This is a genomic window from Klebsiella sp. WP8-S18-ESBL-06, assembly GCF_014169755.1.
GTDB classification, from domain to species: Bacteria; Pseudomonadota; Gammaproteobacteria; order Enterobacterales; family Enterobacteriaceae; genus Kluyvera; species Kluyvera ascorbata_B.
Map to the genome: position 1 here is coordinate 1 of NZ_AP022258.1, position 57,671 is coordinate 57,671.

At 51.9% G+C, this 57,671-nt stretch carries 51 protein-coding genes and 13 pseudogenes; 30 read left to right on the forward strand and 34 right to left on the reverse strand.

From position 1 onward, the window contains the following. Positions 1-100: 100 nt before the first annotated feature. From H7R76_RS24345 to H7R76_RS24400, 13 genes and pseudogenes are all read right to left on the reverse strand, one after another. Positions 101-1,123 carry an IS110 family RNA-guided transposase gene (locus H7R76_RS24345; RefSeq protein WP_001572362.1) on the reverse strand — a complete coding sequence of 341 codons (1,023 nt, stop codon included), beginning with the start codon at positions 1,121-1,123 and terminating at the stop codon, positions 101-103. Positions 1,124-1,344: 221 nt separating this feature from the next. Continuing rightward, a complete protein-coding gene (locus H7R76_RS24350; protein WP_016236507.1) occupies positions 1,345-1,680 on the reverse strand; it encodes a hypothetical protein in 336 nt (111 codons plus the stop codon). Beyond that, a pseudogene (locus H7R76_RS24355) lies at positions 1,677-1,892 on the reverse strand (EamA family transporter); the annotation flags it as partial. The gene H7R76_RS24350 and the pseudogene H7R76_RS24355, both read right to left, overlap by 4 nt. A gap of 277 nt (positions 1,893-2,169) precedes the next feature. Beyond that, positions 2,170-3,173, reverse strand: a pseudogene (locus H7R76_RS24360) (IS110-like element IS5075 family transposase). Between the two features lie 78 nt (positions 3,174-3,251). Then, positions 3,252-3,488, reverse strand: a complete 237-nt coding sequence (locus H7R76_RS25335) for a Tn3 family transposase (protein WP_176392666.1) — start codon at positions 3,486-3,488, stop codon at positions 3,252-3,254. Then, positions 3,462-4,472 (reverse strand): annotated as a pseudogene (locus H7R76_RS24365) (DUF4158 domain-containing protein); the annotation flags it as partial. The pseudogene H7R76_RS24365 and the gene H7R76_RS25335, both read right to left, overlap by 27 nt. A gap of 2 nt (positions 4,473-4,474) precedes the next feature. Continuing rightward, positions 4,475-5,032, reverse strand: a complete 558-nt coding sequence (locus tag H7R76_RS24370) for a recombinase family protein (RefSeq protein WP_016236504.1) — start codon at positions 5,030-5,032, stop codon at positions 4,475-4,477. A gap of 129 nt (positions 5,033-5,161) precedes the next feature. Next, complete coding sequence (locus H7R76_RS24375) at positions 5,162-6,649, reverse strand: efflux transporter outer membrane subunit (RefSeq protein ID WP_011784757.1); 1,488 nt, start codon at positions 6,647-6,649, stop codon at positions 5,162-5,164. Continuing rightward, positions 6,636-7,109, reverse strand: a complete 474-nt coding sequence (locus H7R76_RS24380; RefSeq protein WP_016236502.1) for a cytochrome c — start codon at positions 7,107-7,109, stop codon at positions 6,636-6,638. Before H7R76_RS24380 ends, H7R76_RS24375 begins: the two co-directional genes overlap by 14 nt. Before the next feature lie 28 nt (positions 7,110-7,137). Continuing rightward, entirely contained in the window at positions 7,138-7,848 is a 711-nt protein-coding gene (locus tag H7R76_RS24385) for an ABC transporter ATP-binding protein (protein ID WP_004393997.1), read from the reverse strand. Between the two features lies 1 nt (position 7,849). Beyond that, positions 7,850-9,055: an ABC transporter permease gene (locus H7R76_RS24390; protein ID WP_182968130.1), complete on the reverse strand. Its 1,206-nt coding sequence runs from the start codon at positions 9,053-9,055 to the stop codon at positions 7,850-7,852. Continuing rightward, positions 9,052-10,203, reverse strand: coding sequence for an efflux RND transporter periplasmic adaptor subunit (locus tag H7R76_RS24395; protein WP_016236501.1), 1,152 nt, complete (start codon positions 10,201-10,203; stop codon positions 9,052-9,054). The genes H7R76_RS24390 and H7R76_RS24395 overlap by 4 nt, the downstream gene beginning before the upstream one ends. Beyond that, positions 10,200-10,808, reverse strand: coding sequence for a TetR/AcrR family transcriptional regulator (locus H7R76_RS24400; protein ID WP_000379506.1), 609 nt, complete (start codon positions 10,806-10,808; stop codon positions 10,200-10,202). Before H7R76_RS24400 ends, H7R76_RS24395 begins: the two co-directional genes overlap by 4 nt. A 187-nt stretch (positions 10,809-10,995) precedes the next feature. Here H7R76_RS24400 and H7R76_RS24405 point away from each other — a divergent pair, with 187 nt between their 5' ends. The 5 genes from H7R76_RS24405 to H7R76_RS24425 all read left to right on the forward strand — a co-directional run bounded on the left by H7R76_RS24405 (position 10,996) and on the right by H7R76_RS24425 (position 14,405). Further along, positions 10,996-12,000 carry an IS110-like element IS5075 family transposase gene (locus H7R76_RS24405; RefSeq protein ID WP_000427614.1) on the forward strand — a complete coding sequence of 335 codons (1,005 nt, stop codon included), beginning with the start codon at positions 10,996-10,998 and terminating at the stop codon, positions 11,998-12,000. Between the two features lie 459 nt (positions 12,001-12,459). Further along, positions 12,460-12,780 (forward strand): DUF134 domain-containing protein, encoded by a 321-nt coding sequence (locus tag H7R76_RS24410; protein ID WP_001137910.1) that lies wholly within the window; start codon positions 12,460-12,462, stop codon positions 12,778-12,780. After that, positions 12,755-13,216, forward strand: coding sequence for a NifB/NifX family molybdenum-iron cluster-binding protein (locus tag H7R76_RS24415; RefSeq protein WP_000626969.1), 462 nt, complete (start codon positions 12,755-12,757; stop codon positions 13,214-13,216). The genes H7R76_RS24410 and H7R76_RS24415 overlap by 26 nt, the downstream gene beginning before the upstream one ends. A 160-nt stretch (positions 13,217-13,376) precedes the next feature. Beyond that, a complete protein-coding gene (locus H7R76_RS24420) occupies positions 13,377-13,814 on the forward strand; it encodes a PaaI family thioesterase (protein WP_016241611.1) in 438 nt (145 codons plus the stop codon). Positions 13,815-13,928: 114 nt separating this feature from the next. Further along, complete coding sequence (locus tag H7R76_RS24425) at positions 13,929-14,405, forward strand: Dps family protein (protein ID WP_000043177.1); 477 nt, start codon at positions 13,929-13,931, stop codon at positions 14,403-14,405. 304 nt (positions 14,406-14,709) lie between these two features. Here the strand turns inward: H7R76_RS24425 and H7R76_RS24430 are convergent, their stop codons facing one another. Further along, positions 14,710-15,060: an ArsR/SmtB family transcription factor gene (locus tag H7R76_RS24430; protein WP_000928911.1), complete on the reverse strand. Its 351-nt coding sequence runs from the start codon at positions 15,058-15,060 to the stop codon at positions 14,710-14,712. 161 nt (positions 15,061-15,221) lie between these two features. Between H7R76_RS24430 and H7R76_RS24435 the strand changes: the two genes are divergently transcribed. After that, positions 15,222-16,880 carry an FAD-dependent oxidoreductase gene (locus H7R76_RS24435; RefSeq protein WP_000706606.1) on the forward strand — a complete coding sequence of 553 codons (1,659 nt, stop codon included), beginning with the start codon at positions 15,222-15,224 and terminating at the stop codon, positions 16,878-16,880. A 245-nt stretch (positions 16,881-17,125) separates the two neighbouring features. Beyond that, positions 17,126-17,590: a methyltransferase family protein gene (locus H7R76_RS24440; protein WP_001243598.1), complete on the forward strand. Its 465-nt coding sequence runs from the start codon at positions 17,126-17,128 to the stop codon at positions 17,588-17,590. A gap of 279 nt (positions 17,591-17,869) precedes the next feature. Here the strand turns inward: H7R76_RS24440 and H7R76_RS24445 are convergent, their stop codons facing one another. Beyond that, positions 17,870-18,850 carry an IS5-like element ISKpn26 family transposase gene (locus tag H7R76_RS24445; protein WP_182968132.1) on the reverse strand — a complete coding sequence of 327 codons (981 nt, stop codon included), beginning with the start codon at positions 18,848-18,850 and terminating at the stop codon, positions 17,870-17,872. Positions 18,851-18,903: 53 nt separating this feature from the next. Here H7R76_RS24445 and H7R76_RS24450 point away from each other — a divergent pair, with 53 nt between their 5' ends. After that, entirely contained in the window at positions 18,904-19,218 is a 315-nt protein-coding gene (locus tag H7R76_RS24450; RefSeq protein ID WP_227674026.1) for a hypothetical protein, read from the forward strand. 22 nt (positions 19,219-19,240) lie between these two features. Here the strand turns inward: H7R76_RS24450 and tnpC are convergent, their stop codons facing one another. The 6 genes and pseudogenes from tnpC to H7R76_RS24480 all read right to left on the reverse strand — a co-directional run. Beyond that, positions 19,241-20,830 (reverse strand): IS66 family transposase, encoded by a 1,590-nt coding sequence (gene tnpC / locus H7R76_RS24455; protein ID WP_064146682.1) that lies wholly within the window; start codon positions 20,828-20,830, stop codon positions 19,241-19,243. Between the two features lie 29 nt (positions 20,831-20,859). Further along, positions 20,860-21,210: an IS66 family insertion sequence element accessory protein TnpB gene (tnpB, locus tag H7R76_RS24460; protein WP_032414478.1), complete on the reverse strand. Its 351-nt coding sequence runs from the start codon at positions 21,208-21,210 to the stop codon at positions 20,860-20,862. Further along, positions 21,207-21,614, reverse strand: a complete 408-nt coding sequence (gene tnpA, locus H7R76_RS24465; protein WP_015632445.1) for an IS66-like element accessory protein TnpA — start codon at positions 21,612-21,614, stop codon at positions 21,207-21,209. The genes tnpB and tnpA overlap by 4 nt, the downstream gene beginning before the upstream one ends. A 331-nt stretch (positions 21,615-21,945) precedes the next feature. Next, on the reverse strand, positions 21,946-22,914 hold the full coding sequence (locus H7R76_RS24470; protein ID WP_094316753.1) for an IS5 family transposase: 969 nt from the start codon (positions 22,912-22,914) through the stop codon (positions 21,946-21,948). 33 nt (positions 22,915-22,947) lie between these two features. Then, positions 22,948-23,670: pseudogene (locus H7R76_RS24475) on the reverse strand (IS30-like element IS30 family transposase); the annotation flags it as partial. Positions 23,671-23,737: 67 nt separating this feature from the next. Continuing rightward, positions 23,738-24,025, reverse strand: a pseudogene (locus tag H7R76_RS24480) (transposase); the annotation flags it as partial. Between the two features lie 438 nt (positions 24,026-24,463). On the opposite strand from H7R76_RS24480, the gene repA reads away from it, so the two are divergent. From repA to H7R76_RS24520, 8 genes and pseudogenes are all read left to right on the forward strand, one after another. Beyond that, positions 24,464-25,324, forward strand: coding sequence for a replication protein RepA (gene repA, locus H7R76_RS24485; protein ID WP_182968134.1), 861 nt, complete (start codon positions 24,464-24,466; stop codon positions 25,322-25,324). A gap of 399 nt (positions 25,325-25,723) precedes the next feature. Further along, entirely contained in the window at positions 25,724-26,929 is a 1,206-nt protein-coding gene (locus tag H7R76_RS24490; protein ID WP_000817632.1) for an AAA family ATPase, read from the forward strand. Further along, on the forward strand, positions 26,926-27,891 hold the full coding sequence (locus H7R76_RS24495; RefSeq protein WP_023338075.1) for a ParB family protein: 966 nt from the start codon (positions 26,926-26,928) through the stop codon (positions 27,889-27,891). Before H7R76_RS24490 ends, H7R76_RS24495 begins: the two co-directional genes overlap by 4 nt. Before the next feature lie 264 nt (positions 27,892-28,155). After that, positions 28,156-29,862, forward strand: a pseudogene (locus H7R76_RS24500) (DUF8615 domain-containing protein). Between the two features lie 60 nt (positions 29,863-29,922). Beyond that, positions 29,923-31,512, forward strand: a complete 1,590-nt coding sequence (locus H7R76_RS24505; protein ID WP_023338078.1) for a hypothetical protein — start codon at positions 29,923-29,925, stop codon at positions 31,510-31,512. A 9-nt stretch (positions 31,513-31,521) separates the two neighbouring features. Then, positions 31,522-32,337 carry a hypothetical protein gene (locus H7R76_RS24510; RefSeq protein ID WP_023338079.1) on the forward strand — a complete coding sequence of 272 codons (816 nt, stop codon included), beginning with the start codon at positions 31,522-31,524 and terminating at the stop codon, positions 32,335-32,337. A gap of 197 nt (positions 32,338-32,534) precedes the next feature. Next, positions 32,535-32,954: a hypothetical protein gene (locus H7R76_RS24515; protein ID WP_306173224.1), complete on the forward strand. Its 420-nt coding sequence runs from the start codon at positions 32,535-32,537 to the stop codon at positions 32,952-32,954. A gap of 11 nt (positions 32,955-32,965) precedes the next feature. Next, positions 32,966-33,475, forward strand: coding sequence for a hypothetical protein (locus tag H7R76_RS24520; protein WP_023338081.1), 510 nt, complete (start codon positions 32,966-32,968; stop codon positions 33,473-33,475). A gap of 275 nt (positions 33,476-33,750) precedes the next feature. Here H7R76_RS24520 and H7R76_RS24525 read toward each other — a convergent pair whose 3' ends face one another. The 4 genes from H7R76_RS24525 to relB all read right to left on the reverse strand — a co-directional run bounded on the left by H7R76_RS24525 (position 33,751) and on the right by relB (position 35,694). Beyond that, entirely contained in the window at positions 33,751-34,863 is a 1,113-nt protein-coding gene (locus H7R76_RS24525) for an IS4-like element IS421 family transposase (protein ID WP_001300563.1), read from the reverse strand. Between the two features lie 77 nt (positions 34,864-34,940). Beyond that, positions 34,941-35,096: a type I toxin-antitoxin system toxin HokD gene (gene hokD / locus H7R76_RS24530; protein WP_001352007.1), complete on the reverse strand. Its 156-nt coding sequence runs from the start codon at positions 35,094-35,096 to the stop codon at positions 34,941-34,943. A 71-nt stretch (positions 35,097-35,167) separates the two neighbouring features. After that, positions 35,168-35,455: a type II toxin-antitoxin system mRNA interferase RelE gene (gene relE, locus H7R76_RS24535; RefSeq protein WP_000323025.1), complete on the reverse strand. Its 288-nt coding sequence runs from the start codon at positions 35,453-35,455 to the stop codon at positions 35,168-35,170. After that, complete coding sequence (gene relB, locus H7R76_RS24540) at positions 35,455-35,694, reverse strand: type II toxin-antitoxin system antitoxin RelB (protein ID WP_000534858.1); 240 nt, start codon at positions 35,692-35,694, stop codon at positions 35,455-35,457. The genes relE and relB overlap by 1 nt, the downstream gene beginning before the upstream one ends. Before the next feature lie 24 nt (positions 35,695-35,718). Here relB and H7R76_RS25005 point away from each other — a divergent pair. Then, positions 35,719-35,835, forward strand: a pseudogene (locus H7R76_RS25005) (hypothetical protein); the annotation flags it as partial. Between the two features lie 121 nt (positions 35,836-35,956). On the opposite strand, the gene H7R76_RS24545 reads toward H7R76_RS25005, so the two are convergent. Next, complete coding sequence (locus H7R76_RS24545) at positions 35,957-36,880, reverse strand: cation diffusion facilitator family transporter (RefSeq protein WP_000167917.1); 924 nt, start codon at positions 36,878-36,880, stop codon at positions 35,957-35,959. 199 nt (positions 36,881-37,079) lie between these two features. Next, positions 37,080-37,652, reverse strand: a complete 573-nt coding sequence (locus tag H7R76_RS24550) for a cytochrome b/b6 domain-containing protein (RefSeq protein ID WP_001515348.1) — start codon at positions 37,650-37,652, stop codon at positions 37,080-37,082. Between the two features lie 506 nt (positions 37,653-38,158). Here H7R76_RS24550 and H7R76_RS24555 point away from each other — a divergent pair. From H7R76_RS24555 to arsC, 8 genes and pseudogenes are all read left to right on the forward strand, one after another. After that, complete coding sequence (locus tag H7R76_RS24555; protein ID WP_000830285.1) at positions 38,159-39,319, forward strand: IS30-like element ISCfr4 family transposase; 1,161 nt, start codon at positions 38,159-38,161, stop codon at positions 39,317-39,319. Between the two features lie 464 nt (positions 39,320-39,783). Next, entirely contained in the window at positions 39,784-40,137 is a 354-nt protein-coding gene (gene arsR / locus H7R76_RS24560; RefSeq protein WP_001114073.1) for an As(III)-sensing metalloregulatory transcriptional repressor ArsR, read from the forward strand. A gap of 47 nt (positions 40,138-40,184) precedes the next feature. Next, complete coding sequence (arsD, locus tag H7R76_RS24565) at positions 40,185-40,547, forward strand: arsenite efflux transporter metallochaperone ArsD (RefSeq protein ID WP_000783215.1); 363 nt, start codon at positions 40,185-40,187, stop codon at positions 40,545-40,547. Between the two features lie 17 nt (positions 40,548-40,564). Beyond that, positions 40,565-41,335: pseudogene (gene arsA, locus H7R76_RS24570) on the forward strand (arsenite efflux transporter ATPase subunit ArsA); the annotation flags it as partial. Between the two features lie 69 nt (positions 41,336-41,404). Then, positions 41,405-42,385, forward strand: a complete 981-nt coding sequence (locus H7R76_RS24575; protein ID WP_000082736.1) for an IS5-like element ISEc68 family transposase — start codon at positions 41,405-41,407, stop codon at positions 42,383-42,385. Between the two features lie 148 nt (positions 42,386-42,533). After that, positions 42,534-43,517 (forward strand): annotated as a pseudogene (gene arsA / locus H7R76_RS24580) (arsenite efflux transporter ATPase subunit ArsA); the annotation flags it as partial. A gap of 48 nt (positions 43,518-43,565) precedes the next feature. Continuing rightward, a complete protein-coding gene (gene arsB, locus H7R76_RS24585) occupies positions 43,566-44,855 on the forward strand; it encodes an arsenite efflux transporter membrane subunit ArsB (protein WP_000922630.1) in 1,290 nt (429 codons plus the stop codon). A gap of 12 nt (positions 44,856-44,867) precedes the next feature. Beyond that, positions 44,868-45,293 (forward strand): glutaredoxin-dependent arsenate reductase, encoded by a 426-nt coding sequence (gene arsC / locus H7R76_RS24590; RefSeq protein WP_000065758.1) that lies wholly within the window; start codon positions 44,868-44,870, stop codon positions 45,291-45,293. 30 nt (positions 45,294-45,323) lie between these two features. Here the strand turns inward: arsC and H7R76_RS24595 are convergent, their stop codons facing one another. Then, a complete protein-coding gene (locus tag H7R76_RS24595) occupies positions 45,324-45,728 on the reverse strand; it encodes an ArsA-related P-loop ATPase (RefSeq protein WP_004118313.1) in 405 nt (134 codons plus the stop codon). 8 nt (positions 45,729-45,736) lie between these two features. Continuing rightward, the gene (locus H7R76_RS24600) at positions 45,737-46,309 is read right to left on the reverse strand and encodes a recombinase family protein (protein ID WP_001556711.1); all 573 of its coding nucleotides are present in this window, start codon (positions 46,307-46,309) and stop codon (positions 45,737-45,739) included. 163 nt (positions 46,310-46,472) lie between these two features. On the opposite strand from H7R76_RS24600, the gene H7R76_RS24605 reads away from it, so the two are divergent. From H7R76_RS24605 to H7R76_RS24615, 4 genes and pseudogenes are all read left to right on the forward strand, one after another. Then, positions 46,473-49,481: a Tn3 family transposase gene (locus H7R76_RS24605; protein WP_012291341.1), complete on the forward strand. Its 3,009-nt coding sequence runs from the start codon at positions 46,473-46,475 to the stop codon at positions 49,479-49,481. Between the two features lie 18 nt (positions 49,482-49,499). Further along, a pseudogene (locus H7R76_RS24610) lies at positions 49,500-49,784 on the forward strand (transposase domain-containing protein); the annotation flags it as partial. A gap of 174 nt (positions 49,785-49,958) precedes the next feature. Beyond that, a pseudogene (locus tag H7R76_RS25340) lies at positions 49,959-50,240 on the forward strand (replication-associated protein RepA4); the annotation flags it as partial. A 139-nt stretch (positions 50,241-50,379) separates the two neighbouring features. Further along, positions 50,380-50,463 (forward strand): annotated as a pseudogene (locus H7R76_RS24615) (SOS response-associated peptidase); the annotation flags it as partial. A gap of 57 nt (positions 50,464-50,520) precedes the next feature. On the opposite strand, the gene H7R76_RS24620 reads toward H7R76_RS24615, so the two are convergent. Further along, positions 50,521-51,489, reverse strand: a complete 969-nt coding sequence (locus tag H7R76_RS24620) for an IS5-like element IS903B family transposase (RefSeq protein WP_167493801.1) — start codon at positions 51,487-51,489, stop codon at positions 50,521-50,523. A gap of 591 nt (positions 51,490-52,080) precedes the next feature. Between H7R76_RS24620 and stbA the strand changes: the two genes are divergently transcribed. After that, entirely contained in the window at positions 52,081-52,467 is a 387-nt protein-coding gene (gene stbA / locus H7R76_RS24625) for a plasmid stabilization protein StbA (protein WP_001039464.1), read from the forward strand. A gap of 139 nt (positions 52,468-52,606) precedes the next feature. Here the strand turns inward: stbA and H7R76_RS24630 are convergent, their stop codons facing one another. The 4 genes and pseudogenes from H7R76_RS24630 to ltrA all read right to left on the reverse strand — a co-directional run bounded on the left by H7R76_RS24630 (position 52,607) and on the right by ltrA (position 57,336). Further along, positions 52,607-53,575 (reverse strand): IS5 family transposase, encoded by a 969-nt coding sequence (locus tag H7R76_RS24630; RefSeq protein WP_020956880.1) that lies wholly within the window; start codon positions 53,573-53,575, stop codon positions 52,607-52,609. Positions 53,576-54,681: 1,106 nt separating this feature from the next. Continuing rightward, positions 54,682-54,990, reverse strand: a pseudogene (locus H7R76_RS24635) (replication initiation protein); the annotation flags it as partial. Between the two features lie 9 nt (positions 54,991-54,999). Further along, a protein-coding gene (locus H7R76_RS24640) for an IS1-like element IS1X3 family transposase (RefSeq protein WP_223229472.1) occupies positions 55,000-55,697 on the reverse strand; the annotation gives its coding sequence in 2 pieces (ribosomal slippage) (positions 55,000-55,448 and positions 55,448-55,697; 699 coding nt in all). A gap of 202 nt (positions 55,698-55,899) precedes the next feature. Continuing rightward, a complete protein-coding gene (gene ltrA, locus H7R76_RS24645) occupies positions 55,900-57,336 on the reverse strand; it encodes a group II intron reverse transcriptase/maturase (RefSeq protein WP_167493800.1) in 1,437 nt (478 codons plus the stop codon). Positions 57,337-57,671 lie beyond the last annotated feature (335 nt).

The window sequence follows — 57,671 nt, forward strand, 5'->3', positions numbered from 1 at the left end:
GCGGATACGTATATCCTGTACAATAGCCAGATAGGCCTCACGGGGTCTAACCCTTTATCATCAACGAATTGCAGGTCAGATGGTTATTTTGTTTCGTGCTTTAGCTGGCTGAGTACAGCCTGAAATCATCACCGTAATGCAATGATGCCCAGCACAGCCTTGCGTTTTTGGCGGCGATGGCTACAACGGCACGCCAGTATCCTCTGCGATCGACCAGTGAACAGACCCAACGACTGAATAAATCAGTCCTTTTCTCGGCACCAATCAGAACCGAACGAGCCCCCTGAACCAGTAGCGTTCGCAGATACGAATCGCCAGCTTTAGTTATCCTGCCAAGCTTTGATTTCCCACCACTGCTGTACTGCGATGGCGTTAGTCCCAGCCAGGCTGCCAGTTGTCGCCCATTTTTAAAATCGTGTGCATTACCGATACTGGCGACCAGCGCACAGGCCGTTGTGGGACCAATCCCTTTCAGTTCCATCAATCGCTGGCTGCGGTGATCTGTTTTTGCCATGCGGGACAAAATCCGGTCATATTCAGTAATATTATCTTCAATACGATCAATGTGTTCCAGCAGGTCATTAACACATTGTTGAACCTGAAGTGGCAAAGAACTCTTCTGCTCAGAAACCATGTGACGCAGGGCATCTGTACTTTGTGGGGCGATGACACCGAATTCCGATATCAAACCTCTCAATCGGTTATATGTTGCTGTTTTCTCTTCGATAAAACCCTGTCTGATACGGTGTAGGCATTGCATCGCCTGCTGGCTCTCATCCTTCACTGGTACAAACCGCATATGCGGGCGACGAACTGCTTCACAGATAGCCTGAGCATCAGCTGCATCATTTTTGCCTGATTTACCGGCCATGCGGTAAGGAGATACAAATTTAGCAGCCATCAGCCGTGGTTCATGACCATATTGCCGAAACAACCTTGCCCAGTAGTGAGCCCCGGAGCATGCCTCCATCCCGATAACACAGGGAGGTAAACTGGCAATCAGCTCAGGAAGGGCAGCACGCGATACTTTGGGTTTAACCAGAACAGTTTTACCGTGTTGGTCAACGCAGTGAACAGCGAACACATTTTTAGCAAGATCGATACCGACAGTCGTGATGGTCATAACGAATCCCTCCGGGGCTATGTTTACCCCATGATTGCACAAGAGTTAATCAGGCGCATATCCAGGGGAAGTCCCTTCCATTCGTTAAGGTTATTTTTTGTACCTCTGAGCTATGTGAAGCTTGACCACTTTGACAGGCAGCTTTGAGCGATAAGCAGACATATTCACTGAAATTTTTAGGAAGCATTTTCTTGCCCATACGTGGCTTTATCTGCCGATTTTCAGAAAACGCATTCACCGTTATCGACGCGCTTTTCTGTCGTCAGCGGGATCGTCCCGCCTGAACCATCAGACACACCAAGTACCAGCACCTCTGACTTTTCAGGTCCCATCTTCATGGTACCCAGATTGACGATGCAGATTACCTGCGTTTCCTGCAGGTCTTCTGCTGCATAGTTAGTATACGCACCGCATGACACCCTTGTTCCCAGTTCTGGTCCTAGGTCAATAGTCATGCGCCAGGTGGGCTTTGATGTTTTACTCTCCTCAACCCTGATGATGGTACCGGCACGCATATCGAGAGCCGAAAATGAGTCAAATGACGCTTTATCTTTCATAATTCTTTCCTTTTTGCGATTTCAAAGTTTTCTTTCCGTTGCCGGAACAGACTGAAACGTAACTTTCCAGCCGGAACGGTGATGAGCCCCAGACACGCAACTATCAGTCCGACGCCTGCCCATCCGGAAGGCGGCAGCCTTTCACCGACGAGCACAACGGCCAGCAGTGCGGCTATAACCGGCTCCAGCAGACTGATCGTGGTTGCCATACTGGGGACGTCTCAGAAAACGGAATCTATGGTCACTCCCGTTTTTGCAACACCGATTTTGACGACAAGTTGGCTTGCTTGAATCTATCCGGCGTCTGAATGGGATTTTATTCCCGCGCCTCGATGAGTTCCGCGCCTGATGAACCTCCAGAAAATATACGGCTTCAATGAGCCTTTCCGTTTTACAGGTTCCTCAACAGGCCGGTGGGCCGTTAGTATCATCAATATCAGTATTCGCAAAACCAGATGAATGATTGTTTAAACTGGTGTATTTCTGCCTTTATGCTTCGTAAGTTTGCTGTCGCGCCGTCAGTGCCCAGGCTATTCTGGCCAGCTTGTTTGCCAGAGCACAGGTGACGACAAAGTTGCTTTTCCGACACAACAACTCCCTGACCCAGTCGGCCAACTTGCCAGACTGGTGTTCCAGTTTTTGTATGAATACCCTGGCACACTGAACCAACAAAGTTCGGATCTTTTTGTTGCCCCGCTTGCTAATCCCTAACAATGTCGTCCGACCTCCCGTGCTGTACTGTCGGGGTACCAGCCCTGTTGCCGCCGCAAAGTCACGGCTGCTGGCGTACTGCTTCCCGTCGCCAATCTCAGTTGAAATAGTACTGGCAGTCAGCGTTCCAACGCAGGGAATACTCAGCAAGCGCTGTCCAACCTCATCTTCGTCCAACTTTCGTTTCAACTGAGATTCCAGATCTTTAATCTGCTCAACAAGATAGTGATAATGCTGTTGTAATTTCAGCAGTAACTGGCTGAGATAAAGAGGCAAACTACTGTCCTCAAGAAGGGTACTCAGTCGACTAATAACGGCAGCACCTCGCGGAACGCTGATACCAAATTCCAGCAGAAAAGCATGCATCTGATTAGTTGTTTTCACCTTATCCTGAACCAGGGATTCACGGACACGATGCAGAGCTCGCATTGCCTGCTGAGATTCGGTTCTGGGCTGCATGAAACGCATAGATGGACGTGATGCTGCTTCACAGATAGCTTCAGCATCAACGAAGTCATTTTGTTGCTTTTAACGAATGGGCGGACAAATTGCGGTGATATCAGCTTTGGAAAATGCCCTAACTCTGCCAGCTTGCGTGCCATAAAGTGAGAACCGCCACAGGCTTCCATCGCGATGGTTGTTGCCGGGCATGTCGCCAGAAATTCGATTAGCTTTGGTCGGGTGAATTTTTTACGGTAAACGGCCTTCCCACGATGATCCTGACAATGAATATGGAAAGAGTTCTTACCCAGATCGATACCAATAAGCGCAATGTTTTCCATGATGGTTCTCCGAATGAAAGCCTGTCCTCAGCATAGTACTGGGAAGGAGGGAGTGACCATCTCATTAAATAAAGCACGCTAAGCCGGTGGCAGCGGTCGCAATGGCCTGAACTTCCCCGCACCGACCTTGGCACTGCTGCGCCATAGGTAATCGCCGGTCAGGTTGATATGCTCCCACCCCAGCGGGGACAGATATTGCAGCAACGTGTCGTCCAGCGCCTCGCCCTTATTCAGCCCCGCATGGACGCGGCGGCGCAGCTCCACGCTTTGCAGCCAATCCAGAATGAACAGCGTGCGCTCGATGCGCCCATACATCCGCACCTTGTCGTTGATCGCCTTGCCGGAAGCCTGGAACTGCTGTTGATGCTTGTTCTTGGCCGCATTGAACAGCTTGCCGATGATACGGTCGTGAAGGTCGATGATTTCATCAGTGACGGTGGCCATGCCCTCGATGGCCAGTGCTACCAAGGTGGCGTAACGCCGCTGCGACTCGAACTTGGCCAGGTCGGCGGGCGTCATCTGGCCGCCTTCGCGGGCGATCTTGAGCAAGCGGTTTTGGTGTACCTGCCGTTCGATGCCAGCAGGTAGGTCAAGCGCCTGCCAGGCTTTGAGGCGTTCGATGTGTTCAAGCATGTGGCGCGAGTTTGGCTTGGCGGGCGATTGGCGCAGCCACGCTAGCCACGTCATTTTGCTACCATCCTTGCGCTTGAGCAGTTCGTCCAGGCACTGGCGATGGACAGGTATCAAGGAATCGGCCAATGCCGCATGGATGCTTCGGTTGGCACGGGTAATGGCCTCGGCGCTTGCGCGCTCGATGGCATTCATGGCGGGTAGGATGATGCTCTGCCGCCGCAGGTTTTCAACAAGGGTGCTGGCCAGCACAATGCCTTTGTCTGTTTGCAAGGCCAGTTCGGTCAATGTATGCACGGCTTGCCGGTAATGACTCATGGTGAAGGGCTTGAATCCAAACACCGTTTGCAGCTCGACCAAGTGCTCCCGCCGTGTCTGCTCGCGCTGGCCGTAATGGTTCCAGCTTCCCACCGGCACCTTGAGTTGTGCGGCCACCATGCGCAGCAGGGGCAGAAATGGAGGATCATCGACGCCCAAGAAGATGCCAGGGAATCGCAAGTAGCAAAGCTGCACGGCGAAGCCCAATCGATTCGCGGCGCCGCGACGCTGACGGATCACCGACAGGTCGGTTTCGTTGAACGTGTAGTGCCGTATCAGTTCGTCTTTGGCATCTGGCAGTGTCAGCAGACTTTCGCGCTCGGTGGCGGACAGGATTGAGCGGCGTGGCATGGTCAGTCTTCCCGCAGGTACTGGTACAAGGTTTCGCGGCTGATGCCGAAGTCACGGGCCACCAAGGTTTTCTGCTCGCCTGCCGCAACTCGCCGTTTCAACTCGGCAATTTGTTCGCTGTTCAGCGATTTCTTTCGTCCCCGGTAGGCCCCGCGCTGCTTAGCCAGCACGATTCCCTCGCGCTGACGTTCGCGGATCAGAGCGCGCTCGAACTCAGCAAAGGCTCCCATGACCGACAGCATCAGATTGGCCATCGGTGAGTCCTCGCCGGTGAACGTTAGCCCTTCTTTGACGAACTCCATGCGCACGCCCCGTTGTGTCAGCCCTTGGACGATGCGGCGCAGGTCATCAAGGTTGCGTGCCAACCTGTCCATGCTATGCACCACCACGGTGTCGCCCTCGCGGACGAAGGCCAGCAGCCTTTCAAGTTCGGGACGTTGTGTGTCCTTGCCTGAAGCCTTATCGGTGAATACCTTGCCGACTTCTATTTGTTCCAGTTGTCGATCAGGATTCTGGTCGAAGCTGCTGACGCGAACGTAGCCGATACGTTGACCTTGCAAGATGCCTCCAAAGGTAAAAATGTCAGGATGAAATCTATTACCCTTGGCTGAATGTGTCAATAAATATAAATTAATACCCTACTCTGACGTTGTTTGTGCTCAACATCTGACATCAGGTTAGGGTTAGTCTTAACTGACACCACCTCCCAGGGCCTGATATAAAGCAACACTATCGACTAGGCGTTGTGCCTGGACCGCAACCATATTGATCCGGATTGACTGTGCCTGTTGCTGCGCGATGAGCAGTTGCAGGTAGCTGGCCGCGCCCAGCCGGTATTGCCGCTCGACCGACTGCAAGGAGGCCTGTGCAGCCATATCAGCGGCAGCGAGGGCAGTCAAAGTTTGTGCATCGCTTTCCACCGCGCGCAGGGTGTCGGCGACGTTACGCAAAGACTCCAATACGACGCTCTGGTAATTGGCTACGGCGGCATCAAAAGCGGCGAGCGCCGCTCTTTTTTCAGCGGGTAGCCCTGGATTAAAAAGAGGCTGGGTGAGCTGCGCAACCAGGCCCCACACTGCCGAGCCACCACCGAACAGGGCACCGGTGGTCAGCGCCTGAGAACCAAGGTTGGCGCTCAGGTTGATCTGTGGGTAGAGCTTGGCGACAGCCACACCATAGTCTGCATTGGCCGCATGCAACAGCGCCTCTGACGCCTGGATATCCGGTCGGCGGCGCACCAGTTCTGAGGGCACGACGAGCGGCATCTCGACGGGTAGAGTGAAATCGGCCAGAGTGAAGGCCGGGATGCCACCCGTGCCTGGGGCACGACCGGCTAGCACCGCCAGTAGATGTTCGGTTTGTTGCAGTTGTTTACGCAGCGCAGGCAGTTCTGCCCGCGTTTGCTCCGCCTGAGCTTGTAGGCTCAACGCTTCATCAGGTGAGGCCTGACCGATACGCACGCGTTCATGGGCCAGGCGCAGTTGCTCATCCTGCACGCGCAAAATGGCAGTAGTGGCTTCTAGTTGCGCGGCGAGGCGTGCTCGGGTAATGGCAGCGGTTGCCATGTTGCCGGCAAGGGCCAGGCGCGCAGCATTCAGTTCGAAGCGACGGTAGTCGGCGCGAGCAGCCAAGGCTTCGAGTGCGCGCCGGTTGCCGCCAGCCAGATCGAGGTTGTAATGCACGCCAACGCTGGCGTTGTAGAGGCTGAATTGACGTGCGTCTCCGCTCAACCCTTGGCTACTGGGACTCATTTGCTGGCGCTGAGATCCCAGTGCGACATCTACCTGTGGATATTGCGTCGAGCCCGCCTGTGCGGCAAGAAGCTCCTGCGCCTGTCGCAAATTGGCGCTGATGCTCGCCAGCGTCGGGCTGACATGGAAAGCTTCGTTTATCAGTCCGTCGAGTGCGGATGAACCCAAGCTTTGCCACCATTGCGTTTCGATCGGAAGCCCTTCGACTAGACGTTGTGTTTCGCCGAACTGCGTGGGAGCGGACACGGTTCTATCAGCTACCGGTGTTGCAGTGTAGCGAGCCACATCGGGTGCGGTGGGACGCTGAAAATCAGGGCCGGCGGCGCAGCCGGCCAGACCGGCGGTGACCAGACCAGCTACCAGGTAAGTTGCCGCAAGCCGTCTTTCGAGGCTGATGGGGCGCTGGCATGTTTTAGCGTGCTCCATAAAAATGCTCCACGAAAGGTTTACGGAAAGCTTGGTGGCAGCCCAAGCAGCTTTCCTGCACGTGGGCGAATGATTGGGTCACCGCCTTGCCGTCGCTGCTCGCAGCAGCCAGCTTCATGGCCAGCGCCGCCTCGTGAGTCTGCGCGTCAAAGTTTCTGAACTTGGTCGCATCAGCGCCGAGGTAAGCAAGGATGCGCATTTTTTCAGTAAGCGGTGGCTCGGGGTGTGCAGCAACTTTTGGGGCGAGCTGAACGACCTGAACCCATTCCTCCTGCGAAATCGCACCGGTAATAGCCTGCATGTTGCGCCCGAGTTCCTGCATGATCTTGCGTAGCGCCAGTGGCTCAACCTGGGTAGCGTCACCAGCCCAAGCTGGCAACTGAAAACCCCATAAAAGCAGGCAGGCCGTAACGGTCAGGGTGATAGTTCCAAATGCGTGGCTGTGTTTGCGGTGGGTCATGAAATTCTCCTGTAATTCAATCGTTCTCTCATTCGAACTCCCGCCCTTCGCCAGCTTCCTCATGGGTCACGCCGTCGCGGATGTGGTAGATGCGCTTGAATGTGGGGATGATCTTTTCGTCATGGGTGACGACGATGATGGCGGTCTCGAACTTCCGGGCCATGTCGTTGAGGATGCGGATTACAGCCATGGCGCGCTCGGAATCCAGCGGCGCAGTGGGTTCATCGGCCAGGATCACCGGCGGACGATTGACCAGTCCGCGCGCGATGGCGACCCGTTGCTGCTCGCCACCGGAGAGTTGCGAGGGCATTGCGCGAGCTCGGTGTTGCACATCAAGCGCTGTGAGCAATTCCAGTGCCTTCGCGCGCGACTCTCCATTCGCGACGCCTGCAAGCATCGGCAGCAGCGCCACGTTGTCGGTGACATCGAGAAACGGAATCAGGTACGGCGCCTGGAAAACGAAACCGATCTTGTCACGCCGTAAGGCGCGCAGGTCGCGGACTTTCCAGCCATCGGCGTAGATCACTTCATCGCCCAGCGTCATGCGACCGGCGGTCGGTTCGATCACCGCACCCAGACACTTGAGCAGCGTGCTCTTGCCGGACCCGGAAGGGCCGATCAGTCCCACCACTTCACCAGGCGCAACATGCATATTCACGTCTCTCAAGGCAAAGACAGCGGTGTCACCATCGCCATACCGCTTGCTTAAACTTTCGATGTGTATCCCTTTGCCACTCATCTCAACCTCCAATGGCTTCGGCCGGATCGACCTTGAGTGCTATGCGAATGGCGACGAGGCTAGCTAGAACGCAGATCACGAGCACGGCAAAAAAACCGGCGACAGAATCCATTGGCGTGAGCAGGACATATTTTGGAAAAGCCGGTGCTGAAAAGGTGGCTGTGATCTTGCCGACCACGAAGCCAATCACGCCCAGGGCGAGCGCCTGCTGCATGATCATCGCGGCGATGGTTCGGTTGCGTGTGCCGATGAGCTTCAACACCGCGATCTCACGGATTTTGTCCATCGTCAGCGAATAGATGATGAAGGCAACGATGGCCGCGCTAACGATGGCCAGAATCACAAGGAACATGCCGATCTGCTTGGCCGAGGTGGCGATCAGCTTGCCGACGAGGATGTCTTCCATCTGTGCCCGGGTGTAGACCGTCAAACGCTTCCAGCGCTGGATGGATTCGGCAACCTCGTCCGGCGCATGACCAGGTTTCAGAGTGACCAGCACGGCATTGACGAACGCGTTGCTGCTCTGTGAAGCAATCACGGCATCCAGCAAACCTGGATCACCGGGTCGATTGAAGACCGGGTTGGCTTCGGTGCGACGCCGGCTTTGCCAGATGGCATCGTTGTCCTTGAGGAACTGGGCCTCCTGGGCATCTTTGAGCGGAATGAATACCATCGGGTCGCCGCTGGACGACACCATACGCCGTGTCAGCCCCGCGACGGTGTAATGATTGCGGCGAATGGTAAGACGATCTCCCAGTTTGAAGCCGGTGGCGATGTCGGCCACAGCCTCGTAGTGACCGCGCGTGATCTGGCGTCCAGCGACGAGATAAGGAGGCCATCCGGGTGTAGCCCCCAACGCACCGGGCGCGATGCCGACCACCATGGTGCGTACATCACTCTCGCCCTTGCGTACCTGCATGGTCAGGTAGGTCGCGTTCGCTGCCTGTGAGACTCCCGGCATGGCGAGAATGGCGCGATACACGTCATCGTTGAGGCTGGACGACTCCGCATAAGGACCCAGAGTATCCTTTTGCACCACCCAAAGGTCAGCGCCACTGTTGTCGAGCAACGCCTTGCCGTCGTCCACCATGCCTCGGTACACCCCAGCCATGACTAGGGTGACGCCGATCAGCAGACCCAGACCGATGCCGGTGAAGACGAATTTCCCCCAGGCATGGAGAATGTCGCGGCCGGCCAGGCTGATCATCGTGAAACTCCCGGGATATGCTCGACCACATGGATGCGGCTGCGCGCCGTCAGTGCCTTTTCGCTATAGGTCACAACCTGGTCCCCATTCTTGAGCCCTTCGCGCACCTGCACGTAACCATTGAGGTCGGAAGTGCCGAGCTTGACCGGGGAGAAATGCAGATCACCATCCACGATTTGCCAGACACCAACTTTATCGCCTTCACGCTGGACGGCAGCGTTGGGGATCAGTGGAGCGGCCGGGAGCGCCGGCAAGTCAACCGTGACTTCGGCCAGTTCACCCACTGGTGGCAAAGGTTCTGGTTTGTTATCGAATGTCACCTTGGCAAGCGTTTCCTCGGTTACCGCGTCGGCCTTGGGTTCCACCCGCAGCACGCGACCTTTCAAGGTCTGGCCACCACGCGAACGCAGGACGATATGAGCCGGCAGCCCCCCAGCCAGCCCCGATGCGCTGATCTGGTCGAAGCGCACATTGATCCACAAACTCTTGGGGTCGATCACTTCCACCACGGCCTGGCCCGCGACGATGGTCGTGCCGGGATCGGCATCGCGCACGGCGACTACACCGTCGACCGGCGCGATCAGGCGCAGATTGCTCCGCTGCGCGACGAGTGCTTCGCGGTCGGAGCGTGCCCGGGCAATATCTTCCCGAGCGGCGGATAGGGCGGCATCGGCGATCTGCAGTTCCTGCCGCTTGGTGGTGACGATTTCCTCGCTGGTCGAGCGCACCGCAAACAATTGCTCATAGCGGCGCGCCTGGGTTTGCGCGTAGGCTTGCCGGGCTTCTGCCTCGCGCAAAGCCGCTTCCGCCCGCTTGAATACAGACTCCTGTGAGCGCACCCGATCATCAAGGTCGACCGGCTCCATCTCGCCGAGCACCTGTCCGGCCTTGACCTGGTCGCCTACATGCACCTCCAGGCGTTTGACGCGCCCGGCAAACGTCGGCCCGATCTTGTAGGTGTAGCGCGCCTCCACCGTGCCGATGCCGAACAGCGCCGGTGTGATAGCCCGTGATTCCACGCTTGCCACCGTCACAGCGACCGGGGCGAGCGGCCCTGATCGCAGACCGACATAAATAAAAAGCACCAGCAAAGGAATGATGACGGCAAGCAGTGCCAGGGTGCGGCCTTGCAAGGGTAACTTTTTCATTGCGCACTCCTTATGCCACGCCGATAAATTGCAAAGACGCGCGGCGCATCGCGGTGCATACGTCCCACATCACCCGCCAACAGCGATTGCATGACCAAGCCCTGGATCGTGCCAATGAACAGCGTTGCCGCCGCCTCGTTGTCAAGCGAGGGAGACAACTCGCCGCTGGCCTTGCCTTTCTCGATGAGACGATGCAAACGTTCGCTGTAGCGCTGAATCAAGGTTTGCACCATGCGCTTGGCCGGTGTCGATTCGGCACGCTGAAGCTCACCAAACATCATTCTTGGCACGCCTGGGTGCTCAGCTACGAATTCGATATGACTCATGAACATCGCCTCCATGGCTGCCAAGGGCGACTCGATTCCTTGTGCGGATCGATCGATTCTGGCTAATAGGCGCTCTGCTACCCACTCCATGACCGCCTGCCAAATGGCTTCCTTGTTCGGGAAGTGCCGAAACAGCGCACCCTGGGTCAAGTTCATGTGTTTAGCGATAGCCGCAGTGGTTATCTCGCTTGGGTTTTGTGAACCGGCAAGCGCCACGACGGACTCGACAGTTACGGCACGACGTTCATCGGCCGGCAGATGCTTTGGATGGGTGTCCACGAGCACTCCTTGTAAGATAGTAATTGATTACTATCTTACCACAAGAGGCAACTCAAACAAGAGAAAACCCGACGTACTCGTCAATATCTAGAGTCTGCAATGGGCTTAACGTGCTTTATTTAATGAGATGGTCACTCCCTCCTTCCCAGTACTATGCTGAGGACAGGCTTTCATTCGGAGAACCATCATGGAAAACATTGCGCTTATTGGTATCGATCTGGGTAAGAACTCTTTCCATATTCATTGTCAGGATCATCGTGGGAAGGCCGTTTACCGTAAAAAATTCACCCGACCAAAGCTAATCGAATTTCTGGCGACATGCCCGGCAACAACCATCGCGATGGAAGCCTGTGGCGGTTCTCACTTTATGGCACGCAAGCTGGCAGAGTTAGGGCATTTTCCAAAGCTGATATCACCGCAATTTGTCCGCCCATTCGTTAAAAGCAACAAAAATGACTTCGTTGATGCTGAAGCTATCTGTGAAGCAGCATCACGTCCATCTATGCGTTTCGTGCAGCCCAGAACCGAATCTCAGCAGGCAATGCGAGCTCTGCATCGTGTCCGTGAATCCCTGGTTCAGGATAAGGTGAAAACAACTAATCAGATGCATGCTTTTCTGCTGGAATTTGGTATCAGCGTTCCGCGAGGTGCTGCCGTTATTAGTCGACTGAGTACCCTTCTTGAGGACAGTAGTTTGCCTCTTTATCTCAGCCAGTTACTGCTGAAATTACAACAGCATTATCACTATCTTGTTGAGCAGATTAAAGATCTGGAATCTCAGTTGAAACGAAAGTTGGACGAAGATGAGGTTGGACAGCGCTTGCTGAGTATTCCCTGCGTTGGAACGCTGACTGCCAGTACTATTTCAACTGAGATTGGCGACGGGAAGCAGTACGCCAGCAGCCGTGACTTTGCGGCGGCAACAGGGCTGGTACCCCGACAGTACAGCACGGGAGGTCGGACGACATTGTTAGGGATTAGCAAGCGGGGCAACAAAAAGATCCGAACTTTGTTGGTTCAGTGTGCCAGGGTATTCATACAAAAACTGGAACACCAGTCTGGCAAGTTGGCCGACTGGGTCAGGGAGTTGTTGTGTCGGAAAAGCAACTTTGTCGTCACCTGTGCTCTGGCAAACAAGCTGGCCAGAATAGCCTGGGCACTGACGGCGCGACAGCAAACTTACGAAGCATAAAGGCAGAAATACACCAGTTTAAACAATCATTCATCTGGTTTTGCGAATACTGATATTGATGATACTAACGGCCCACCGGCCTGTTGAGGAACCTGTAAAACGGAAAGGCTCATTGAAGCCGTATATTTTCTGGAGGTTCATCAGGCGCGGAACTCATCGAGGCGCGGGAATAAAATCCCATTCAGACGCCGGATAGATTCAAGCAAGCCAACTTGTCGTCAAAATCGGTGTTGCAAAAACGGGAGTGACCATAGATTCCGTTTTCTGAGACGACCCCCTTATGGCAGCACTTTAAATTGAGTCTCATACAGTATCTGTTTTCTTTCTCTTCATCTCTCATGACCTGCTGCCCACTTACAGACTCCAGGGTAAAGCAAAAAATTCTCCACCGGTGAGCAGAGTATATTGCATATGCCAGTTTATGAGTGTATATATAGCATATGCCAATAAGGAGCCTTCATGCCAAGACCCAGAATTCCCCGTAACATCTGTGGCCGCCCTGCGGATACCTGTTTTAAGCCCAATGCGCGACCGATGAGCCAGCTTGAACATGTTCATTTAAAAGAAGATGAGTTTGAAGCGTTACGGCTGGTCGATTTACTGGGCATGCAACAGCAGGAAGCGGCTGTTGCAATGGGGGTTTCAAGGCAGACACTGGCCAATGTCCTGAAAGCAGCCCGTTTTAAGGTTGTGGACTGTCTCACTCAGGGCAAGGCCTTAATAATGCACTCTGAAAGGGAAGGAGTTACACAAGATGATCACAGCCATTCCAGTGAATGACGACCGGGTAGCAAATCATTTTACCAAAGCGAGTCACCTTGTCCTGGTGGATGAGCGCGGTGTGGAGCTCAGCCGGACAGAAAATCCCGCGCTGGGCGCAGATTGTTCAGGTAAACGGAAGCTGGTTGACCTGCTGGTTCAACAGCAAGTCAGCCGCGTTGTGGTCCGTAACATCGGGGAACGGATGCTGGGTAAATTACTGGGGCATCAGATCGCGGTGTACCAGACTGACTGTGGTCGTCGTTTGTTCACTGAACTGTGTGATCCGGATACCCGTGTTCTGACTGAACTGAATAAGCCGGAGCAGGGACGCCAGTCCTTTCATCATGAGGCGAAAGGGAAAAAATGCTGTCACTCTGACGGGAACACAGCAGAAAATGCGTGCCAGGGTGGGCGTCAGCATCATCACGGAAACGGGCGCTGTTGCCATTCATGAGTTTATTTCATCACGGGCGGTGATTTTTATCAGACCCGTATTGTGTATAAACCAGGAGCCGGAATGTGTGGAGGAGGCAGTAATGATGCCGGGGGAGCCCCTCAGCTGACTGAATTCCGGATGCCTCCCGTCAGTACAACCGGACGCTGAGCAGAAACAGATGAATTGTTATCTTGATGCCAGAAAGGCCCATACCTGTTGTATGGTCTGTAGTTCCCGCGACAACAACCCTGATACGGTGAACTTAATGTTTTCAGAGCACCCGGATGGCTCTGTATGTGCGGACTACACGGCCAATCACAGGCATCAGGGGTATACGGGTCTTTTACATGGCGGAATGACGAGTACCCTGCTGGATGCAGCAATGACTCATTGTTTGTTCATGCAGGGTGTGCAAGCCCTGACGGCTGAACTGACGGTAAGATTCATTTCACCCGTTTGTACCGGAGACAAACTGATGGTATGTGCCAGACTGCTTGGGCAACGCAGGGGGATTTACCTGCTTGAAGCATGGCTGACAAAAGGACAGCAGACAGTGGCACGTGCCACGGCGAAATTCATTGTTCCGTCGCAGGATATTGCTCTGGCGCATCGCTAGTGTGACAGACGACAGGTGTACCTGGTTATTATAAAAATTTGAGGCGTGTTTTGCTCAGACCGGAAAGAATAATCGCATATCGTATATTCCACTGAAACCGTGTAAGAGGTAGTTATGAGTAAACAAATCATTGATATTGGTATTGCTGAATCATCCCGGGTGGAGATTGCAGACGGCCTGTCCCGGCTTCTTGCTGACACCTATACCCTGTATATAAAAACACATTACTATCACTGGAATGTAACTGGCCCCATGTTTAACAGCTTACATTTAATGTTTGAAAATCAATACAATGAGCTGGCCACTGCCGTTGATGATATCGCTGAACGTATACGCTCGCTCGGATGCTTCGCGCCCGGCACATATCATGAATTTTCACGTTTAACAGCGGTTAATGAAGATAAGGATATTCCGGCAGCAAAAAACATGATTGAAAATCTTGTCCAGGGCCAGGAGACCGTGGTTAAAACTGCACGCTCCCTGTTCCCGCTCGTTAATAATGCGAATGATGAAGCCACAGCAGATCTGCTTACACAACGTATCCAGTTACATGAGAAAACTGCCTGGATGTTGCGTAGCCTGCTTGAATAATGTCACCCCGTGGCAGCAGAAAAAACGGTTTGTCAGCCACAGGCTATTACTGACAGTGCAGAATCATCCGTGTTCCTGTGGCTGTTTTTTCTGACCGTCACAGTATTAAACACCATTGAATCAGTGGGTTAATCAGTGAATGCGTGAACGAGAAATACAGTCCGTGACGGGCATCATCGGCTGGTATATCCGGACCACTGTTGTTTTCCCGTTAAGGTATCGCAGGTTCCGGTCTGGCATTTCACAGCCTGAACAGGGTTAATGATGCATGGATAAAACGGTTTACGGGGAAAGCAGGATCATATTATTCGTTGTTATGGCTTCCTTTACCGGTGCCTGCCTGCGGGCAGTAGAGATCATATAAGGTATTTAACAACGTCATGATACGGTTATCCTCAATACGGTAATATACCATTTTACCTGCCCGTCGGGTCTCGACCAGCTTCAGGCGGCGCATTACACCCAGCTGCTGGGACAGGGTCGGCTGAGTGATACCGACCGCCGCTTCCAGCCCGGCCACATTCGCTTCCCCCAGGCTTAACTGACACATCAACAGCAACCGGTCGCTGTTGGCCAGTCCCCGTAAGACATCTGCTGCCCTCAGGGCCGCATTCTTCATATCTGTCTGACGTTTTGTGTCTTCATTCATGAGCATTGCTGATTTCTCATACTATGTGTTTTTATATAATATAATTTAGTATACTAACGGTATCGTAATTTTGCCATCGTGTTCGTCAGGTCTGCAGCGTCCTGCCGGCCCGGGGAAACGATTATATCTGGCAGGCATTTTTGCCCCGGGTGAACAGAGAGGATGTAATGAAAATAGTGATTGTTGGTGGTGTTGCCGGCGGGGCATCCGCTGCAGCCAGAGCTCGTCGGTTATCAGAGGATGTCAGTATTGTTGTGTTTGAACGGGGAAGCGATGTCTCTTTCGCCAACTGTGGATTACCTTATCATATAGGCGGAAAAATTCCTTTAAGGCAGTCACTGATTCTGAAAACCCCGGAGGATTTTAAATCCCGCTTTAACATAGACGTCCGTATCTGTCATGAAGTGACGTCAGTGGATCCGGTTAATAAAACGGTGACGGTTAAAAATCTGACCTCAGGGGAGGTCTATAGCGAAGAATGGGATCGTCTGCTCCTCAGTACCGGCGCCGCTCCGGTTGTCCCTCCTTTGCCCGGGCTACAGGAAGAGGGTGTCTTTACGCTGCGAAATCTTACTGACATGGATGCTATCCTGGGGTGGATTGAGCAACATCACGTAGCTCACACCACGCTTGTCGGGGGGGGATTTATCGGACTTGAAGTGATGGAGGCTCTGAGCGAACGGGGGATCAGTGTGACCCTGCTGGAGATGGGGGAACAGGTTATGGCTCCGGTTGATCCTGAAATGGCATCTGCCCTGCATCAGGAAATCCGGAGTCATGGCGTGGATCTGCGTCTCAGAACGGCGCTCACCGAGGTACTGCGGACAGAGACGGGATTCCGCGTTGCACTGTCTGAGGGTGGGTTTCTGCAGACCGACATGGTTATTCTCGCCATCGGGGTAAAACCTGAGAACAGCCTTGCCACAGGAGCCGGGCTCGCAGTGGGTAAACGGGGAGGCATAAGCGTCAATGCCTGTATGCAGACCAGTATCCCTGACATCTACGCCGTGGGGGATGCCGTTGAAACTCCAGACTTTGTCTTTCAGGAACCCGCTAATTTTCCTCTGGCAGGGCCCGCCAACCGCCAGGGACGCATTGCTGCTGATAACATGCTAGATCGTCACAGCCTTTACCATGGCAGTCAGGGGACATCCATTTGTAAGGTATTTTCGCTGAGTATTGGCAGCGTCGGTGCGAATGAAAAGCAGCTGAAAGTTCATGGCACCCGATACGAGAAGGTTTACGTCCATGCCGCTGATCATGCCGGTTACTACCCGGGGGCAACGATGATCAGTCTGAAACTGCTGTTCAGCCCCGATACCGGTAAAATTCTCGGGGCTCAGGCATCAGGGAAAAAAGGGGTTGATAAACGCATCGATGTCCTGTCTGTCGCACAGCGCGCGGGGCTTACCGTCAACGATCTCGAACATCTTGAGCTGACTTATGCTCCACCTTTTAACAGTGCAAGGGACGTCGTTAACCAGGCTGGTATGGTGGCGACAAATGTAATGAAAGGAGATACGGTCATATGTCATGTCAGCGATGTGTTACAACGGGAACCGGGCAGTTATTGTTTACTTGATATTCGCTCTCCTGCCGAACTGAAACAATTTGGCGAATATCCTGACGCGCTATCCATTCCACTGGATTCCCTGCGGGAGAATCTTGAAAAAGTGCCTAAAGATAAAGAGATTTTTATAGGGTGCCAGAGTGGCCTGCGCGGGCATGTGGCATACCGTATTCTTCAGGCCCACGGCTTCAGGACATATAATCTGAGTGGTGGCTTTATAACCTGGCAGGCGGTAACGGAGTCAATAAGTAAATAAGAGATGAGGTGCCATACACATGGCACCCTGAATCGCCACAGGTTTAACAGTGAAGTGGTCTGCTGAATTTGTTCACCTGAACAGAGGTGTGGACTGACCCCGCACCGTTATAAGGACAGTTATGAAAAAAATAACTTTTCAGATCAGGCATATAATGTCAGATTCATGGTCACTATAGGAATGGCAAGGACTGGATTTTCATTTTGCAGCCATCAGGCTGCTTAGTTCAGAGATAGGTCTGTGTAATGCGTAACTTCGTGACTCGATTGAGAGTATGGTTTCCGCCCCCACTCATCTTATTGCTGTTTTTCGTCACTGATGTGTTGACTGCAATCCCGCGTTTTACCTTCGACATCGTGAATATAGTGCTAAGCGTGTTGCTGACCGGTGTTTGTATTACCATGATACTGCACACCGCTTGGCAGATGAGCACGAACGGCACGACGCTTAATCCGCTTCATCCGGATAGAACCACCAAGCTGGTAACTGTCGGTTGTTACGCATGGAGTCGAAACCCTATTTACCTTGGAATGAGCGGGCTCCAGTTATCCGTTGCTCTCTGCTTTGGCAGCCTGGTGGGGATACTTGCTGTACCGTTGTTTATGTTTGTAGTAGCCAGATTACATATCCATGTTGAAGAGGTACAGCTTCGAAAACGTTTCGGGTTGGAATGGGAACGCTATACCCAACGGGTTCGTCGCTGGTTATAGCAACCCCGTGGTGTTGCAGGAGACAAATAACGTCGAAATCATAAAGAAAAGAATTCATCATCCTTGAGCTTTTATATCGTAATCGTAAACCAGGTGCCGTATGTAGCCATTGAGCCAGTGCTGGTACCTTAGGGAAGGTGCGAATAAGCAGGTCATTTCTTCCCAAGCTGACTCGCTGATTAAAATTTCGCGGATCTGGGCCGATTTTTTTCCCGCAAACACATCGAATCAGCCTATTTAGGCTATTTTTTCCACCATTTCTGGCGTTATTTCCGGTTTTTACTGAGATCTCTCCCACTGACGTATCATTTGGTCCACCCGAAACAGGTTGGCCAGGGTGAATAACATCGCCAGTTGGTTATCGTTTTTCAGCAGCCCCTTGTATCTGGCTTTCACGAAGCCGAACTGCCGCTTGATGATGCGAAACGGGTGCTCCACCCTGGCACGGATGCTGGCTTTCATGTATTCGATGTTGATGGCCGTTTTGTTCTTGCGCGGATGCTGCTTCAAGGTTTTTACCTTGCCGGGACGCTCGGCGATCAGCCAGTCCACATCCACCTCGGCCAGCTCCTCGCGCTGTGGCGCTCCTTGGTAGCCGGCATCGGCTGAGACAAATTGCTCCTCTCCATGAAGCAGATTACCCAGCTGATTGAGGTCATGCTCGTTGGCCGCGGTGGTGACCAGGCTGTTGGTCAGGCCACTCTTGGCATCGACACCAATGTGGGCCTTCATGCCAAAGTGCCACTGATTGCCTTTCTTGGTCTGATGCATCTCCGGATCGCGTTGCTGCTCTTTGTTCTTGGTAGAGCTGGGTGCCTCAATGATGGTGGCATCCACCAAAGTGCCTTGGGTCATCATGACGCCTGCTTCGGCCAGCCAGCGATTGATGGTCTTGAACAATTGACGGGCCAGTTGATGCTGCTCGAGCAGGTGGCGGAAATTCATGATGGTGGTGCGATCCGGCAGGGCGCTATCCAGGGATAATCGGGCAAACAGGCGCATGGAGGCGATTTCGTACAGGGCATCTTCCATGGCACCGTCGCTCAGGTTGTACCAATGCTGCATGCAGTGAATACGCAGCATGGTCTCCAGCGGATAGGGCCGTCGGCCATTGCCCGCCTTGGGATAAAACGGCTCGATGACAGCGGTCATATTCTGCCATGGCAGAATCTGCTCCATGCGGGAGAGGAAAATCTCTTTTCGGGTCTGACGGCGCTTAGTGCTGAATTCACTATCGGCGAAGGTGAGTTGATGGCTCATGATGTCCCTCTGGGATGCGCTCCGGATGAATATGATGATCTCATATCAGGAACTTGTTCGCACCTTCCTTAATCAATACCGCGTCACAGCCTGCCGATCCTTCATTACAGGTCTTCATTCCTGCCGGTGGCAATCTTCTTTCGCCCGGCGATGGATGGTTTGAACCCGTGGTGGAAATCGGTGATGAAGTACAAGCAGGTGATCTGGCTGGATGGCTTCACCGCCTCTCAGAACCAGAAGCCATACCGCAGGCTATACATTTTAAGGTCAAGGGACGGGTCTATTCTCAGCGCACTTTTGGTGCTACGTCTCAGGGCAACAGTCTTGCGGTTTTGGTACAAAACCTGTCGAATAAGGGTAAGCGTTAACCGGACGCCGTATTGACACTGGTCAGGCAGGTATAGCCACGTTCCACGGCAGAAGTTCACCAACCCTGTTGGAAGGCCACTCAGGCAGAACGCTCAGGATGTGGCGCAGATACGCTTCTGGATCGATACCGTTCAGACGGCACGTTCCGATCAGTCCGTACAGCAGTGCACCACGTTCGCCACCATGATCGCTCCCGAAGAAGATGTAGTTTTTCTTTCCCAGGCAGACGGCGCGAAGCGCCCGCTCCGCGGCGTTATTGTCGGGTTCCGCCAGACCGTCACGGCAGTAGTAACACAGGGCATCCCACTGGTTCAGGGCATACGTGAACGCCTCTCCCAGCCGGGATTTTTTCGACAGTGTCGCACTTTTCTCCACCATCCACTCATGCAGTGACGCCAGCAGCGGCGCACTCCGCGACTGTCTGGCCGCCAGACGCTCTGTCTCCGGCATGCCGCGTATTTCCGCTTCGATGGCGTACAGTTCGCCGATGCGTTTCAGCGCTTCCTCCGCCGTGGCGCTCTGGCTGCTGATGTACACGTCGTGGATTTTTCGGCGGGCATGCGCCCAGCATGCCGCCTCTGTCAGCACGCCGCCTTCTCGCGATGTACTGAACAGCCGGTCATACCCCGCGAAGGCATCTGCCTGCAGGACGCCACGGAAGGAGCGAAGGTGCAGCTCCGGGTGTTTTCCCTGCCGGTCCGGTGAGTACGCGAACCACGCTGCCGGAGGATCTGACGAACCGGCATTCCGGTCATCCCGGACATACGTCCAGATACGCCCGGTTTTCGTCTTTTTCCTGCCCGGCGCCAGCACCGGCACTGGAGTATCATCTGTATGCAGTTTGCGGCAGTTCATCACGTAGTGATAAAGGGCTTCGTCCAGCGGCGCCATTAAACGGCAGCACGTATCCACCCAGTTGGAGAGCAGTGCGCGGCTCAGCTCCACCCCCTGGCGGGCAAGGATTTCCGTCTGGCGGTACAGCGGCAGATGTTCACAGTATTTGGCTGTTAACACACGGGCCAGCAGACCCGGTCCGGCGATACCCCGCTCGACAGGACGTGACGGCGCGGGAGCTTCCACGATACCGTCACATTTTGTGCAGGCTTTTTTTACCCGCACTGTGCGGATCACTTTCAGGGCGCTGGCAACCAGCTCCAGCTGCTCCGCGCTGACTTCGCTGAGGTACGCCATTTCACCGCCACATGCCGGGCAGCAGGTTTCTTCCGGCTCCAGCCGGAGTATCTCACGGGGAAGATGTTCCGGAAGCGGACGACGGTGCCGGGACTGACGGAGCTGGCGGGGAACCTGCGGGTCGTCTTCCCGCCCACTGTAACGATCGCTCGCCTGTTCGCGCTGTTTCAGCAGCGCTTCGGCCTGTGCCACCTCGCGGCGCAGTTTTTCAGAACGGGTGCCGAACATCATACGGCGCAGTTTTTCTATCTGAGACCTCAGGTGTTCTATCTCCCGTTCGTCTTCCTCGATCTTTTCTTCAGCGCGGGTCAGCGCAGAGCGCAGGAAGGCCTCAGTCTCGGCAACGAGACTGAGCTGGCTGTCTTTCCGGCGAAGTTCTTCTTCCAGCGCGGTGATACGGGCGAGATAGTCCTGACTCATGACCCATTTATAATGCGGCCATGCTTTTTTTACAACATTGTCAGTGAGTTAAGACGGGGTGTTTTGGGCTGACGCCAGTCCAGCTTATCGAGGAGCATGGCCAGTTGCGAGCGACTAATGGCCACCTTGCCGTCGCGCACGGCGGGCCAGATGAACTGCCCTTCCTCAAGGCGTTTGGTGAAGAGGCACAGTCCATCCGCATCTGCCCAGAGAATTTTGACGGTATCACCCCGGCGGCCACGGAAGATGAACAGGTGGCCGGAGAAGGGGTTCTCATCCAGTACGTGCTGTATCTGCTCGCCCAGACCGTTGAAGGATTTACGCATGTCGGTGGCGCCGGCGACCAGCCAGATACGGGTGCCAGACGGGAGGGAGATCATCGTCCCCTCCCGGTCAGTTCGCGAAGCAGTGTTTTCAGGATAGCGGGAGATAAGTTCCCTGTCAGGCGCAGACTGGCGCTCCCGACAGCCACTTCGCAGGTCATCACCTCACCGTAAGCGGAACCGGATGGTTCATAGTGTGGTTCTGCATGATGTGACAGGGACATGTCAGATACCACAACAGGGATGACAGCATCAGGTTTACTGACTGAACGTTGTATTTCATCGGGCAAAAGGTGGCTGTAGCGCTGGCGCCATGTAAACAACAGATTGTCATTAATCCCGTGTTCTCTGGCCAGTTGGGCCACGCAGGCTCCAGGCTGATAAGATTTTTCGACAAGTTCCAGTTTAAAGTCCATGGAGTAAGACGCACGAACCCTGCGGGGACGAAGAGAATCTGACATTGATAGAGTCCATTAACGTTTATAAGAGGACTCTATCATCGTCAATCACCGGAAATTTCAACAGACGGTACTGAGATGACGCTTACGAATCTGCGAAACCCTCCTTCCCTTCATCCCTACAACACCTACAGCAAAGCGATCATATCACAACTCAAAATCTACGGAGTAAGGTGGAGATGTAAAAGATGCGTATGAAATCAGCATTTAGTTTAGCTCTCTATCTTCACCCGGTCGGAACAGAGAGGATCTGCCCCATACGTCCTTACCCTAAAACGGGCTTTGTTGAATAAATCAGATTTCGGGTAAGTCTCCCCCGTAGCGGGTTGTGTTTTCAGGCAATACGCACGCTTTCAGGCATACCTGCTTTCGTCATTTTGTTCAGCGCTCGTACCAGGGCCATAGCCTCCGCAACCTGACCATCGTAGTCACGCAGCGTCAGTGAACCCCCGAACAGCTGTTTTACCCGGTACATCGCCGTTTCCGCTATCGAGCGACGGTTGTAATCTGTTGTCCATTTCCACCGCGCATTACTCCCGGTCATTCGCTGATTAGCCACTGCACGGTTACGGTCTGCATATTCACCGGGCCAGTAACCCGCACCTTTTCGGGGAGGGATAAGCGCGCTGATTTTCTTACGCCGCAGTTCATCGTGACAGAGCCGGGTGTCGTAAGCGCCGTCTGCCGATGCTGCCCTGATTTTTCTGTGAGTCTGCCGGATAAGACCCGGGAAGGCTTCTGAGTCCGTCACATTGTTCAGCGACAGGTCTGCACAGATGATTTCATGTGTGTTGCTGTCAACTGCCAGATGTAACTTTCGCCATATACGACGGCGTTCCTGGCCATGTTTTTTGACTTTCCATTCGCCTTCACCAAAGACCTTCAGCCCGGTGGAATCAATCACCAGATGCGCGATTTCACCCCGGGTGAACGTTTTGAAACTGACATTAACCGACTTTGCGCGCTTGCTGACACTGGTGTAATCCGGGCAGCGCAACGGAACATTCATCAGTGTAAAAATGGAATCAATAAAACCCTGTGCAGCCCGCAGGGTCAGCCTGAACACGCGTTTAATGACCAGAACGGTGGTGATGGCGAGATCAGAATAGCGCTGAGGTCTTCCCCGTGATGAAGGCGTTGTCGACTCATACCAGTCCTGAATAGCTTCATCATCCAGCCAGAAAGTTATGGAGCCACGGTTGATGAGGGCTTGATTGTAGGTGGGCCAGTTGGTGATTTTGAACTTTTGCTTTGCCACGGAACGGTCTGCGTTGTCGGGAAGATGCGTGATCTGATCCTTCAACTCAGCAAAAGTTCGATTTATTCAACAAAGCCTACCTGAGACTAAATCGCCCTCCCAATGCCCCAGAGAGCGTCTGTTATCGATATTTCGGGAACGTTCGTGAATTGGTGTTCCGTTCACTATGTTAATCGTACCTCTTTCGCCTTTGCGGGTATGACGCCTGCCATGGCGAAGGCTATGCGACCGTCGCAGATGCTGTATATTCAGGTGGTGTAGCGCTTCACGGCTACGAAAGTACAGCGTTTTATAAATTGTCTCAGGTGATATTCGCAGCGTTTTTTGACGTGGTTTTGTTCGCCTTAACCATCCTGATATTTGCTCTGGAGACCATTTCATCTCCAGCTTTTCCAGAACAAGCTTTCGCAATGGTAAATTTTGATCCAGTAAGCACGGTTTTGGCCTTTTCGCCATTCTGTTGGCTCGGTTATTAGCATCAACAGCTTTGTAATAGCGTCTGCCCCGATTACGCTGAACTTCACGTGAGATCGTCGAAGGACTGCGATTCAGCGCAGTAGCTATCGCACGAATGCTCATTTTGGCTGACAAACCAGCTCGTATCTCCTCGCGCTCAGACAGTGTCAGGTGAGCTACAGCCCGCTTACGCTCATGGGGTTTTATGCCGCCAGTATCCCTTAACATAGTGAAGATCGTTCCGGGTTTTGAACCCAGGATATTCGCTATTTCACTGAAGCCTGTTCCGTTCTTCCATAGTTCAAAAACAGAGGCTTTTTCCTCTGCTGTAAATGTTCGTCTCATTCAAAAAACCTCCGCAACCCCATGTTTTCACATAACTGTTGCGTTGACCAATTGAATCTACAGTAGCCTTTTTTAATATTTCATTTTCCATTTCAATACGTTGTAGCTTTTTCCTGAGCTCACGGATTTCAATTTGTTCCGGGGTAATGGGGGAGGCTTTTGGTGTTTTGCCCTGCCGTTCATCACGTAATTGTTTCACCCATCGCGTCATTGTGGAAAGGCCGACATCCATAGCGCTGGCTGCATCTGCCACGGTGTAGTTCTGGTCAACGACCAGTTGAGCGGATTCGCGTTTAAACTCTGCGCTGAAATTTCTTTTTTCATTATGACTCCTGTGTTGTTCTGAGGTGAGCATATCACCTCTGTTCAGGTGGCCAAATTCAGTAAACCACTTCAATTGGATACCAATTCCTGTACGAGGGCGATGAGCTTAAATGCTATGAACATGGTCTTCTCATCGAAAGCGTAGAATAATACGACTCCCTTCCAACCGGCTACGTTGGCCGGTTTTTTCACTTATCCACATTATCCACTGGATAGATCCAATAATCAGGTCCATACAGATCCCAATTAGATCCATATAGATCCCTGATCGTCGTAGGCCGCGTCCCGTCTGGCTTAGAAGCCTTTCGCGATGTGTGCTGGAGGGAAAACGATGTGCGCTGGAGGGAAAAAAATGTGTGCTGACGGGTTGCTAATGTGTGCTGGCGGGATATAGGATGTGTGCTGACGGGAAAGCCAGGGTAGTTATCATCACTGATAAAAACTATCCACATAATTCGGAAAAAGCAATATGAATCAATCTTTTATATCCGATATTCTTTACGCAGACATTGAAAGTAAGGCAAAAAAACTAACAGTTAATTCAAACAACACTGTGCAGCCTGTAGCGTTGATGCGTTTGGGGGTATTCGTGCCGAAGCCATCAAAGAGCAAAGGAGAAAGTAAAGAGATTGATGCCACCAAAGCGTTTTCCCAGCTGGAGATAGCTAAAGCCGAGGGTTACGATGATATTAAAATCACCGGTCCTCGACTCGATATGGATACTGATTTCAAAACGTGGATCGGTGTCATCTACGCGTTCAGCAAATACGGCTTGTCCTCAAACACCATCCAGTTATCGTTTCAGGAATTCGCTAAAGCCTGTGGTTTCCCCTCAAAACGTCTGGATGCGAAACTGCGTTTAACCATTCATGAATCACTTGGACGCTTGCGTAACAAGGGTATCGCTTTTAAGCGCGGAAAAGATGCTAAAGGCGGCTATCAGACTGGTCTGCTGAAGGTCGGGCGTTTTGATGCTGACCTTGATCTGATAGAACTGGAGGCTGATTCGAAGCTGTGGGAGCTGTTCCAGCTTGATTATCGCGTTCTGTTGCAACACCACGCCTTGCGTGCCCTTCCGAAGAAAGAAGCTGCACAAGCCATTTACACTTTCATCGAAAGCCTTCCGCAGAACCCGTTGCCGCTATCGTTCGCGCGAATCCGTGAGCGCCTGGCTTTGCAGTCAGCTGTTGGCGAGCAAAACCGTATCATTAAGAAAGCGATAGAACAGCTTAAAACAATCGGCTATCTCGACTGTTCAATTGAGAAGAAAGGCCGGGAAAGTTTTGTAATCGTCCATTCTCGCAATCCAAAGCTGAAACTTCCCGAATAAGTGTGTGCTGGAGGGCAGCTGCATTTGAAAAATGTGCGCTGCCGGGAATGCCTGCCCATTTTCCTGTTTTTGGTGTGCGCTGGAGGGTTGCGCCACGCAGTTTGCCCAGACATTCCCTCCAGCACACATCTAACCATCCAAGTTTCCCTCCAGCGCACATCTAATCTTCTATCTTTCCCTCCAGCACACATATTTGATACCAGCGATCCCTCCACAGCACATAATTCAATGCGACTTCCCTCTATCGCACATTCTGGTCCTGCATCATCCCTCCAGCACACATCTAATAACCTCATCGCCATTTCTTTACGTGCAATAATTGGCGCACGAATCAAAAAAAGTTGCACGTAGCAGAATCAAACGTACAATTCACTCATACTAAATGATAAGGAGATGATGATGAAACGCGATTACGGCGGTGTCGGCACCATAGCTCTTCGTGCAAGCGCATTACTTAAGGCCATGAGTCAGGATATTGAAGATCAGCGTAAAGAGTTCAATCAGACCGAGTATTATCAGACGTTCACTCGTAACGCTGTGGCAAAGTTGCCGAAGCTGAGCCGCCGCATTGTGGAGCAGGCCATCAAAGAGATGGAAGATGATGGGTACCAGTTCAACAAGAAACAGGTCGGTAACGTTGAACAGTACGCGCTGACCATCCAGAACGTCATTGATATCTATGCCCACCGTAAGATCCCCAAATATCGCGACATTCACAAATCGCCTTACGTTATTTTTGTCGTAAACCTGAAGGGTGGCGTATCCAAAACGGTTTCCACAGTAACGTTGGCGCACGCTCTGCGTGTGCATCAGGATTTACTGCGTCACGATCTGCGCATTCTGGTAATTGACCTTGACCCTCAGGCATCCAGCACAATGTTCCTCGACCATACTCACAGTATTGGTTCCATCCTGGAAACCGCCGCGCAGGCGATGCTGAACGACCTGGACGCGGAGACGCTACGCAAAGAGGTGATTCGTCCGACCATCGTTCCTGGCGTAGACGTGATTCCAGCCTCTATCGACGATGGCTTTGTTGCCAGCCAATGGAAAGAGCTGGTTGAAGAGCATCTTCCCGGACAAAATCAGTACGAAATCCTTCGACGCAATATCATTGATCGTGTTGCGGATGATTATGACTTTATCTTTATTGATACCGGTCCACACCTGGATCCGTTCCTGCTCAACGGTCTGGCGGCCAGCGATTTGCTGCTTACCCCTACCCCACCAGCCCAGGTTGACTTCCACTCAACACTGAAATATCTCACCCGTCTGCCAGAAATGCTGGAGCAACTGGAGGAGGAAGGCGTAGAACCGCGTTTGAGCGCCAGCATTGGTTTTATGTCGAAGATGACCGGCAAGCGCGATCACGAGACATCACACAGCCTTGCGCGTGAGGTTTACGCCAGCAACATTCTGGACTCTTCTCTGCCTCGTCTGGATGGCTTTGAGCGATGCGGCGAGTCTTTCGACACCGTAATCAGTGCCAACCCGCAATCGTATCCAGGCAGTGCAGAGGCGCTGAAGAAGGCACGAACCGAGGCCGAGCGTTTCACTAAGGCTGTGTTTGATCGAATTGAGTTTGTTAGGGGTGAGGCGGCATGAAAAAAATAGTTTCCCGTGGACGAGTGCTGGGCAAGAATAGCTCCGAGTTTGCTCGCATGCTTGAAGGCAGTGAAGGCACCAAAACCTTTACCCTAAAATCTGGTCGCCAGGCTAAATTTTTGCTTACCGTTGTGCTGAGTGGTGAGATTGAGTCGCGCACGTTCGTTGACCCGGCAGTTAACGGCCGCGATCAGTCTCTGCTCACCCCTGAGTCGGTAAGCGATATTTCCCGCACCATTAAATTGCAACAGTTCTTCCCGGCTATCGGTCGTATGGTTGGGGAGCGCATTGAGGTATTGGACGGATCACGTCGCCGCGCTGCGTGTATCTTCAATGAAACGAAATTTGAGATTCTGGTGACGAAAGATGAGATCAGCCTGGCGGATGCCCGCCAGCTGGCCATTGATATCCAGACAGCCCGCGAACACACTCTGCGCGAGCTGGGTAAACGCTTCGAGGTTATGTACGGCAAGAATATGACCAAAGAAGAGATCGCCCGAGCTGAGAACATCTCAAAGGCTAAAGTGACGCGAGCTTTCCAGGCTGCGGCGGTGCCGGATGAGATGATTGCTGTCTTCCCTGTTGCCAGCGATCTCGCCCTGCCTGATTACCAGTTGCTGCTCCAGATCTCCGAAGATGCTAACGCCAAAAACGTACCGATTGGAGATCTGGTTGATACGGTGCGCGAGCGAATTGCAGAGACTGAGGGCGCGAAAGAGGATAAAGCGAAGATACTGGCTATCTTCAAAGCGGAAAGCAAAAGCCTGAAGCCCGCGCCGGTTAAATCTGTGGTGGTTGAGAAGCTGCGAGACTTCTCTGACCGTCGCCAATATGCTCGAAAGAAGTCCGATCCGAAAAAACGGGTTGTCGCCTACGAGTTCTCCAGACTCCCGTCTGAAGTGCAAACTGAAATTGACGAAGCAATAAAAAAAATCATTGGGAAAATGTCTGCTGGGGAATAATCCCGCTGGTGGGAGGTGGTGTTAGCCCCTCCCCTTCCTAAAATGTCCCGCACCGATTTCATTGCTAACCTTGTGATTTGCATGTGTTTTTTAGGGGGGTTTCAGACTGAAATTCCCACAATTTAACGCCTGCATTCACCGTCCACTTCCCCGCACAAAAAATTTAAAAAATTACTTTTCGCGAGAAAGTCAACAAGTGACTTTCAATAAAATCTCTTCCGAAAAGGGATTCACACAAGTGCCTTGTGTTTAAGGAAGAGTAACTTGAGTAACTTACGCGAATACCAGAATCGTATTGCAGATATCGCAAAACGCTCTAAAGCCGTTCTTGGCTGGGCAAGTACAGCACAGTTCGGTACTGATAACCAATTCATCAAAGATGATGCCGCGCGTGCCGCATCTATCCTTGAAGCTGCACGTAAAGACCCAATTTTTGCGGGTATCTCTGATAATGCCACCGCTCAAATTGCTACCGCGTGGGCAAGTGCACTGGCTGACTACGCCGCAGCACATAAATCTATGCCGCGTCCGGAAATTCTGGCCTCCTGCCACCAGACGCTGGAAAACTGCCTGATTGAGTCCACCCGCAATAGCATGGATGCCACTAATAAAGCGATGCTGGAATCCGTCGCAGCAGAGATGATGAGCGTTTCTGACGGTGTTATGCGTCTGCCTTTATTCCTCGCGATGATCCTGCCTGTTCAGTTGGGGGCAGCTACCGCTGATGCGTGTACCTTCATTCCGGTTACGCGTGACCAGTCCGACATCTATGAAGTCTTTAACGTGGCAGGTTCCTCTTTTGGTTCTTATGCTGCTGGTGATGTTCTGGACATGCAATCCGTCGGTGTGTACAGCCAGTTACGCCGCCGCTATGTGCTGGTGGCAAGCTCCGATGGCACCAGCAAAACCGCAACCTTCAAGATGGAAGACTTCGAAGGCCAGAATGTACCAATCCGAAAAGGTCGCACTAACATCTACGTTAACCGTATTAAGTCTGTTGTTGATAACGGTTCCGGCAGCCTACTTCACTCGTTTACTAATGCTGCTGGTGAGCAAATCACTGTTACCTGCTCTCTGAACTACAACATTGGTCAGATTGCCCTGTCGTTCTCCAAAGCGCCGGATAAAGGCACTGAGATCGCAATTGAGACGGAAATCAATATTGAAGCCGCTCCTGAGCTGATCCCGCTGATCAACCACGAAATGAAGAAATACACCCTGTTCCCAAGTCAGTTCGTTATCGCGGCTGAGCACACGGTATAGGCGGCGTATGAAGCACAGCGTGAATTTGGTCTGGACCTGGGTTCCCTACAGTTCCGCACCCTGAAGGAATACCTGTCTCATGAACAGGATATGCTGCGTCTTCGCATCATGATCTGGCGCACTCTTGCGACCGACACCTTTGACATCGCTCTGCCGGTTAACCAGTCCTTTGATGTATGGGCAACCATCATTCGTGGAAAATTCCAGACTGTATATCGCGACATTATTGAGCGCGTTAAATCTTCTGGTGCGATGGGGATGTTTGCTGGTGCTGATGCAGCATCTTTCTTCAAACAGTTGCCGAAGGATTTCTTCCAGCCAGCCGAAGACTATATCCAGACTCCGTATGTTCACTACATCGGTACCCTGTTCGGTAACGTAAAAGTGTACGAAGTACCTGCTGGTATTTGTAAGAACTTAACGACAGAGAACATTCAGTTCAGCTCGATGGATGTGCTGTGCTACGTCCGTGATGAAAATCCGGGTAAAGCAGGCTTCGTGACTGGTGATGCTGTCCCGGCTATCCCGTTCCAGCATCCGACCACTCCGGCGCTGGTCAACCGTACCACACTGTGGGGTTCGGCTATCAACGATATGCACCCACGCAACGGCGCTGATTACTTCACTCGTGTAACGCTGACAATGGCCAAAAAAGGCGGGCTTAACTTTATAAGCGGCGACACGATTGATGCCGGTGACTCTGAGTAATCAGGGGAAGTTCTCCGTTTAACATAGCGCCCCCGTGCGGGGCGCATAACAGGGAAAGTTATGTCTCAATATTCAATTCAACAGTCATTAGGTAATGCATCCGGCGTCGCGGTTAGCCCGATCAATGCCGATGCGACGTTATCTACCGGTGTTGCATTAAATAGCAGCTTGTGGGCTGGTATTGGCGTATTTGCGCGTGGCAAGCCGTTTACTGTTCTTGCGGTTACTGAGTCCAATTACGAAGATGTTCTCGGCGAACCGCTGAAGCCGTCTTCCGGCTCACAGTTCGAACCAATTCGCCATGTGTACGAAGCTATTCAGCAAACGTCTGGTTATGTTGTCCGTGCTGTTCCGGATGATGCGAAGTTCCCGATTATTATGTTCGATGAATCAGGCGAACCGGCTTACACTGCGTTGCCATATGGTTCTGAAATTGAACTTGATAGCGGCGAAGCCTTTGCTATCTACGTTGATGATGGTGATCCGTGTATTTCACCTACCCGTGAGTTAACCATCGAAACGGCAACAGCGGACAGCGCGGGTAATGAACGCTTCCTCTTAAAACTAACCCAGACGACTTCGCTCGGTGTGGTAACGACCCTGGAGACACACACTGTGTCTTTGGTGGAAGAAGCGAAAGATGACATGGGCCGCTTGTGTTATCTGCCTACGGCTCTGGAAGCCCGTTCTAAATATCTGCGCGCGGTTGTTAATGAAGATCTGATTTCTACAGCGAAAGTAACAAACAAAAAATCGTTGGCGTTCACTGGTGGTACCAACGGTGATCAGTCGAAAATCTCAACCGCTGCGTACCTGCGTGCGGTGAAAGTGCTGAACAATGCGCCGTACATGTACACCGCTGTTCTTGGCTTGGGCTGCTATGACAATGCGGCTATCACCGCATTAGGTAAAATCTGTGCAGATCGCCTGATTGATGGCTTCTTTGATGTCAAACCGACATTGACGTACACGGAAGCGATCTCTGCTGTTGAAGATACCGGTTTACTTGGTACCGATTATGTAAGCTGTGCTGTCTATCACTTCCCGTTCTCCTGCAAAGACAAATGGACCCAATCCCGTGTGGTCTTCGGTCTGTCTGGCGCGGCGTATGCGGCGAAAGCTCGTGGCGTCAAGAAAAACTCTGATGTCGGCGGTTGGCATTACTCACCGGCTGGTGAAGAACGTGCCGTCATTGCTCGTGCGTCAATTCAACCGCTGTATCCGGAAGATACCCCGGACGAAGAAGCAATGGTCAAGGGCCGTCTCAATAAAGTATCTGTTGGCACCTCTGGCCAGATGATCATCGACGATGCTTTAACTTGCTGCACGCAGGATAACTATCTGCACTTCCAGCACGTCCCATCCCTGATGAATGCAATCAGCCGTTTCTTTGTCCAGTTAGCCCGACAGATGAAGCATAGCCCGGACGGTATTACTGCGGCTGGCCTGACTAAAGGGATGACCAAACTTTTAGATCGCTTTGTCGCCTCCGGCGCTCTGGTGGCTCCTCGTGATCCTGATGCTGACGGTACAGAACCGTATGTGCTGAAAGTTACGCAGGCGGAATTCGATAAATGGGAAGTAGTCTGGGCCTGCTGCCCGACTGGCGTAGCCCGTCGTATCCATGGCGTACCGCTGCTTATTAAGTAAGGGAATACAATGAGCAAAAACTTTTTTCAATCCGGGGCATTTTTGGGGAATGGACTGTCCCGTTTCGCTTTGAACGCTGATCCGGTGCAGTTGATGGAATCTGCCCGTGTAAGTGCCCAACCGCCAACCGAACCGGTGATTAATAATAATCCGGAACCGGCGGCACAGATTAACGAGAACGTTCAATCTGACCCGGCACCTGAGCAAATCCTGGAAGGAAAAGAAGGTAAAGAATGGACCGTCGAACAGGCGCACAAGATGATTCTGGAAGCTGCAAATCGAAGTGCTATGCAGAATGCGTTGAGTAATGCGGCCGATGCCGTTTTCGCCTGGGCTGATAGCGGTGATCTGACTTTCGACTCCCTTGATGGTTTCGTTCAGGCTATCGCTGGTATCTCTGACGACGACGATACCGAAGTTACAGAAGAACAGGACGATGCCTATAACGAAGCATGGGCAAATGTTGCTGACTTCCTCGCAGCATGCGGTGTAGATGATGACCTGATCGAAGCATTGACCGACGATGAAGACGACGACGCAGCTGCTGATGTTGGTTCCGCTATCGCTGGTTTGGATAGCGACGACCGCGACGAACTGGAAGCGGCGTTTGTTGTTGCTGGCACTTCTGATGAAATGCTGACTGAAGCATTTAAGAAGGTTGTTCGTAACGGTGAGATCAAGCTCATCCGTAAACGTCTGCGTAAAAAACGTCTGACTGCGGCTCAAAAATCGGCGCTGAAAAAAGCGCGTCGTAAAGCCCAGACCGGCGCGGCAAAACTGGCCCGCAAAAAGTCAATGAAACTGCGCCGTAAGCGCCTCGGCTAAAGGAGGAGGCCGGAGAACTCCGGCCTTTAACTTGAATGGCACCTATACCTTTTGGGGTTTACAGCCAGGCTGACGGTGTATCGCCATTTCTGAAAGTTACTTTAACGAACTCTCAGTACCAGGTTACCGGATATATCAGCCAGGGGGCGGCAATGAATCTGGCCCAGAATTGGGAAGCGCCGTTTACCGGTATGTCTATGGGTTCTGTTGCTGGTGCCTTCAGTGGTTTTGCGCAGGTTGGTACTGAAACAACGTCAGTTGCCCGTTGGAACAGCTTAATGGTTTGGGAAGGGGGGACACCGCCGACTTTCACGCTGCCAGTAACTTTCATTGCTTTGTTTAACCCATATACGGAAGTTTCAGGTGCTATCGCCGCGTTGTCAGCAATGATTAGCCCGGAACTTAAAGACGCTAGTATTGGTGGTCGAATCCCGGAGCGTGTGACGCTAAACATTGGTCGCCGGATCAACATCATTGATGTCGCTATCCAGGACCTTAGTTTCGATCTCGATGCCCCCAGGGATAGTAATGGGCATTTCCTGAAAAACACCGTCAACCTCCAGTTGACCGGTTCTTCGATATATAACAGCTCCGATATTGTTCGGGCGTTCCAGTAAAAGGATTTTATATGGGGCACAATAACACTAAGGGAAACCGTAAATTTATTAAGGGCCGCTATACTGCCAACGCGGCCAAAGGCGAACGACTGGTATCTTCTGAATTCCAGCTCACTTTTGCAGGCCATGAAGATATCAGCGTACCGGTTCGCACATCGCAAATTCCTGAAATGACCCGCGAGGATGTGGAGGACTATGGTCCGAATGGTGTGAAGTTCAACCAGCACGGTCCAATTCGAAACTCTGGGGAAATCCAGGTCCAGTGCGTGGAGACTATCGAAGGCGATATTCTTCAGTTCATTAAGGATCGCATTGCAGAGAAAGACTATGTTGATATCACGATGGCTGCTACCCCTGAATCCAAATCTTCCGGGGTTAACGCTGTGACAAAAGCTGCTACAACAATTGAAATGTTGGACTGCAAAATCTACAGTGATGCAATCGACTTTAGTACCGAAGATGTGACTGCTGCTGTGCGCCCGTCACTTCGTATCGTCTACAACTGGATTGATTGGGATTAAGAGTCATCCCTTGTATTTTAAAGCTCCTTCGGGAGCTTTTTTATTTGGAGAGGAAAGGGTGCATTGAGGATACCTGACACACGAAGAGTGGCGGGGATCTCTCCCATAAGCGCTAACTTAAGGGTTGAACCATCTGAAGAATGCGACGCCTCGGTGCCTCGTTAAGACGATGCCTCGCGTTCTTCAATTGCGTTTTGTAGGCTGTCAGGGATACTGTCCCACGAATGGCCACCTGTAAGCTCCAGATGACCATTTTTGTTATTCTCCACAACGAGTTAGTTCTTCTTTTCGGATCCGGCACTTCTGGGGGGGAAATCCAGCGATGGCTGGATTATGTCGTCAATTAAAAATGCGGCGAGTAGATTAGCAAATATCCACGCTTTCGCGAGTTCAGGTTCCTTTGCACGCAAAGCATCCAGGTGCAGCAAACTTTTGAGCCGCTTAAAAGCCAGTTCAATTTGCCATCGCAGACGGTAACAATCAGCCACTTGCTCTGCTGAATATTCATCTTCCGGTAATGATGTTAGCAATAGCACATGGCCCGCTGCTTCCAGCGTTTCCGCCTGAACTACTCGTCCTTTTCGACGATTCTCGCTGAGCAGTCGGGTTTTACTGATTAATGCTTTTTCGGGAGGAAGTGATACGGCAATGAGACGTGCCGGAAAGGGAGCTCCGGCTTTTTTATTACCTGAATTGCCTATCATTACAGTGGTTTCACCGTTCTTACCGCAATCCAGCCCGCGCAGAAAACCCATCATGTCAAAGCGCATTCCTTCTGCAGTTAACCAGCGCAATCCTCGCCAGTGAACCCGGACGATATAATCAGCTTCTCCAAAAGCAAGTGAGCGGATACATTCGGGACGCGAACCGAATCCCCGGTCAGCAATGCGTATCTCGTCTGCCGTTTGCGCAAATCGGTCCAGCCGTTCAGCGTCTCTGCTGTCGGTTAGCTCAAAATCAGTGAACTGACAGGTATGAGGATCATATCCCATATGTAGTCGCCATTCAGCGCTGCCGCCCCCGGGCGCACTGATTGCTGTTCCATCGACAAGACGCAATCTCTTTCCGCTTGTACAACCCGTAACTGCGGCGCGTACAGCAAGTGTTTGTGCGGCAAGTATGCCAAACCAGTCGGCGGCATTCCGCAGCCGCTTCAGGAGAGCCACGTCAGATAATGTTGCAACGTCATGGAGCTGAGCCCATGCAGTGACTTCACGTAATGACATCCCCCCGGGGCCGTAAGCCAGCCCCAGACGTAGCAGAGTTGCAGCATCACGAATTTCGCGGCGGCGGGTTAGAGCCCCGGCATTACGTGCCGAAGTATCCAGTTCTTCGGGCTTACCAATATGGGCCAGAATTGCTGACCAGTTATCGTGAGAGTAATTCATCGGCACGTTAAATCATATCAGGCGTAATACCACAACCCTTAAGTTAGCGCTTATGGGATCTCTCCCCGCCAGGTCTCTTACCTTTCAGATTCGTAGGCTGTGAAGACAGTGACCTCCGTCTGGCCGGTTCGGATTCGTACCTCGCAGAGGTCTTTCCTCGTTACCAGTGCCGTCACTATGACGGTTAAACAGATGACGATCAGAGCGATTAATATCGCTTTTTGCTGCTTCATAGCCTGCTTCTCCTGTCAACGCAAAGCAGAAGTGTCACCATCGGTGCGAAACAGAGATGTCATGCTTTGGTTCAGAGAATGCGTTTGACCGCCTCGCTATATACTTCCGAGCGTTCTCTTTTCCCAACAGAAATCACGAAAACGACAACTTTCTCGTCTATAACCTGGTATACAAGGCGATAGCCTGAAGACCGGAGCTTAATCTTGTAACAATCAGGCATACCACGGAGCTTGTTTGCTTCAATCCGGGGTGACTCAAGTACTTCAACCAGCTTCTTTTTCAACTGTTCACGTACCGTCGAGCCCAGCTTTCGCCATTCCTTTAGTGCCCGCTCGTCAAAATCCAGAAAATACGCCATCAGAGTTCATCCAGCGTCACACGTACTGGCTTAGGATTACGAAGTCGTTCTTTCACTATCTCCACAAGTTCAGCATCTTCATCACTCAGGAGTGTCTGTTTGAACGGCAAGCGTTCATTGTCAGCGATATACTCGAGCATGAGACGAAGCGCTTCAGAAGGAGTTACGCCCATTTTTTCAAGCGCGGCGTAAGAACGCGCTTTAAGTTCATCGTCAATACGTAGGTTAATGCTACCCATGTCTTACACCCCTTGTAATTACAAATGTCATTACAAGTATCGCACTACAACATGCTTAGGGCAAGTCACGAAGTAAGTCAGAAAGTAGTCGTAAGAACGGTGATCACTGTCCGCTTTGTGCCAGAAGCGGACTTTTTAAAAATATTGCGTGCCCAACAATTGGGCGCAGGTCACATCAAGTACCCTCAGAATTATAGAGAATACCTGAAATTTTTGTAGAGCGAGGTTTGTTACCCTGCCCGACCAGCGACATGTGGTTAGTTTAGTGATCAGAAATGTCGAGCGTTTGGTCGTTCATTGACGCGGGATCTTCCAACGGTTCCACATGAGTGGTGATATGGATAAAAGGCAGTGCGGTGCGGATATCATTCTCTATACGCTCGGCCCAGTCGTGCCCATATTGAACAGTCCATCGCCCAGGAACTAGGATGTGCATTGTCATAAACGCCCGCCCACCAGCCTGGCGTGTACGTAGTGCATGGAAATCAAGCCCCTGTTCACGATATCCTGCCAGCAGTGACTCGATTTTTTTGAGTTCTTCCGTGGGTAGCGATACGTCCATCAGACCTGCAGCTGAACGACTCATAAGCTGATAACCAGTCCAAACGATGTTGGCTGCGACCAGCAATGCAACGATCGGATCGACCCAAAACCAGCCGGTCAGATAAACCAGTCCGACACCAAAAATGACACCGACCGACGTCCAGACATCGGTCAGCAGGTGATGAGCATCTGCCTCAAGAGTGATAGAGTTGTGCTGCCTGCCAGCCCTTAACAAAATGCGAGCCGTCACAAAATTAAGGATTGATGCGACTGTTGAAACCAGTAATCCGAGACCAATCTCCTCAAGCGGCTGTGGAGTTAACATCCGCTCAACTGCGGTATAGGCGATACTGGCTGCCGCCAATAGGATCAGAAATCCTTCGAAAGCACTCGAGAAATATTCGGCTTTGCCGTGCCCATATGCATGGTTCTCATCGGCCGGAAGCGCAGCCAAGGTCAGCATCCAGAGCGCCATTAGGGCTCCTGCGAGGTTAACTACGGATTCGATGGCATCAGATAGCAGACCGACCGAACCGGTCATTTTCCACGCCACACCTTTGAGTCCGATAGTGGCAATAGCCGTGGCAATGGAAAGCCAAGCGTAGTGCGTCAGCGGACGAGGTAACCCTTTTGTTTTAGTCATTATTAACTTCCTAAAATAGGACGACTAACTCACATTTCTATCCATGATAGATAATTAAACAATCATTTCGCCATGAATATTTTTTCGTTTTTATTAAATTTAATTAAAAAGTCTCTGCAAGTGCTGTTTCATCTTCTAGTAAACTAAATTTTATTTTTAGGGTTTTCTTCAACTTGAAGTAATATTATCTCACAACAGATTAGTCACTTAGGTTAACTGAGCGGCTTTTATATTTTTCAATTAAAATATGCAAAACTCCCATTGCACCATGTGCATAAAAATAGACCTCAATGAAAGTAGTAAAGAACTTATGCCAGTGGATTACTGTTTCAGCCAGATTTGACTGCATGGTATTCAACAAGAACCATAGGCCACCTGAAAGTGCTACAATTAGCAATGCTAGAACTCCAAATCCTTGGATTGTACTGGCAATACCTCCCGAATGTGCATCGGGCAGTCGGAAACTAGTCAACGTTTTTATATCTTGCTTAATACCACTAAAGTCAAGCCCTACCCATGAAAAATAATAAGTAAAACCTCTTTGAGTAAGCATCCAACTTAACATAATAAAACCACAAATAATCAGTCCTAACCCTGAAATAATGTGCATCCAGGTTATAACTCCTTCAAGACTATGTTCACCAATTGCTTCGGTCTCTGTCAGATTAGAGTTAATAATTTGTGATAATATTAGAAATGCCACAATGATGTGAAGAATACGAAAAAAAGGAGCGTAATCATGGGGTAATAGATTCCAGAGTCGCAATTTCATTAATGAGTCCTTAGTAAATTTATCGATGATCTTAATCATACAAAAGAATTATTAGGATAACCTTAATTCTTAAAATTGCAGCAGGCATTAGTTCACCTCTGATATGGCCACTTGCGAAATGGGAATGGTAACTGTTATTACTATGTGTTTACTTGCTGTTCTTGTTACGCAGCCCCTTAAACACATTACTTTCAAATATGATTTCCTGCTGGGTTTAAATATGTGTCTTTCTATAGTGCGGCAACCTATTTTTACACCAACTCATGAATTAAATAAGAATCATAAATTAAATGAGAGGTTTAATTCTCTTGCTTAACGCGATGATATTAAATGGAAATTTTAATTTTTGTAATTTATTAAACAGTTAGAATGAGACATGGTAAATACGATCTTCCTTTAGATAATTCTGATAGCACTTTTTCTACTGGGCAGTCTGCAATGTCCGCTTCTCGCTGTGAGTTCAATGGGTCGATGCAACGCTATCCTTAATCAAGGGGGACGTTGTCATGAAACGAAGAACTCGGATTAACTACACGCCAGAGCAGAAGGCAATTATCTGGGACAGATATAAGCAAGGTGATTCTCTACATGATATCGCCAGAATGTTCGACAGATATCATTCTTCCATTATGCCCACTATCCACCAGACAGGCGGCTACCGTCCTCCCGTGCGAAAACGGCACCGATTAGCGCTTTCGCTTGATGAAAGAGAGGAGATATCCAGAGGGCTGGTAGCAAAACTCAGCATCAGGGACATCGCCGCCAAATTATCAAGAGCGCCCTCAACGATTAGCCGCGAGGTCAGGAGGCACAGTGGTGCAAAACAATACCGAGCAGCAAAAGCCGATGCTACTGCGTGGGAAAATGCGCTGAGACCAAAACCGTGCAAGCTAATTGAAAGCCCCGCATTGTGTAAAATCATTGCAGAGAAGATGCATCAGGACTGGTCGCCGGAACAGATCGCCGGTTGGCTGAAACGTTGTTATCCGGATAATCAGGAAATGCATGTGTCACACGAAACGATTTATAAAACGCTTTTTATACAAACCCGGGGAGCATTAAAAAAAGAGCTGCAGCAATGCCTCAGAAGCGGAAGAGCAGTGCGTAGATCCAGAACGTCATCGCTTAAAGGGAAAGGATTAGGGTCAATCCCGAACACGATACCTATCAGCGAAAGGCCACCAGAGGCGGCTGACAGAGCCATTCCAGGTCACTGGGAAGGTGACTTGATTCAGGGCTCGAAAAACTCCTATATAATCACCCTCGTAGAACGTCATTCCCGTTTTGTTATGCTGGCGAAGATCAGAGACAACAAGACCATAACGGTTATATCTGCACTCATCAGACAAGCCCGGGAATTACCTGCTGAACTTTATAAAACATTAACCTGGGACCGGGGCGCTGAAATGACCAGCCACACCCGGTTTACTGTAGCCACAGATATTCAGGTTTACTTCTGCGATCCTCAATCCCCCTGGCAACGTGGCTCAAATGAAAATACGAACAGATTGCTCAGACAATATTTTCCAAAAGGAACTGACTTATCGGTTCACAGCCAGCAAAGACTTAACAGTGTTGCCAGACAGCTCAACGAAAGGCCGAGAAAAACGCTAGACTATGAATCACCCGCAGAACGGTTCAATAAGTGTGTTGCGTCCATCAGTTGAACTCACAGCTCTTAGCGGACATTAGCATAGGCTATTTACCATAACGCCGCATTACGCGTACCGCTCAGACGGCCTGAGCGCGTTTCTGACGTGTCCCCGTTAAAAACAGTAACAAACCACCCGAAAATGCACGCCAGAAACGCTACGTAAGAATCTATCCTATGACTGGATATGCACTCAACTGAATAAGGGGTCTGAGGGCCAATGGAACGAAAACGTACGCTAAGGAAATAACCAATTGTTATAATTGATATTATTCATTCTTCTCTATGAACTGAAAGCCCGCACTAAGCAATGTTTTAGCCTCAAATGACTTTTTTACCTACCCAACTAACGTAACGATCGCACATCAGGTCGTTTTTTAACCGCATAGTGACACCTGCACTCACATGCGAGAAAACACATATGATTTTGACTTCTTGTTTTGGTGGAGAGACAATACCCATTCATAGCAGGAGTACATAATGCCAGAAATTGCATCCCTACAACTTTTCAAAATACTATCTGATGAAACCCGCCTGGGTATCGTGCTACTGCTCAGGGAGATGGGGGAGCTGTGCGTATGCGATCTCTGCACAGCGCTGGAACAATCACAACCCAAGACCTCCCGCCATCTGGCGATGCTTCGGGAAAGTGGCCTGTTGCTGGATCGCAAGCAGGGGAAATGGGTTCATTATCGCTTATCCCCGCATATTCCTTCCTGGGCTGCCCTGGTGATTGAGCAGGCCTGGTTAAGTCAACAGGACGACGTACAGGCCATCGCCCGTAAGCTGGCATCGGCCAACTGCTCTGGCAGCGGTAAGGCTGTTTGTATCTAAAAATTTTGCCTGTACATATATGTTTTTACGAATATGAGGTGTTAAAGATGAAAATGTTAACGGTGTTTGATCCGGCAATGTGCTGCAGTACCGGCGTTTGTGGTTCAGATGTCGATCAGGTTTTGGTCAATTTTTCTGCTGATGTGCAATGGCTGAAAGGGCGTGGGGTTCAGATCGAACGTTATAACCTGGCGCAGCAGCCTATGAGCTTCGTTGAGAACGAAAAAGCGAAAGCATTCCTTGAGGCTTCTGGAGCTGAAGGGCTTCCGCTGCTGTTGCTTGATGGTGAAACGGTGATGGCCGGGCGATACCCAAAACGCGCTGAACTGGCTCGCTGGTTTGGTATACCGCTGGAAAAGGTGGGTTTAGCTTCCACCAGTTGCTGTGGTGGTAAAACTTCCTGTTGTTGAGTATGTCAGGAGGACATATGAAATTCTTAGAGAATATCCCGTCTTACCTGTTTTTCACCGGTAAGGGAGGTGTAGGCAAAACTTCGATTTCCTGCGCAACGGCTATACGTCTGGCTGAACTGGGAAAGCGTGTTCTGCTTGTCAGTACCGACCCGGCTTCCAATGTCGGTCAGGTATTCGATCAGACTATCGGTAACACTATCCAGCCCGTGACTGCTGTGTCTGGTCTTTCGGCTCTGGAGATTGACCCGCAGGACGCCGCCCAGCAATACCGCGCCAGAATCGTTGACCCTATTAAAGGTCTTTTGCCTGATGACGTTGTTAACAGCATCAGTGAACAGCTTTCAGGAGCTTGTACGACAGAGATCGCTGCATTCGACGAGTTTACTGGCTTACTGACTGACGCTTCTCTGCTGACCCGCTTTGATCACATCATTTTTGATACTGCCCCAACTGGCCACACTATTCGCCTTCTTCAGCTTCCCGGAGCCTGGAGCAGCTTCATCGAAAGTAACCCGGATGGTGCTTCCTGTCTTGGTCCAATGGCTGGGCTGGAAAAACAACGCGAGCAATATGCTCATGCGGTTGAGGCATTATCCGATCCTGAACGAACTCGCCTTGTGCTGGTCGCGCGATTGCAAAAATCAACACTGCAGGAAGTCGCTCGTACTCATGACGAATTATCAGCTATTGGCCTTAAAAATCAGTATTTAGTCATTAACGGTGTCCTGCCTGCGAGCGAAGCAGAACGTGATGCACTGGCCGCTGCAATATGGCAACGGGAGCAAGGGAAGGTGCGAATAAGTCCGAGATGTGAGATCATCGTGTTGTAACCTGAACCCAGAATGAGTAACCGGATGAGCCAGCAACTGACTTTTGCCGACAGTGAGTTTTCCAGTAAACGCCGCCAGACCCGCAAAGAAGTTTTCCTTGGCAGAATGGATGACTTGCTTCCCTGGGACAAATTACTTGGCGTTATCGAGCCTGTGTATCCCAAGGCCGGTAATGGTCGCAGGCCCTATCCGCTGGAAACCATGCTGCGTATTCACTGCATGCAGCAATGGTACAACCTGAGCGATGAGGCCATGGAAGATGCCCTCTATGAAATCGCCTCCATGCGCCAATTTGCTCGCCTGTCACTGGATAAAGCCATTCCAGACCGCACTACCATCATGAATTTCCGGCATTTGCTGGAGCAGCATGAACTGGCCCGCAAAATCTTCAGTACCGTTAATCACTGGCTAGCAGAGTGTGGCGTTCTAATGACCCAGGGCACCTTGGTGGATGCCACCATCATTCAAGCCCCCAGCTCTACCAAAAACAAACACAACAGCCGTGATGAAGACATGCACCAGACCAAGAAAGGTAACCAGTGGTACTTCGGCATGAAAGCGCACATTGGCGTGGACGCCAAAAGTGGCCTGACCCACAGTCTGGTGACCACGGCGGCTAACGAGCACGACCTCAATCAGGTTGGCAAGTTACTGCATGGCGATGAAGAATTTATCTCAGCCGATGCTGGTTATCAGGGGGCCGAAAAGCGCGATGAGCTCAGCGATGTCAGCGCAGACTGGCTTATCGCCAAGCGTCCCGGCAAAGTGAATGCATTGAAGCAACACCCGCGCAAGAACAAGCTGGCCATCCGTTACGAATACCTGAAAGCGAGTATCCGAGCGAAGGTTGAGCATCCATTTCGGATAGTAAAATGTCAGTTTGGTTTCGTCAAAGCCAGGTACAAGGGGCTGGCTAAAAATGACAGTCAACTGGCGATGTTATTCACCCTGGCGAACCTGGTTCGAGTTGACCAATTGATACGGGCACAGGCGAGATCTACCTGAAATGAGGAAATTGGCCTGAAACAGGGCCAAAATCAGCCACGAAGAGACGATTTTGGGCTGAAAATTGGAAAATTGAGCCACAGGACGTCGATAAAGGACGGTTTGGGGCGTCATATCGGGAGCTGCGGACCACTTAATCGCAACTTCCCAAGAGGCGCTGGCAAATCTTCCTGCCGGGTTATCTGATTTGCCGACAGACAACTTATACCTGCAGCCGCTGAACATGGTTGGTGTATCCGCATTGAAAGGCCTGCTCAACGAACACGCTGAGATAACATCGCTTCCTGAACAAAGCCCACAGAACAAGCCAGAGAATATGTCGTTGTCTGTCCTGGTTGATGATATCGCCCGCAGTGAACACGGTTTGATTATGCTGATGGGCAAAGGTGGTGTGGGCAAAACCACAATGGCTGCGGCTATCGCCGTCAGTCTGGCGGATAAGGGTTTTGATGTGCATCTCACCACCTCAGATCCTGCTGCACATCTCAGTACAACGCTCAATGGCAGCCTCAAAAATCTGCAGGTCAGCCGAATCAACCCTCACGATGAAACTGAACGCTATCGTCAGCATGTTCTTGAGACGAAAGGCAGGGATCTGGATGAGGCTGGGAAACGGCTGCTCGAAGAGGATTTACGTTCTCCTTGCACAGAAGAGATTGCGGTGTTCCAGGCGTTTTCACGCGTAATTCGTGAAGCTGGCAAACGGTTTGTGGTCATGGATACGGCACCTACCGGGCATACGCTATTACTGCTTGATGCTACCGGGGCTTATCACCGTGAGATTGCCAGGAAGATGGGGGATAAAGGTCATTTTACCACTCCGATGATGCAGCTTCAGGACCAGGAACGTACCAAAGTTTTGCTGGTCACTCTGCCTGAAACCACACCTGTACTGGAAGCGGCAAACCTGCAGTCCGATCTTGAACGTGCGGGGATTCATCCCTGGGGCTGGATTATCAATAACAGCCTTTCGATTGCACAGACGCAATCGCCGCTGCTTTGCCAGCGCGCCCTACAAGAGCGTCCTCAAATCGAGGTTGTGAAAAACCAGCATGCAAGCCGCATAGCGTTAGTACCGGTAATGGCTGCAGAGCCCACTGGCATCGAGAAACTCAGAGAGCTGGTTGTTTAATTTTTTTTGTATATACAGGGCGGCAAAGCCGTCCTGTCTGGAGGATTTATGTTACTGGCAGGCGCTATTTTTGTCCTGACCATCGTTTTGGTTATCTGGCAACCGAAGGGATTAGGGATCGGCTGGAGTGCGACGCTGGGCGCGGTACTGGCGCTGATCTCTGGCGTAGTCCATTTTGGTGATATCCCTGTAGTGTGGAATATTGTCTGGAATGCGACGGCGACCTTTATTGCCGTGATTATTATCAGCCTTCTGCTCGATGAATCGGGCTTTTTCGAATGGGCGGCGCTGCACGTTTCACGTTGGGGTAACGGTCGCGGGCGTTTGCTGTTTACCTATATCGTTTTGCTCGGCGCAGCGGTGGCGGCACTGTTTGCCAACGATGGTGCGGCATTGATTCTGACGCCAATTGTTATCGCCATGCTGCTTGCATTAGGTTTCAGCAAAGGCACTACGCTGGCATTTGTCATGGCCGCCGGGTTTATTGCCGATACGGCCAGTCTGCCGCTTATCGTGTCCAACCTGGTTAACATCGTTTCTGCAGACTTCTTTGGGCTGGGTTTCACTGAGTATGCGTCGGTAATGGTGCCGGTGGATATCGCAGCCATTATCGCCACGCTGGTGATGCTGCATCTGTTCTTCCGCAAAGATATTCCGCCAACTTACGACCTGGCTCTCCTGAAAGCACCGGCAAAAGCGATTAAAGATCTGGCAACCTTCAGAACCGGCTGGATAGTGTTGATCCTTCTTCTGGTTGGCTTTTTCGTCCTTGAGCCGTTGGGTATCCCGGTCAGTGCGATTGCTGCTGTAGGGGCTGTCATTCTGTTTGCGGTGGCGAAGCGAGGCCATGCCATTAACACTGGCAAAGTGCTTCGCGGTGCGCCATGGCAGATCGTCATATTCTCTCTGGGAATGTATCTGGTGGTCTATGGTCTGCGTAATGCCGGACTAACAGAATACCTCTCCGGTGTGTTGAACGTGCTGGCAGATAAAGGACTTTGGGCCGCGACGTTTGGTACTGGCTTCCTGACGGCTTTCCTCTCTTCCATCATGAACAATATGCCTACCGTGCTGGTTGGTGCTCTCTCTATTGATGGCAGCACTGCAACAGGCGTTATCAAAGAGGCGATGATTTTTGCCAACGTGATTGGCTGCGATCTTGGACCGAAAATTACACCTATTGGTAGCCTGGCAACGTTGCTCTGGCTGCATGTCCTTTCACAGAAGAACATGACCATCACATGGGGATACTATTTCCGCACCGGGATCGTCATGACTCTGCCTGTGCTGTTTGTAACGCTGGCCGCGCTGGCGCTACGTCTCTCTTTCACTTTGTAATGAGATACTGATATGAGCAACATCACCATTTATCACAACCCAGCCTGCGGCACGTCGCGTAATACGCTGGAGATGATCCGCAACAGCGGTATCGAGCCGACCGTTATTCTTTACCTTGAGACTCCACCTTCACGCGATGAGCTGCTCAAACTCATTGCGGATATGGGCATTTCCGTCCGGGCTTTGCTGCGTAAGAACGTCGAGCCGTATGAGGAACTGGGTCTTGCAGAAGATAAATTTACTGACGACCAGCTCATCGACTTTATGCTACAGCATCCGATTCTGATCAACCGTCCGATCGTAGTGACGCCACTGGGAACTAAACTTTGCCGTCCTTCAGAGGTTGTTCTCGATATCCTTCCAGATGCCCAGAAAGCGGCTTTCACCAAGGAAGACGGTGAAAAAGTCGTTGATGATTCAGGTAAAAGACTGAAATAAAGACGAAGGGGGCATTTGCCCCCTTCATTATTACTTCGCCATTTCTTCCAGCAGGTCAATACCAACCGGCTCTTCGCTCTGTAGCGCTGTTAATGCAATACGCTTTGCATACTGCTCTTCCACATCAGAGATGAGAGGCAGCTCGCGGTTCGCCCTGATCTTCAGGAAAGGCGAAGACGGTTGAGCAGCTGCCAGGCTGTTATTAACGACCCATGCCCACGGCTCGATGCCAGCTCGGCGTAGATCCTGCTGCAGGTTAGCGGCTTCCAGTACAGGTGTCGTTTCGGCAAGCGTCACGATAATCACCTTCGTCTTCTCCGGGTCTGCTGCTTTTTCGCTATCACCTGTCTTCGATGTCAGAAAGCGAGAGAATTCGGCTTCATGCTGTCGCCAGAACACACTCATGCAATTGTTGAATGCCTTTACATCACTCATGTTCGTCCTCAAATTTTGCTCAGATTAACCCGGCTCTCATCTTCCAGAATTTTATAAACAGTGGAACGGGCAATACTGAGCCGGCGGGCAATATCTGTTGCACCAGTTCCCTGCTGATGAAGTGCCAGTACACTATTTCTGTCGATGATGCGCTTTCGGCCAAACCGGATACCTTTCAGCCTGGCCTCCTGCCGTCCTTCGTTCGTACGCTCCAGAATCCTCCTGCGTTCGGCCTGGGCTACAGCTGAAAGAATGGTCACAACCATTTTCCCCATTTCACCGTCGGTGCTGATCCCGTCGTCTATGAATCGGACCGCGACTCCCTGAGCGTCGAATTCTTTTATCAGTTGGATCATATCGGCAGTGTCGCGGCCAAGCCGGTCGAGTTTCTTCACCAGGATGACGTCACCTTCCTCCACCTTCATTCGCAGCAGATCCAGTCCTTTCCTGTCGGTAGAACTGCCGGATGCTTTGTCGGTAAATATGCGACTGGCTTTCACCCCCGCCTCTTTAAGCCCCTTGATCTGAATATCGAGGGACTGCTGGCTTGTTGATACCCGTGCGTAACCAAAAAGTCGCATAAAAATGTATCCTAAATCAAATATCGGACAGTGGGTGTCTGTTATAACAAAAAATCGATTTAATAGACACCTAGACAACACCATTTTAGTGTGTCCGAGAATTTATAATATTTCGGACGGTTGCGAAATTGTTAATTCATGACCATCAGGCAGGGAGGCCGGTATGCCCGTCGATTTTCTGACCACTGAGCAGGAACTGAATTATGGTCGCTATGTTGCAGAACCCAATGACGTGCAGCTGGCGCGCTATTTTCATCTTGATGAGCGGGATCTTGCCTTCATTAACCAGCGGCGGGGAAGGCATAACCGGCTGGGAATTGCGCTTCAGCTCACCACCGCCCGTTTTCTGGGCACCTTTCTGACAGACTTAACCCGGGTTCTGCCAGGTGTTCAGCAATTTGTCGCGGTGCAGCTTAATATTCGCCGTCCGGAAGTCCTTACCCGCTACGCAGAACGGGTTACCACCCTCAGAGAGCATACTGCGCTGATTAAGGAATATTACGGTTACCATGAATTTGGCGATTTCCCCTGGTCTTTCCGCCTGAAGCGCCTGCTGTACACCCGCGCATGGCTCAGTAATGAGCGACCCGGCCTTATGTTTGATTTTGCCACCGCGTGGCTGCTTCAGAATAAGGTCCTGCTGCCCGGAGCAACCACACTTGTACGTCTCGTCAGTGAAATACGCGAACGGGCAAATCAGCGGCTGTGGAAGAAACTGGCCGCGTTGCCGGACAGCTGGCAGACCGCCCGCGTGACGGAGCTTCTGGACATTCCTGAGGGGCAGCGTACTTCACCGCTGGAGCAACTGAAAAAGGGACCGGTCACCGTCAGCGGCCCGGCATTTACCGAAGCGCTGGAGCGGTATATCCGGCTGCGAAACCTGGAATTTTCCCGACTGAATTTTACCGGTCTGCCTGCTATACAACTGCGTAATTTGGCCCGTTACGCAGGCATGGCGTCGGTAAAATATATCGCGCGAATGCCACAGCAGAGAAAACTGGCCGTACTCACAGCATTCGTTAAAGCGCAGGAGACTGCGGCGCTGGATGAGGCCGTTGATGTGCTCGATATGCTGATACTGGATATCACTCGTGCGGCGAAGAAAACGGGGCAGAAAAAACGGCTCAGGACGCTTAAAGATCTTGATCGTGCTGCGCTAATATTGGCGCGGGCATGTTCATTGTTGCTGGATGAACAGGCTGACGATGCTGAACTGAGGGAGACCATATTCAACAGCATACCGAAAAGCAGGCTGGCAGAATCCGTCAGCAAGGTAAATGAGCTGGCCCGGCCTCAGAACAACAATTTCCATGACGAAATGGTGGAGCAGTACGGGCGGGTAAAGCGCTTTCTTCCGGCGGTATTGCGCGACCTGCATTTCCAGGCAGCGCCAGCCGGAGAACATACGTTGTCCGCCATTCATTATCTGACCGAACTGAACGGCTCGAAAAAGCGCATCCTGGACAATGCGCCTGAACATATTATTACCGGCCCCTGGAAACGCCTGGTATACGATGCGGAGGGCCGGATACAGCGTGCCGGTTACTCGCTTTGTCTGCTGGAGCGCCTTCAGGATGCACTACGTCGAAGGGACATCTGGCTCGAAAACAGCGATCGCTGGGGAAATCCCCGCGAGAAGCTGTTGCAGGGGGAAGAATGGCAGGCTCAGCGGGTCCCCGTTTGCCGGGCGCTGGGACATCCCACTGATGGACATAAAGGCGTGCAACAGTTGGCGGTCCAGCTAGATGAAACCTGGAAAACCGTCGCATCCCGCTTTGAAGGAAATGCGGAGGTTCATATTTGCCATGACGGTAAACATCCTTCCCTGACTATCAGCAGCCTGGAGAAACTGGAGGAGCCACCATCGTTGCATCGTCTCAACAGTCGGGTAAGGCTGCTACTCCCGCCAGTAGATTTGACGGAACTGTTGCTTGAAATAGATGCCAGAACGGGATTTACACGTGAGTTTACGCATGTCAGTGAATCCGGGGCCCGGGCACAGGATCTGCACATCAGCCTGTGCGCGGTCCTGATGGCAGAGGCCTGCAATATCGGGCTGGAACCGCTGATAAAGCACAATATACCGGCGCTGACGCGCCACCGGCTTAGCTGGGTAAAACAGAATTACCTCCGGGCAGAAACGCTGGTCAGCGCCAATGCCCGCCTGGTTGATTTTCAGTCCACACTGGAGCTTGCTGGCCGCTGGGGTGGTGGCGAAGTGGCTTCAGCTGATGGCATGCGCTTTGTCACGCCGGTGAAAACCGTCAATTCAGGACCTAACAGAAAATATTTTGGTTCCGGACGTGGCATCACCTGGTACAACTTCGTCTCTGATCAGTACTCTGGATTCCACGGCATCGTTGTCCCCGGCACATTACGAGATTCCATTTTTGTGCTGGAAGGCCTTCTGGAGCAGCAGACAGGGCTGAATCCGGTTGAGATCATGACAGACACAGCCGGTACCAGCGACATTATTTTTGGCCTCTTCTGGCTGCTGGGATACCAGTTTTCCCCCCGGCTTGCCGATGCCGGTGAAGCGGTATTCTGGCGAGTGGATAAATCGGCAAATTACGGTGCACTGGACGAACTGGCACGTGGTTGTGCCGATCTGTCGAAAGCCGAGGATCAGTGGGATGAGATGATGCGAACCGCCGGTTCGCTGAAACTGGGCACCATTCATGCTTCAGAACTCATTCGCTCTTTGCTGAAAAGCTCGCGCCCATCAGGGCTGGCACAGGCGATCATGGAAGTGGGGCGCGTCAACAAGACGCTGTACCTTCTTAATTATATTGATGATGAGGATTATCGTCGGCGGATCCTGACGCAGCTAAACCGGGGGGAAGGCCGCCATGCTGTGGCGAGGGCGATCTGCTACGGGCAGCGCGGTGAGATCAGAAAGCGCTATCGTGAAGGTCAGGAAGATCAGCTGGGGGCACTGGGCCTGGTCACTAACGCAGTGGTACTGTGGAACACACTTTATATGCAGGAAGCCCTGAGCTGGATACGCAGTAATGGAGAAGAAATCGGGGTTGAAGATATCGCCCGGTTGTCCCCACTGATGCACGGGCATATCAATATGCTGGGGCATTATACGTTTACGCTACCGGAGGATATTTTGAAGGGGGAACTAAGAGAACTAAATTTCAATTTAAACAATGAATTAACTTCTTAGCGTACGTTTTCGTTCCATTGGCCCTCAAACCCCTACTACTGCCGTGACGGTCTGGCGGAACCCGACAATAACGCCGCGGAGCGGGCGCTTCGCGCCGTCTGCCTGGGAAAGAAAAACTACATCTTCTTCGGGAGCGATCATGGTGGCGAACGTGGTGCACTGCTGTACGGACTGATCGGAACGTGCCGTCTGAACGGTATCGATCCAGAAGCGTATCTGCGCCACATCCTGAGCGTTCTGCCTGAGTGGCCTTCCAACAGGGTTGGTGAACTTCTGCCGTGGAACGTGGCTATACCTGCCTGACCAGTGTCAATACGGCGTCCGGTTAACGCTTACTGATTTCACCCAGACGGTGCAGGAATACCGCGCGCGCTAGAGAGAGCTCCCATCGCTGCGCGACGGGCCCCGGCCGGAGAACCAAGTTAGTTACAGCATTCAAATGAAAATTCATCATAAAACCGGCGCCGGTTTGCCGGCCAGGAGCCCCTCCCCACCACTGAAAAGCGCCGCCGCCCCCGGCCGAAGGCCGGGAGTAGTGTCGCTTTTAATGATGGGTGTTGTAACTACTCTTCGTCATCTCTGTGAGTAGTGTCGCGGTAAGTTCTGGGATACACGCTCGTAAGCGGCCCTAACGGCCCGCTAACGCGGAGATACGCCCCGACTGCGGCTGTCGCCTTGCCGGGACCACTCCGACCGCGTACAGAGGCATCTGAGCCGTTTTTAGCGGGTATAGCTTTGCAGGGAAGGGGGTGGGTGAGGCAGAACCTGTCAAAACAGCAGCCGGCTGCGCCGGGCGACGGCGCCATTTACCCGCAGTACTCCATTCAACTTCAGCTGGCGCCTCCATGCCGCTGACGCGGCATTATCTATACTTTAAGTCTGGCCACTGGAGGTAACCATATGCGGACGTTTTTCTCAGTCTATGACGCGGGAAGAGTATCTTTCTCTCCTCGCCAATGAAGCCGATCGAAATATTGCCTACGGGCTTTGTTGAATAAATCAGATTTCGGGTAAGTCTCCCCCGTAGCGGGTTGTGTTTTCAGGCAATACGCACGCTTTCAGGCATACCTGCTTTCGTCATTTTGTTCAGCGCTCGTACCAGGGCCATAGCCTCCGCAACCTGACCATCGTAGTCACGCAGCGTCAGTGAACCCCCGAACAGCTGTTTTACCCGGTACATCGCCGTTTCCGCTATCGAGCGACGGTTGTAATCTGTTGTCCATTTCCACCGCGCATTACTCCCGGTCATTCGCTGATTAGCCACTGCACGGTTACGGTCTGCATATTCACCGGGCCAGTAACCCGCGCCTTTTCGGGGTGGGATAAGCGCGCTGATTTTTTTGCGGCGCAGTTCATCGTGACAGAGCCGGGTATCGTAAGCCCCGTCTGCCGCGGCTGCCCTGATTTTTCTGTGAGTCTGCCGGATAAGACCCGGGAAGGCTTCTGAGTCCGTCACATTGTTCAGCGACAGGTCTGCACAGATGATTTCATGTGTGTTGCTGTCAACTGCCAGATGCAGCTTACGCCAGATACGGCGGCGTTCCTGACCATGCTTTTTGACTTTCCACTCGCCTTCACCGAAGACCTTCAGCCCGGTGGAATCAATTACCAGGTGTGCGATTTCACCCCGGGTGGGCGTTTTGAAACTGATATTAACCGACTTTGCCCGCCTGCTGACACAGCTGTAATCCGGGCAGCGTAGCGGAACGTTCATCAGAGAAAAAATGGAATCAATAAAGCCCTGCGCAGCGCGCAGGGTCAGCCTGAATACGCGTTTAATGACCAGCACAGTCGTGATGGCAAGGTCAGAATAGCGCTGAGGTCTGCCTCGTGAAGAAGGTGTTGCTGACTCATACCAGGCCTGAATAGCTTCATCATCCAGCCAGAAAGTTATGGAGCCACGGTTGATGAGGGCTTTATTGTAGGTGGGCCAGTTGGTTATTTTGAACTTTTGCTTTGCCACGGAACGGTCTGCGTTGTCGGGAAGATGCGTGATCTGATCCTTCAACTCAGCAAAAGTTCGATTTATTCAACAAAGCCCATTCAGTCCTCAATTTGTGCATTTTTTAAACGAAAAAAGGGTGTCTAATACGGTGAAATCATAGTATTACCAAAGTAATAAATAAAAAGTTATTTAAATCAGTAATTTAGATTTGATTTGTAATACCTGGGTAATACCGCAGCATGGCTAAATTTTGTTTTTTTTCTTTTAAATCAGTGCGATAGCGTGATTTATCACGCTGCGTTAGGTGTATAGCAGGTTAAGGGATAAAAAATCATCTTTTTTTGGTAGGGCGATCTCCGTAGGTTAAGGGGCATTTGGCTAAAAAGCGTCCTATTCTTTGATGGTCATGCTTGCATGACCATCTGAGCAACCAAAAACTACAGATAAACTACAGATAAACTACAAAAAACGTTTTGCCTTAGTGTTGTAAGACTACAAATAGACTACAATAAAACTACAAATAAACTACAAATAAACTACAAAAAACGTGACAGACTACAAATAGACTACAATAAAACTACAGATAAACTACAAAACTCGATTGACCCCTTCTTACGAGTGTTGTAGAGTCATTTTCATACAACGGAGGGGGTTATGAATAAACCAGCAGATCTGAAACCCCGCAACTTATCGGCTGCTGTCAGATTGCGCCTAAATGAAATCGAGAACTGGCTGGACAGAGGGCTAACGCGGCATGAAATTGCTGAAATCCTCGACAGCGAATACAGCTTTTCGGTAACAGCCAAAGGGCTTGAGATGGCACTGTATAGAACGCGGCAAAACCGAAAAAATGTATTGCACAATACGCATGATAAGAGTAGCGCGAAGGGTGCAGCGGAAAGTGTATTGCACAATACACAACCGTCTGAGCCTGAAGTGCAGGAAAGTAAAAAAGCAGAGAGTCCCGGCATTATTGATAAAGAATTCTTCAAGAAAATCGGTGAGAATTTCGACCCTAAGAAGTTCAACAAAAAATTCTGAGGTGATTTATGAAAGTAGCGGTAATTAATTACAGTGGCAGTGTTCGTAAAACCTTAATTTCATCTTACCTGTTAGCCCCGCGCGGCTTTGTTGAATAAATCAGATTTCGGGTAAGTCTCCCCCGTAGCGGGTTGTGTTTTCAGGCAATACGCACGCTTTCAGGCATACCTGCTTTCGTCATTTTGTTCAGCGCTCGTACCAGGGCCATAGCCTCTGCAACCTGACCATCGTAGTCACGCAGTGTCAGTGAACCTCCGAACAGCTGTTTTACCCGGTACATCGCCGTTTCCGCTATCGAGCGACGGTTGTAATCTGTTGTCCATTTCCACCGCGCATTACTCCCGGTCAGCCGCTGATTCGCAACAGCACGGTTACGGTCTGCATATTCACCGGGCCAGTAACCCGCGCCTTTTCGGGGCGGGATAAGCGCGCTGATTTTCTTACGCCGCAGTTCATCGTGACAGAGTTGGGTGTCGTAAGCGCCGTCTGCCGATGCTGCCCTGATTTTTCTGTGAGTCTGCCGGATAAGACCCGGGAAGGCTTCTGAGTCCGTCACATTGTTCAGCGACAGGTTTGCACAGATGATTTCATGTGTGTTGCTGTCAACTGCCAGATGCAACTTTCGCCATATACGACGGCGTTCCTGGCCATGCTTTTTGACTTTCCATTCGCCTTCACCAAAGACCTTCAGCCCGGTGGAATCAATCACCAGATGCGCGATTTCACCCCGGGTGAACGTTTTGAAACTGACATTAACCGACTTTGCGCGCTTGCTGACACTGGTGTAATCCGGGCAGCGCAACGGAACATTCATCAGTGTAAAAATGGAATCAATAAAACCCTGTGCAGCCCGCAGGGTCAACCTGAACACGCGTTTAATGACCAGAACGGTGGTGATGGCGAGATCAGAATAGCGCTGAGGTCTTCCCCGTGATGAAGGCGTTGCCGACTCATACCAGGCCTGAATAGCTTCATCATCCAGCCAGAAAGTTATGGAGCCACGGTTGATGAGGGCTTTATTGTAGGTGGGCCAGTTGGTTATTTTGAACTTTTGCTTTGCCACGGAACGGTCTGCGTTGTCGGGAAGATGCGTGATCTGATCCTTCAACTCAGCAAAAGTTCGATTTATTCAACAAAGCCGTCTGTGTTGTAAAATGGCGCCGAAAGCCCGGCGTAGCCGGTTGCCGGGCTATAAATTCTGCCACCCTACCCCCTGCCCTGATTAGCCTTAACTCGCGAACAGCAATGAAGAAGTCAAAGTAATCCCTTTTAACCCCGGTGAGCGGGCTTTACGGCGTTTACGACGTAAAGGGCGTGATTTCCGGGGCCTAAGCGGCGGCAGCTTGCTGCTGACGCTTAGGGGGATGTTCATCAACTATTTCAGCGACACCAGGGAACTTAACACGGTAGCTGCAAAGCCCTAATCCCGCTCACCGCCACGCAGCTGCCGTACGTCCCCCACGGGGGTGCGCAGTGCTGCGCGCGGGAACGGCGGCCCGTCTGCGGGACGCGGCGCCGTACTGCGCGTTAGCGGCCGCACGCGGCCGGTTACGGGGGACACTCCGCCATACGACCAGCGACCCGCTGAGCTGCACAATCCACAGATAACACAAGCTACATACATGTCGATATGGGAATCGGCCCACCTTGCCGGGCGCCGGTGCCGTGTGGAAATCCGCCCACCTTGCCGCGCGCCGGTGCCGTGTGGGAATCCGCCCACCTTGCCGCGCGCCGGTGCCGTGTGGGAATCCGCCCACCTTGCCGGGCGCCGGTGCTGTGTGGAAATCCGCCCACCTTGCCGCGCGCCGGTGCCGTGTGGGAATCCGCCCACCTTGCCGGGCGCCGGTGCTGTGTGGAAATCCGCCCACCTTACCGGGCGCCGGTGCTGTGTGGAAATCCGCCCACCTTGCCGGGCGCCGGTGCCGTGTGGGAATCCGCCCACCTTACCGGGCGCCGGTGCCGTGTGGGAATCCGCCCACCTTACCGGGCGCCGGTGCCGTGTGGGAATCCGCCCATCTTGCCGGGCGCCGGTGCCGTGTGGGAATCCGCCCACCTTACCGGGCGCCGGTGCCGTGTGGGAATCCGCCCACCTTGCCGGGCGCCGGTGCCGTGTGGGAATCCGCCCACCTTACCGGGCGCCGGTGCTGTGTGGAAATCCGCCCATCTTCATGACAAAAATTTGTCAAATGACAGGCTCATGTGTGCTGATTTATGTCAGACGGGATTTTGCTTATCAATTATTGAGAACAGAAATTTTCCTGAATCATCAATACTATACTTAGCAAGTAAAGGTGTTTTCTCATTTATCTGCTTGAGTGCAGGATCAAGGAAAGATCGTTTCAACTCTGCCAAGTTCTTCTGCTGGGATTCCGGTAAGACGAAACGGTCATTTAACCAAGCATGAGTAGTAACCCATAAGCCTGAAGATTTGAATTGAGCAAGACTTTCATAAAGGCGGATCGTCCGGGGATTTCGAAGACTGCCACAATCGCGGAGCGAGTAGGTGGTGAACTGGTTGGTAATGACTCCAACTTACTGATAGTGTTTTATGTTCAGATAATGCCCGATGACTTTGTCATGCAGCGCCACCGATTTTGAGAACGACAGTGACTTCCTGCCCAGCCTTGCCAGATGCTGCCTCAGATTCTGGTTATGCCGCTCAATTCGCTGCGTATATCGCTTGCTGATAACGTGCAGTTCTCCCTTCAGGCGGGATTCATACAGCGGCCAGCCATCCGTCATCCATACCACGACCTCAAAGGCCGACAGCAGGCCCGGAAGACGCTCCAGCGTGGCCAGAGTACGCTCACCAAAGACGCGTGCCACCACCGTCCTGCACATCCTGCCATAGGCGTAAAATAACCAGCGCTGACGTGATTTAGCCCCGACGTAGCCCCACTGTTCGTCCATTTCCGCGCAGACAATGACGTCACTGCCCGGTTGTATGCGTGAGGTTACCGACTGCGGTCTGAGTTTTTTAAGTGACGTAAAATCGTGTTGAGGCCAACGCCCATAATGCGGGCGGTTGCCCGGCATCCAACGCCATTCATGGCCATATCAATGATTTTCTGGTGCGTACCGGGCTGAGAGGCGGTGTAAGTGAACTGTAGCTGCCATGTTTTACGGCAGTGAGAGCAGAGATAGCGCTGATGTCCGGCAGTACTTTTACCGTTACGCACCACGCCTTCAGTAGCTGAGCAGGAGGGACAACTGATGGAGATGGAAGCCACTGGAGCACCTCAAAGACACCATCGTACACTAAATCAGTAAGTTGGCACCATTATCCGGCAGGCGATCTGGATTATCGTCACGCTGTTAAATATGTCGCGGTAGGGATACCCGTTACCGGATACCCCCCGCACAGATCCCGGCGTGCGCGATTTACGCACCGGGCTCCTGCCTCGGGTGTCTGGCGGTGAACCGCTCCACAGGCTATGGATGAAGAACCCGAACCCTTGGTAGCCATGCGGCTGCCAGTTTGTTTGCTTTCGTCCAGGTCGTATCATCCTTCTGGCTCCTGCGCCTGAGCGCCCGGCGCCAGAGGTTTGTTACGTGTGTCCTGAACTTCTGCATGGTGGGGAAGTTGCCCGGTACCGAGTGATAGTTCAGGTATCCCTGAACCACTCTCCTGAGCCATTTTCCCTGTTCGGGGATTGAGTAATGCCAGCGCCTTCGCAGACCGTCTTTGATGGCTTTCAGAGTTGCCGTCATCCGATCCCGGCGGGTCTTTCGTATCAGCATGAACCTGCCGTTGCGATCTTTCCCGCTGATGTGCGTGAACCCGAGGAAGTTGAACGTTTCTGGTTTGCCTTTTCCCCTGATGGCACGGTTTTCGGCAGCGAAGCGGCCGAACTCCATCAGACGGGTTTTCTCCGGGTGAACCGTGAGTCCGAACTCCCTCAGTCTGCGCTGCATGGCTATACGGAAGCGCCGGGCATCGTATCGTTTGTCGAACCCGATGACGATGTCATCGGCGTATCTGACCATTACCACATTGCCTGTGGCATAGCGACGTCGCCACTGATGCGCCCACAGATCGAAGACGTAGTGGAGGTATATGTTTGCCAGCAGCGGTGAGATGACCGCACCCTGTGGGGTGCCTTCCTCCGTTGCTCGCCATTGACCCTCCTCCGACGTCCCGGCTGTGAGCCACTTACGTATGAGCCTGATTACCCTCCGGTCGCCGATCCGATGCTCTGTGAACCTGATCAGCCATTCGTGGCTCACCCTGTCGAAGAACTGACTGATGTCGGCATCCAGTACCCAGTTTACGTTAGTGCGTACCAGCCCTGTGGCCAGTGCGTCCAGTGCATCGTGCTGGCTTCGCCCGGGTCTGAACCCGTATGAGAACCCCATAAAGTCGTTTTCATAGACTGCGTTCAGGATTTTCACCAGCGCATACTGGACGATCTTGTCCTCCAGCGAGGCGATGCCGAGCGGGCGTTGTTTTCCATCCGCTTTTGGGATGTAGTGACGCCTGCCGGGCTGCGCCCTGTAGCTGCCCTGATGTAGCCTCCGGTGCAGATCTGTTATGTTGTTCTTCATGTTTCCGGCGTAGTCCATCCACCTGATGCCATCCACTCCGGCGGCCGCTTTCCTGCTCAGGGAGAGGAATGCGGCTTCCAGTGCTTCGACTGTCAGCAGGTGGAACAATGCTGTAAACCGTTCTTTCTTCCGCTGCTTCGCAGCTTCCCGCACGCGTGACAGCCTCTGTGACATGCTTTCCCGGCTCTGTGTCCGGCGCATGTGTGGCTGTTCCGCGTTCCCCTTGGCCCCGCTCCTTCGCTCCACTGACTCCGCTCCTTTCGGGTTGTTCGCCTGCTTCGCCGCTACTATGAGCGAGTCCGACTTCTCCTCTCCGTACATCACCGGCTATGACTCCTCGTCTTCCCGGTGCGGGCCGTCTCCGACACTGGCAGATGGTCAGAGGGGAGATCTCCCGGTTCCCGCGTAGAGATCGTATTGACATGCCAGGGTCTCAGACCCCGCCGGGTCCATGTGGCACTCGCAGTATCGCACCCTATGATGTTGCCTTCCGTTAACAGTACAACGTCGGCACCCGGTAATTTAATATACATTTCGTGGCTCAATGGCTGGCCTGTCAACACCCCTGTCAACGCTTCGCCCCATACCTCGCGGTATGCAACGCATGACTCGGGGACCTTGTGGATTGCTGGTCCTTCAATGGTCGGGGACTTTCACCC

What these genes read in the sequence shown, in the direction of transcription:
- arsC (WP_000065758.1), top strand. Translation starts at nt 44,868, where the DNA reads ATGAGCAACATCACCATTTATCACAACCCAGCCTGCGGCACGTCGCGT.
- repA (WP_182968134.1), top strand. Translation starts at nt 24,464, where the DNA reads ATGAATCAATCTTTTATATCCGATATTCTTTACGCAGACATTGAAAGT.
- H7R76_RS24415 (WP_000626969.1), top strand. Translation starts at nt 12,755, where the DNA reads ATGATCACAGCCATTCCAGTGAATGACGACCGGGTAGCAAATCATTTT.
- hokD (WP_001352007.1), bottom strand. Translation starts at nt 35,096, where the DNA reads ATGAAGCAGCAAAAAGCGATATTAATCGCTCTGATCGTCATCTGTTTA.
- arsD (WP_000783215.1), top strand. Translation starts at nt 40,185, where the DNA reads ATGAAAATGTTAACGGTGTTTGATCCGGCAATGTGCTGCAGTACCGGC.
- H7R76_RS24410 (WP_001137910.1), top strand. Translation starts at nt 12,460, where the DNA reads ATGCCAAGACCCAGAATTCCCCGTAACATCTGTGGCCGCCCTGCGGAT.
- stbA (WP_001039464.1), top strand. Translation starts at nt 52,081, where the DNA reads ATGAATAAACCAGCAGATCTGAAACCCCGCAACTTATCGGCTGCTGTC.
- H7R76_RS24390 (WP_182968130.1), bottom strand. Translation starts at nt 9,055, where the DNA reads ATGATCAGCCTGGCCGGCCGCGACATTCTCCATGCCTGGGGGAAATTC.
- H7R76_RS24510 (WP_023338079.1), top strand. Translation starts at nt 31,522, where the DNA reads ATGAGCAAAAACTTTTTTCAATCCGGGGCATTTTTGGGGAATGGACTG.
- H7R76_RS24395 (WP_016236501.1), bottom strand. Translation starts at nt 10,203, where the DNA reads ATGAAAAAGTTACCCTTGCAAGGCCGCACCCTGGCACTGCTTGCCGTC.
- H7R76_RS24525 (WP_001300563.1), bottom strand. Translation starts at nt 34,863, where the DNA reads ATGAATTACTCTCACGATAACTGGTCAGCAATTCTGGCCCATATTGGT.
- H7R76_RS24555 (WP_000830285.1), top strand. Translation starts at nt 38,159, where the DNA reads ATGAAACGAAGAACTCGGATTAACTACACGCCAGAGCAGAAGGCAATT.
- H7R76_RS24495 (WP_023338075.1), top strand. Translation starts at nt 26,926, where the DNA reads ATGAAAAAAATAGTTTCCCGTGGACGAGTGCTGGGCAAGAATAGCTCC.
- H7R76_RS24350 (WP_016236507.1), bottom strand. Translation starts at nt 1,680, where the DNA reads ATGAAAGATAAAGCGTCATTTGACTCATTTTCGGCTCTCGATATGCGT.
- H7R76_RS24445 (WP_182968132.1), bottom strand. Translation starts at nt 18,850, where the DNA reads ATGAGCCATCAACTCACCTTCGCCGATAGTGAATTCAGCACTAAGCGC.
- H7R76_RS24425 (WP_000043177.1), top strand. Translation starts at nt 13,929, where the DNA reads ATGAGTAAACAAATCATTGATATTGGTATTGCTGAATCATCCCGGGTG.
- H7R76_RS24420 (WP_016241611.1), top strand. Translation starts at nt 13,377, where the DNA reads ATGAATTGTTATCTTGATGCCAGAAAGGCCCATACCTGTTGTATGGTC.
- tnpC (WP_064146682.1), bottom strand. Translation starts at nt 20,830, where the DNA reads ATGAGTCAGGACTATCTCGCCCGTATCACCGCGCTGGAAGAAGAACTT.
- tnpB (WP_032414478.1), bottom strand. Translation starts at nt 21,210, where the DNA reads ATGATCTCCCTCCCGTCTGGCACCCGTATCTGGCTGGTCGCCGGCGCC.
- arsR (WP_001114073.1), top strand. Translation starts at nt 39,784, where the DNA reads ATGCCAGAAATTGCATCCCTACAACTTTTCAAAATACTATCTGATGAA.
- tnpA (WP_015632445.1), bottom strand. Translation starts at nt 21,614, where the DNA reads ATGTCAGATTCTCTTCGTCCCCGCAGGGTTCGTGCGTCTTACTCCATG.
- H7R76_RS25335 (WP_176392666.1), bottom strand. Translation starts at nt 3,488, where the DNA reads ATGTATGGGCGCATCGAGCGCACGCTGTTCATTCTGGATTGGCTGCAA.
- H7R76_RS24405 (WP_000427614.1), top strand. Translation starts at nt 10,996, where the DNA reads ATGGAAAACATTGCGCTTATTGGTATCGATCTGGGTAAGAACTCTTTC.
- H7R76_RS24550 (WP_001515348.1), bottom strand. Translation starts at nt 37,652, where the DNA reads ATGAAATTGCGACTCTGGAATCTATTACCCCATGATTACGCTCCTTTT.
- H7R76_RS24430 (WP_000928911.1), bottom strand. Translation starts at nt 15,060, where the DNA reads ATGCTCATGAATGAAGACACAAAACGTCAGACAGATATGAAGAATGCG.
- H7R76_RS24375 (WP_011784757.1), bottom strand. Translation starts at nt 6,649, where the DNA reads ATGGAGCACGCTAAAACATGCCAGCGCCCCATCAGCCTCGAAAGACGG.
- H7R76_RS24600 (WP_001556711.1), bottom strand. Translation starts at nt 46,309, where the DNA reads ATGCGACTTTTTGGTTACGCACGGGTATCAACAAGCCAGCAGTCCCTC.
- H7R76_RS24595 (WP_004118313.1), bottom strand. Translation starts at nt 45,728, where the DNA reads ATGAGTGATGTAAAGGCATTCAACAATTGCATGAGTGTGTTCTGGCGA.
- H7R76_RS24545 (WP_000167917.1), bottom strand. Translation starts at nt 36,880, where the DNA reads ATGACTAAAACAAAAGGGTTACCTCGTCCGCTGACGCACTACGCTTGG.
- H7R76_RS24490 (WP_000817632.1), top strand. Translation starts at nt 25,724, where the DNA reads ATGAAACGCGATTACGGCGGTGTCGGCACCATAGCTCTTCGTGCAAGC.
- H7R76_RS24575 (WP_000082736.1), top strand. Translation starts at nt 41,405, where the DNA reads ATGAGCCAGCAACTGACTTTTGCCGACAGTGAGTTTTCCAGTAAACGC.
- relB (WP_000534858.1), bottom strand. Translation starts at nt 35,694, where the DNA reads ATGGGTAGCATTAACCTACGTATTGACGATGAACTTAAAGCGCGTTCT.
- H7R76_RS24385 (WP_004393997.1), bottom strand. Translation starts at nt 7,848, where the DNA reads ATGAGTGGCAAAGGGATACACATCGAAAGTTTAAGCAAGCGGTATGGC.
- H7R76_RS24605 (WP_012291341.1), top strand. Translation starts at nt 46,473, where the DNA reads ATGCCCGTCGATTTTCTGACCACTGAGCAGGAACTGAATTATGGTCGC.
- H7R76_RS24345 (WP_001572362.1), bottom strand. Translation starts at nt 1,123, where the DNA reads ATGACCATCACGACTGTCGGTATCGATCTTGCTAAAAATGTGTTCGCT.
- H7R76_RS24505 (WP_023338078.1), top strand. Translation starts at nt 29,923, where the DNA reads ATGTCTCAATATTCAATTCAACAGTCATTAGGTAATGCATCCGGCGTC.
- H7R76_RS24520 (WP_023338081.1), top strand. Translation starts at nt 32,966, where the DNA reads ATGGGGCACAATAACACTAAGGGAAACCGTAAATTTATTAAGGGCCGC.
- arsB (WP_000922630.1), top strand. Translation starts at nt 43,566, where the DNA reads ATGTTACTGGCAGGCGCTATTTTTGTCCTGACCATCGTTTTGGTTATC.
- H7R76_RS24515 (WP_306173224.1), top strand. Translation starts at nt 32,535, where the DNA reads ATGGGTTCTGTTGCTGGTGCCTTCAGTGGTTTTGCGCAGGTTGGTACT.
- H7R76_RS24440 (WP_001243598.1), top strand. Translation starts at nt 17,126, where the DNA reads ATGCGTAACTTCGTGACTCGATTGAGAGTATGGTTTCCGCCCCCACTC.
- H7R76_RS24435 (WP_000706606.1), top strand. Translation starts at nt 15,222, where the DNA reads ATGAAAATAGTGATTGTTGGTGGTGTTGCCGGCGGGGCATCCGCTGCA.
- H7R76_RS24380 (WP_016236502.1), bottom strand. Translation starts at nt 7,109, where the DNA reads ATGACCCACCGCAAACACAGCCACGCATTTGGAACTATCACCCTGACC.
- relE (WP_000323025.1), bottom strand. Translation starts at nt 35,455, where the DNA reads ATGGCGTATTTTCTGGATTTTGACGAGCGGGCACTAAAGGAATGGCGA.